Source organism: Actinokineospora spheciospongiae (assembly GCF_003182415.1).
Classification (GTDB): domain Bacteria; phylum Actinomycetota; class Actinomycetes; order Mycobacteriales; family Pseudonocardiaceae; genus Actinokineospora; species Actinokineospora spheciospongiae.
The window spans coordinates 1-54,361 of sequence record NZ_QHCP01000006.1; the positions used below are offsets into that span (position 1 = coordinate 1).

A 54,361-nucleotide genomic window follows, 5' to 3' on the forward strand; every position below is an offset into this window, starting at 1 on the left:
ACCACCTGCCACTGCTCATCGGTCAACTCATGCCTGCGCACCACGGCACAAGATCAAAGCAGATCAACCCGACCGGCTTTGAGGACAGGCCCTAGCGGATCTGGCCCCGGCCCGCCTTGCCCTTGATCGCGCCGTAGGCCAGCACGCCGACCGTGGCCACGGCGGCGACGACCAGCAGCGTGCCGATCGCCTTGAAGATGAAGCCGATGAGGCTGAAGGCGATCCAGATGACGATGATCGCACCGATGATCTTGAGAACCATTGCGTGTCCCTCCCCGAACCGACGCTCGTCCATTGCAACGGTCAGCGGGTGCCGAACGTTCCCAACCAGGGCTCCAACCTGCGCAGGCCCTCCACGACGTCCTCGGTGGCGCCCGCGAAGGAGAAGCGGATCGACCGGCCCCCGTCGACCGGGTCGAAGTCGATCCCGGGCACCACCGCGACCCCGGTGTCGGCCAGCAGCCGCTTGCAGAAGCCCATCGAGTCGGTGGTCAGGTGCGAGATATCGGCGTAGGCGTAGAACGCGCCGTCGGCTGGGGCGACCCCGGTGATGCCCAGCCGCGCCAGGCCGTCGAGCAGCAGGCCGCGGTTGGTGGCGTAGCGGGCCACGTGCGCGTCCAGCTCGGCGTAGGTCTCCTCGGCGAACGCGGCGACGGCGGCGTGCTGCGACAGCGCTGGCGGGCAGATGGTGAAGTTCGCCGTCAGGCAGGCCACCGCGTGCCGCAGCCGGGGCGGCACCAGCAGCCAGCCCAACCGCCAGCCGGTCATGCCGAAGTACTTGGAGAACGAGTTGACCACGATGGACTCGCGGGCGGACGCCCACGCCGTCGCGGTCTCGGCGCCGTAGGAGATGCCGTGGTAGATCTCGTCGCTGACGAGCTGGACGCCGTGCTCGGCGCACCAGCCCGCGATGCCCGCCAGGTCGGCGGCGGCGAGCACGGTCCCGGTCGGATTCGCCGGGCTGGCGACGATCAACCCGTCCAGCGGCCCCGCCTCGGCCAGCACCTCCACCGTCGGTTGCAGGCACGGCAGCTCCACGACCTCGCAGCCCAGGGCGGAGAGGATGTTGCGGTAGGCCGGGTAGCCGGGGCGGGTCAGCGCGACCCGGTCGCCCGCGTCGAACGCGGACAGGAACGCCAGCAGGAACCCGCCGCTGGACCCGGTCGTCACCACCACGTCGTCCGGCTCGACGACCAGGCCGTACCAGCGGTCGTAGTGCCCCGCGATCGCCGCCCGCAGTTCCGGGATGCCCAGTTGCTCGGTGTACCCGAGGCCAGAGGCGCCCACCGCGGCCCGCGCCGCCTCCAGCACGGCCCGCGACGCCCCGGTCGACGGCTGACCCGCGGCGAAGGACACCACGTCGCCGTGGGTGCGCTGCCGCGCGTTCGCCGCCGAGAGCACGTCCATGACGTAGAACGGCGGGACGTTGGCACGCGCGGCGACCTTCAGGGGGTGCATGTCCGCACCCTATGCGTCAGTACCCGACGTACCCGCCGCCGCCGTGGGTGGCCTTGATGCCGGGGACGTTCGCCAGCGAGCCGTAGCGCTGGATCGCGTAGTTGACGCCCGCGCAGATGTTGTCCACCGGGTTCCAGATGTCGTTGTGGCCGGGCAGCTTGTAGGACTCGAAGGTGGGGTCGATGGTCTGCATCAGCCCCTTGGACGGGGTGCCCTTGGCGGCGTTGGAGTCCCAGTTGTTGATCGCATTGGGGTTGCCGCCGGACTCGTGCTGGATGATCTCCCAGATGGTCTGCGCGTCGGCGTCGGAGACGTCGATCCCCCGGGCGCGCAGCTCGGCGATCGCCTGCCTGATCCACTCCTGGACGTCGCCCGGCGGCTTGGTCGCCGGGGGCGGACCGCTGGGGCCGGAGCCGCCACCGCCACCACCACCGCTCCCGCCGCCGCTGTCCGAACCGCCGCTGCTGCCGCTCTGGGGGTTCGCGGCGGGCTGGGCGTTGGACGGAGCCGCTGAGGACGGGGTCGTGCCGTCCTCGACCTCGACCGGGGTGGGGGTCCACTCGATGGTGCGGCCCGGGCCCGGTGTGAAGGCCTGACCGCCCGGTTCCGGGATGGTGGAGAACCTGGGGTCGACCGCGTCGAGCCTGCCCCCGAGGGCGGTCGCGGCGGCGTTGAGGGCCTGGTCGGCCTGGTCCAACTGCTCGCCGACCCGGCCGCTGTAGGCGCCCGCCAGGCCGTCGACGTACTGGCGCCGCTCCTCCGGGGTGGCGTCCGGGTGCGCGTCGATCCAGCTCGTGGCGTTGTCGTACAGCTCGCCGAACATGCCCTCCAGCGCCTCCCTGGCGCCCTGGACGCCGGTCGCGGCGGCACCGAGGTCGCCCGCGGCGGCGGTGAGGGCGTCGTTGAGCGACCTGCCCGCGGTGCCGAAGGTGCCCATGTAACCGACGAACGCGTCGGCCGAGGCGCCCTGCCAGGCGCCGTCGAGCTGCTTCACCGACCCGTCGAGCTTGCCCACCGAGTCGGCGGCGGCCGCACCGGCGGCGCTGAACCGCCTGCCCAGGTCGGCGATCACCTCGGGCTGGGCCGAGTAGAGCCCGTCCGCGCCCGCGGCCAGCCGGGCGGCGACCCCGCCCAGGCCCGCGGCCGAATCCCTCGCGGTCACCGGTTCCCCCTAGGCCGTCGTCAGCGACTGGGTGGCGGCCCGCTCGGTGCCCGCCACCGAGGTGCCGATGGAGTCCAGGGCGCGGTCCACGCCGCCGAGCAGCGCGCCCGCCCGGTCCAGCTCGGTGCCCGCGGCGGTGGCCAGCGCCCGCACCGCGTCGGCCAGCGCCGCCGAGGCGGGCAGCCGCCCGAACGCGCCCGCGTCGACGTCGAGCGGCAGGCCGTCGCCCGCAGCCGCGATGGGCCCGGCCTGACCGGCCACGGCGGCCCGGCACTGTTCGATCGCCTGCAGGTTGTAGTCCACGCCGGTCACGGTCCGACCCCCTCCGAGCAGTTCGGTGCTGGGACCTCAGACGGGGACCGCGGCGGGTCGGTTCCCCACCGGTTCAGACCTCTTCGAGCAACTCCCACACGCACCCGGCGAGGCGGGCGTTGTCCGCCGGGGTGATGGTGCTCCACATGCGACCGTCGTTGCTCGGCCTGGTCAGGTAGACGTACCGGCCCGCCTCGGTGTCGTGGAAGGACACCACCCGGTCGGCCCGCCTGCGCCGCTGGTCGCGGCCCACCCGCTCCACCCCGAGCTGCCCGCGCACCCGCATCCCGGCGACCATGCTCACCAGCTCCTGGGCGTCGGACAGCAGGACGCCGCCCTGGTACAGCGTGGTGACCATGCCCTGCGGGTTGCCCCCGGCCGCCCGGTCCGCGTCGAGCAGCAGCTCGGTCGGCAGGCTCACCGACCGCCCCGGCCCGGCCGGGACCTCACCGGCGATCGACACCGCCGCCTCGGCGACCGCCGTCGCCCGCGTCGGGATCAACCACACCTCCTCCCGGTCCACCGCGGCGAGCAGCGCCTGCTCGCCCGAGGTCACCGCGAGGGCCTTGATCTGCCGGTCCGTCCACACCCAACTGTCCACCGACAGCCTGGGGTGGGCGAGCAGGCTCAGCCGGTCGGCCAGCTCCGGCACCACCCGCCCGCGCTCGACCAACCCCCGCCGCTCCAGCGAGGCGAACGCGCCCTCGACCAACCCGGCCCGCTCGGTGTGGGTCGTCCCCGGGCTCGGCACGTCGACCGCCACGTGCCTGCGCGGCAACCGCTCGGCCTCCCACGCGACGTCGAACTCCAGCGCCGAGAGCACTGTGGTGGTCGTGGCACCGGTGGACAAGCTCAGTCGTCCTGGCCCAGCACCGGCGACACCACGAGCCGCTCGTCACCGAAGACGTCCTCGGAGTCGATCCCGTACTTGCGCACGTGCTCGTCGTCGTCCTCCCCGGGCGCCCCGGCCCCGGCCGCCGCGGGCGACATCAGCGAGGAACCGCGCCCACCGCGCGTCCCCCCCAGCCGCTCGGCGTTGCGCGCCGCCCTGGCCTCCTCCTCCGGAGCCCCGGCGATCGCCGACCTGTTGTTGCGCGCCTCGGACCCGTCCACACCCGCGGCACCGGCGACGCCCTTGGCGCCGCCCCCGCGGACCAGCCGGTCCTTCTCCAGCGCGGACCCGACCCCGGCACCGGCCCCACCGGCACCGGCGATGCCCGCGGCCGTGGCCACCCCGTCGACGAACCCCGGGCCGAACCCGGGGCGGAGCCCGCCCAGGCCACCACCACCGGGCGCCAACCCGCCCGGGGAACCACCGGTCGGCCCGATGCCCGCGATCCGCCCGTTGCCGACGGGGTTGCCGTTCCCGGGCGGGGAGTTGACACCACCGGGGTTGTTGAAGTTGCCGGGGTTGTTGAGGTTGTTGCCCCCGGCCCCACCGGAACCGCTGCCACCGGGGCCGCCGCCACCGTTGACGCCGGAGAACACCCCCGCCTGGTTCCCGGCCGCGAGGCCCACGCTGCCCGGCGAACCGGGGGCCCCCGCGGCACCGGAGGGGGTGAAGGAACCGGGGTTGCCGGTGAAGCTCTGCGCGGACGTGCCCCCGAGGTGCTGCGCGGGCTGCGCCACCAGGTCCAACCCGGGCGGCACGGGCAGCGCCTGCGCACCCCCGATGGCCGACTGGCTGCCCCGGCTGTAGTCGTTCATCGCCGCCGCCGCCGCGTCGTGCGCGGCCCGGGTCTCCTCGACCCTGCGCGCGTTGTCGGTGGTGTAGCCGAACGTGCCCGCGAGGTCGTCGAGGAACCCCGTCTGGGTGGGCCCGCGCAACTCCCCGCCCTGGGGCGCGGCGTGCCTGGTGGAGTCGAAGACCGCACCCTGCTCACCCACGTTCGCACCGGTCGCCCCCGCCCGGGTCCCGGCGTCCTCGGCGTACACGCTCGCCGCCTTGGTCGCCTCCTGCCCCCGCTGCGAGGCGTCGCCCTCCCACTCCACGCCGATCTTGGCCAACTCCTGGCGCAGCGTGCGATCGGTCTGGTCCAGGCCGTCGGCGATCCGCTTGAGCGCCCCGACGGCCCGGTCGAGGCTGTCCGAGCCGGGGCCGCCGCGCAACGCGTCGAGCTGGGCGGCGAGGGCCTGGTAGCTGTAGCCCTGGAACCGCAGGTCGCCGAGTCCGTAGTCGTTCGCCATGTCAGCCCCTCACCTCGAAGCCCGCAGGGTCGCGAGGGCGAGCCCCGCGGCCTCTTGACTCATCTGGCACAACTGCTCCTGGGTGAACACGCGCAGGCTGATCGGGTCCGTGCTGACCATCAGCTGTTGACCTGGAGCAACATCAATCGATGTGGTGCAATTGTCAGGGTTTGGTCCCTCGCCCGGGATGAAGAACTGCGCGGCACCGTAATCACCGACGATGACCAACTTGGCCTCGACATTGCGCTTCCCGGTCAGCCACGGCCCGATGCCCTCGGTCGTCACGGCGGTGAGCCGGTAGTGGTAGATCGACGACTGCTCGGTGACGTCCAGGACACACTCTTTGGAGCCGGAGAACACTTCACTCTTGTTGACGGTTGATCGGGTGCGATTCACCTTCAACTGCTTGAGCTGGTCGTTGGCCATGAGCGTGCACGGATCGATCGAGTCGATCTTGAGTTCGGCAGGCCGCGCCGGGATGTCCACCGTCGGGGGCGGTTGGGTGGTCGCCGAAACCGAGGGGGGTCCGCTCGGCGTGGTCTCCCGGGCAGTGGGGGTGCCGTTCTCACTGGTGGTGCACGCGACCGCGCCGAGCGCCAGGGCGGCGATCGACGCGGACAGGCGCAGTCGACTAGACAACGTGGGAGCCCCCGAGCGCGGAGGTGATCTGCTCCTCGTTGTAGCCGTAGTCCTTCGCTGTGGCCTTGAGCTGGCTGACCAGGTTGGTCAGGCCCTCGATGTACTCGCGCACCCGGACGGAGTAGGAGTCGTCATTCCGGAGCAGGATGTCGTTCCATGCCTCGGCCATCCGTCGGGACACCTCGTCATCACCGGGCGGCACGACCTGGAGGTCGTTGCGGGCGCTGTCGAACGTGTCCGTCAGCTCGTCCACCTGGCTTTGGATGATCTTGGCGGCGGCGAGGACGTTGTCGTGGTTGACGACGAAGTGGCCGCCGCTGGACGGGGCCGTGCCGTGGGTGAGGTTGTCGAGCAGGTTGGCGGCGCCGCCGAGCAGACCGCTGACCACACCGCCCAGTGCCCCGAGTGGGTTGGCATCCATGTCACGCACCCCCGGTACTCATCGTGACCGTGTCATCTCCGGTTGCAGGCTACCAACGTGCTGGTAGGGCCTACCTGAACTTTGACGGAGAAAACCCGGCCGCGGTTCCCGCTACCCGGGGAGGGTGATCTCGCCGTCGGCGGCGCGGAGGGCGATGTCGGTGCGGTGGTGGGAGCCGGGGAGGTGGACGGCGTCGACGCGGTGGTAGGCATCGGCTCGGGCGGTGCGGAGGTCGGGGCCGGTGCCGACGACGGCGAGGACGCGGCCGCCGGCGGAGACCAGGGCGCCGTCGTCGCGGCGGCGGGTGCCCGCGTGCAGGACGCCCTCGCCCTCGGCGCCGGTGATGACGTCGCCGGTGCGGGGGCGGCCGGGGTAGCCGTCGGCGGCGATGACGACCGTGACGGCGGAGCCGGGTTCCCACTCCAGCGGCGGGTGGGCGGCGAGGGTGCCGGTGGCGGCGGCGTGCAGGAGGGTGGACAGGGGGCTGCGCAGCATGGCCAGCACGGCCTGCGTCTCCGGGTCGCCGAAGCGGCAGTTGAACTCGATCACCTCGGGCCCCTTCGAGGTCATCGCCAGGCCCGCGTACAGCAGCCCGGAGAACGGGGTGCCGCGCCGCGCCATCTCGTTGACGACCGGGCGCACGATGCGCTCGACCACGTCGTCGGCCAGCCCGTCGGGCGCCCAGGGCAGCGGGGTGTAGGCGCCCATGCCGCCGGTGTTGGGCCCGGCGTCGCCGTCGCCGACGCGCTTGAAGTCCTGGGCGGGCAGCAGCGGCACCACGGCCCCGGCCGGGTCGACCACGCAGAACAGGGAGACCTCGGGGCCGTCGAGGAACGACTCGAGGAGCACCGGGTGCCCGCCGTCGAGCAGCGTCATCGCGTGGGCGCGGGCGGCCCGCAGGTCCTTGGTGACCACGACGCCCTTGCCCGCGGCGAGCCCGTCGTCCTTGACCACCCAGGTGGGCCCGAACCGCGCCAGGGCGGCGTCGAGGCGGGCGGGGTTGTCGACGACCTCGCTGTGCGCGGTCGGCACCCCCGCGGCGGTCATGACGTCCTTCGCGAACGCCTTCGACCCCTCGATCCGCGCCGCCTCGGAACCCGGCCCGAAGCAGGCGACGCCCGCCGCGCGCACCGCGTCGGCCGCCCCGGCCACCAGCGGCCCCTCCGGCCCGATGACGACGAGGTCGGCCTTCCACCGCACGGCCAGCTCGACCACGGCGGCGGGGTCCACGGCGTCGACCCCGTGGGTCTCCGCCAGCGCGGCCGTCCCGGCGTTGCCGGGCGCGCACGCCAGCGCGACCACCTCGGGGTCCTTCGACAAGGCGAGGACCAGGGCATGCTCGCGGGCGCCAGACCCGATCACCAGGACACGCACGAGGAGCGAGCGTAGAGGCTGTGCGCCGAACGGCGGTAATCGAGTGCCCGGTTCGCGCTCCACCCGCCTCCGGTCGCCGTCAGCCCGGATCGGCGGCGGCCGTGTTCCCGGGGAGGACGCACCTCGGCCGCGTCCCGGGACGGGGACGCGGCCGACGGTGATCCTGGACGGAGGGGCAGGCGCGACGGATCAGCCCGCGGGGCGGTTCAGGACCCCGGCCAGCAGCGAGTGCACCGCCGCGTGGTCGGCCGGGTCGGTGAGCTTGCACTGGCCGCCGCGGAGGCGGTACCACTCGTCGGCGCCCGCGTAGCGGACCTTGGCGGTGACCACGCCGTCGGTGGTGCTCACCGTGCGCAGTTCGAGGTCGCCGGTGACGACGCCCGCTTCCTCGGTCATCAGGCCGGGGCCCGCGCTCAGCGGGGAGGTGTACTCGTTCAGCATGTGCCCAGCATGTCCGACGGCGCCGCCTTCCCCGCGGGTTCGGAACTCCGCGGCGGACCGAACGGGTGCGGGGGCCCGCGACGCGGGCCCCCGCACCTCGGTCAGCAGCGGTCGAGCATGGTCAGCAGCGCCGACTTCTCCCCCGAGGTGACCTTCAGGCCGTACTTGTACTTCACCGTCGTCCACGCCTTGGCGTAGGTGCACCAGTACGAGGTCAGCGACGGCTTCCAGCTCTCCGGGCCCTGGTCGCCCTTGGACTGGTTGACGTTGTCGGTGACCGCGAGCAACTGCGGCGCGCTCAGGTCGTTGGCCAACTGCTGGCGCTTGGCGGTGGTCCACGACGCCGCGCCCGAGCGCCACGCGTTGGCCAGCGGGACCATGTGGTCGATGTCGACGTCCGACGCCAGCGTCCAGGTCGCGCCGTCGTAGGGGCTGTACCAGCGGCCGGAGGTCGCCGCGCAGGACGAGTCGGTGACCACGCTCGTGCCGTCGCGCTTGAGCACCGTCTCGCGGGTGTCGCACGCCCCGGAGATGGTGATCCAGTGCGGGAACTTGTCCCGCGAGTACCCGGTCATCGAGCCCGCCGCCGCGACGGTGAGGGCGCTGAGCTGCGAGCGCGCGGTGGCCTCGCTCGGGATGCCCGGCGGCGTCGCGGCGGCGGTGCCCGCGAAGCCGACGAGGAGGCCGGTGGACAACAGCAGGGCGCCGAACAGCGCCCGGAGCTTCGACATTCTTCCTCCGGTGGCAGGGGTGGAGGGTCGACAGGGACGGGACTGACCCTGTCGGGGTCAGGTGGAGTGCGTCATACCTCTGAGTGACACTCCAACGACCGAATGTAGAAGCTCCGGATCACTGTCGGGTCCAACTGGCAATTGGTCACACCGGGCAGGCGGGCCGGTTCGCGGGCTCCGGGTCCGGCCAGAACCCGAACCGGGGCCGCGACGGGCTGAGCAGCCCGGCCGTGCAGCCCCGGCTCCGGATGGTCGCGTCGGAGTACGAGGTGCCGGTGCTGAGCCCGCTGATGTCGCGTAGCTGCATGACCGGCTCGTCGAAGTAGACCGTCGGGCGGTCCTTCGGCTGCACGCAGGACGACGGCACGAACGACCACACGCCGTAGGTGCTGCCGCCCGCCCGGGGAGCGCTGACCAGGGCGACCGAACCGTCCTGCGTCACGTACCGGTACGACACCTTGCTCAGGTCCAGGTCGACCCGCTGGGCGGGGTCCACCACGTCGTCGGCGCCGTCGCGCCGGGTGTAGTTCAGCGACGGGGTGCACTGCTCGCCCGCGGTGAGCGTCACCCGGGTGCCGAAGGTGATCCGCCGCCACCCGGTCGTGCCGCCCTCGGTCACCTTCCGCAGCGAGTGGAACGGCGCGTTGATCGCCCCCACCCAGTCCCGCCAGCGGTCCGCGTCGGTGCCGCACCGCTCCGGCACCCCGGCCAGCCCGCCGGACTGCGACGCCCTGGTCAGGTTCGAGCGCAGCACCCAGCCGACCGGGGTCGCCATGGCGTGCGCGGTCGTCACCCGGATGCGCACCCAGTCGCCGCAGTGGGCGGTCACCTCCGCCCTGTCGCCCTTGACCGCGTTGGCCAGCACCAGCCGCCCCGGGTACTCCCGCACCGTCGACCGGTCGGTGGAGATGGTGTCGGCGGTGGCGGCCGCACCCTCGGGTGCCACCGCCACCCCGATCGCGGCGGCGGCCACCAGGCCGAGCGCCCACGTCATCCGCTTCACTGCGCCTCCTTCGCTGCAACTTGGGGAGGCCAGTACCCCGCAAATTCCCCACCGGCGACAGCAGTGGTGCGCGAATGGTCAACGACAGTGCACTCGCGGAGCGTCAGACGATGCCGCCGTTGGCGCGCACGACCTGCCCGTTGATCCAGTGGCCCTCGGGCGAGCTGAGGAAGGCGACGACCGCGGCGATGTCCTCGGGAGTGCCCAGCCGCTCCAGCGGTGCCTGCCGCGCGAGCCCGGCGACGGTCTCCTCGTCCTTGCCGTCGAGGAACAGCTCGGTCGCCGTCGGGCCCGGTGCCACGGCGTTCACCGTCACGTCCCGGCCGCGCAGCTCCCGGGCCAGGATCAGCGTCAGCGCCTCCACGGCCGCCTTGCTCGCGGCGTAGGCCCCGTAGGTGGGGAACCGCAACCCGAGCACGGAGGTGGAGAAGGTCACCAGCGACCCGCCCGGCCGGGTGCGGCGGGCAGCCTGCTTGGCGACCACGAAGGTGCCCCGGACGTTGGTGCGGTGCAGGTCGTCGAACGCGTCGAGGTCGAGGTCGGCGATCGGGGAGAGCACCATCCGCCCGGCCGCGTGGACGACCACGTCCACACCCCCGAACGCGCGCTCGGCGGTGTCGAAGACCTCGGCGACCGCGTCGGCGTCGGCGACGTCGGCCTGGACGGCGAGCGCCCGGCCGCCCGCCCCGGTGATGTCGTCGACGGTGGCCTCGGCGGCGGCCCGGTTCCCGGCGAAGGCGAGGACGACGGGCAGGCCCCTGCCCGCGAGTTCGAGGGCGACCGCGCGCCCGATGCCCCGGGAACCGCCGGTCACGATCGCGACCCTGTCTGTGGTGGTGGTGTTCACGGGGTCCACGATGCGCGCTCCCGGCCCGGTCTGGCAGGGGCTGCCCGTGGTGGGGACGGCAACCCCTGGGTCCGGGCCGCGCCCGCGGGCAGACTGGTCCTCGTGAACAGCCCGAAGTACGCCGAACTGGGTGCGTTCCTGCGGTCGCGGCGCGACCGGATTCGCCCGGCCGACGTGGGCCTGCCCCACGGTCCGCGGCGGCGCGTCCCCGGCCTGCGCCGCGACGAGGTCGCGCAACTGACCGGCGCGTCGGTGGAGTACTACACCGAGCTGGAGCGGGGTGCGGGCGCCCAGCCCTCCGAGCAGATGCTGGCCGCGCTCAGCCGCGCCCTGCGCCTCTCCGGTGACGAGCGCGACCACCTCCACCACCTGGCGAACCGCCCGGTCCCCGTCCAGGGCGGCGCCGCCTCGCACGTCCACCCGGGGATGCTCAGCCTGCTGGACCGGCTCGACGGCACCCCCGCGCAGGTCATCACCGACCTGCACGTCACCCTCGTGCAGAACCCGCTCGCGGTCGCGCTGACCGGCGACCAGTCGGGCCTGCGCGGCATGGGCGCCAGCCTCGTCTACCGGTGGTTCACCGACCCGGCCGCCCGCGACCTGTACCCGCGCGAGGACCACGACGCCCAGGGCCGCGTCCTGGCCGCCGACCTCCGGGCGGCCGCGGCCCGCCGCGACACCGCCGATCCCGAGGCAGCCGCCATGGTCGAGGCGCTGCTGGCCGAGTCCGCGGAGTTCGCCGGGGTGTGGGCCGAGCACGACGTCGCCTTCCGGCGCAACGACCGCAAGCGGCTCGTCCACCCCGTGCTCGGGCTCCTGGAGGTCGACTGCCTCAACCTGTTCAGCGAGGACGGCCGCCAGCGGCTGCTGTGGTTCACCCCCACCGCGGGCACCGACACCGTCGGCAAGCTGGAACTGCTGGGCGTGCTCGGCACCCAGGACCTCACCGCCGACCGGGCGTGAGTGGGCTCAGAGGAGGCCGCGAGCCACGCGCAGGTCCTCGGTGTGCCGGTACCAGGTCCACTTGGCCGCGTCCGTGGGCACGCCGTCGCGCTCGAAGCGGGTGCGCAGGCAGCCGATCTGGAACGCCCGGCCGTGGTGGGTGCTCACCTTCTTGGCGAACAGGCCGCCCCGGGTGACCCTGGCGACCAGGCCGGGGCCGCCGTCCGGGTCGGGGGCGACCTCGATCCGCTTCGCCCGCCCGCGCAGCGCCGTCTCGTCGTCGCAGTAGGCCACGCCCTGCGGCTGGTCGACGACCCCGCCGCCGACCAGGACCCCGCCCGCGTCGTCGCGGATCAGCGGGAACGGGTCGACCTCCCCCGAGACGGCGGCCGCGGCCAGTCGCTCCCGGTCACGTGGCAGACCCCACAGCGGCACCACCCGCGACCCGTCCGGGTCGACCGGCAGGTAGCCGACGGCGACCGCGCCGAGCCGGTCGGTCCGCATCAGCCGCAGCACGACGGCGGCCAGGTCGGCGTCGGTGCCGTGCACCACGAGCCGGTCCCCGGAGAACGACTTCAGCACCGGGTCGAGCGCCCCCCGGCCGGGCCGTTCGGGCAGTTCGACCAGGTCAAGCCCGTGACGCACGGTGAGCGCGTCCGGGCGCGCGGTGGTCGTCGCGTTTCCGCAGGCCAGCACGAGTGCGCTCACGGTTGTCTCCTGGTCTAGTCTCAGTTACCGGCATTCGCACCGAGGCAGCGCGGGAACGGGTGTCACAGTCTCTCCAACTGCCAACACCTGGAGTTTCACATGCCGGCTATCGTGCTGATCGGCGCCCAGTGGGGCGACGAGGGCAAAGGCAAGGCGACCGACCTGCTCGGCGAGCGGGTCCAGTGGGTCGTGCGGTACCAGGGCGGGAACAACGCCGGGCACACCGTGGTGCTGCCGGACGGTCAGGACTTCGCGCTGCACCTGATCCCCTCCGGCATCCTCACCCCCGGGGTGACCAACGTGATCGGCAACGGCGTCGTCGTCGACCCCTCGGTGCTGCTCACCGAGCTGGCGGGCCTGGAAGCCCGCGACGTCGACACCTCCCGCCTGCTGATCTCGGCGGACGCGCACCTGATCATGCCCTACCACGTGGCGATCGATAAGGTCACCGAGCGCTACCTCGGCAAGGCCAAGATCGGCACCACCGGGCGCGGCATCGGCCCGGCCTACCAGGACAAGGTGGCCCGCGTCGGCGTCCGGGTGCAGGACGTGCTGGACGAGAAGATCCTCCGGCAGAAGGTCGAAGCCGCCCTCGACATCAAGAACCAGATGCTGGTCAAGGTCTACAACCGCAAGGCCCTGGAGCCCGAGCGCGTGGTGGACGAGGTGCTGGCCGCCGCGGAGGGCTTCGCGCACCGCATCGCCGACACCCGCCTGCTGCTCAACCAGGCGCTGGAGCGCGGCGAGGTCGTGCTGCTGGAGGGGTCGCAGGGCACCCTGCTCGACGTCGACCACGGCACCTACCCGTTCGTGACCTCGTCCAACCCGACCTCCGGCGGCGCCAGCGCGGGCTCGGGCATCGGCCCCACCCGGATCACCACGGTCATCGGCATCCTCAAGGCCTACACCACCCGCGTCGGCTCCGGCCCGTTCCCCACCGAGCTGGACGACGACATGGGCGAGCGCCTGCGCAAGGTCGGCGGTGAAATCGGCGTCACCACCAAGCGCCTGCGCCGCACCGGCTGGTTCGACGCGGTCATCGCCCGCTACGCCAGCCGGGTCAACGGCATCACCGACTACTTCCTCACCAAGCTGGACGTGCTCTCCGGCCTGGAGAAGGTGCCGGTCTGCGTCGCCTACGAGGTCGACGGCACCCGGGTCGACGACATGCCGATGACCCAGACCGACGTGCACCACGCGGTACCGGTGTACGAGGAACTGCCCGGCTGGTTCGAGGACATCAGCGCCTGCCGCACCTGGGAGGAACTGCCCGCGAACGCCCGCGCGTACGTGGAGCGGATCGAGGAGCTGTCCGGCGCCCGCGTCTCCGCGATCGGCGTCGGCCCCGGCCGCGACCAAACCATCGTCCGCCACGAGATGGTCTAGCCAGCCCCACACCGCAGATCACCCCCCACCCGGGCACAACGGGCGCAGCCGCCGGCCACCCCCACACCGGCGGCCCGGCGACTGAATGCCCGGGTGGGTGGTTCTGCTCGGGTGGGGGTGGCGATCATGTGACAGCCTGTCTGGGCGGTGGGGCATCTTTTCAGCCCCACCTGACACGCTGGAGCACATGATCGCCGTAGGGGCCCCGCCCAAGCGGAACCACCCACCCGGGCAAGCCCACGAAACTCCCGGGCTTTTCCACGGCACGGCCAACACACAGGCACGCCGAGCAGAACCACCCCGAACCAACCCACCCGCGCTCACTCCCGCGACAACGCCGCCTCCTCCAGGTCCAGCTCCCGCTGCACCCGCCGCAGCGTCTCGTCGTCGATCTCCCGCCGGTCCCTGGCCGCCACGAACTCCGCCCGCTCCGCCGACAGCATCTCCCGCCGCAGCCGCCGGAACGCCGCGGCCGGGCTCTCCTCCTCCTGCCGCCCCAGCCGCTCCCACGCCGCGTTGCCCCGGTGCTCCGCGAGCGCCCGCAGCCGCGCCGCCAGGTGCTCCGGCACCGCGCTGGAGTCGACGATCTCCTCCAGCCGCGACACCGCCGCCCGCGCCGCGTTGTTCTGCACCTGCGCCTCGGCGAGCGCCCGCTCCTGCTCCCCGGAGTCGCGCACGCCCAGCCGCCGGATCAGCGCGGGCAGGGTCATGCCCTGCAGGAGCAGCGTGCCCACGGTCACCACGAGCGTCAGCAGCAGCACCACGTCGTGCCCGGGCATCTCCAGCGGGATGGCCGCCGCCGCGGCCAGCGACACCACCCCGCGCATCCCGGCCCACCCGAGCACCGTCACCTGCCGCCACCCCGGTGCCACCGGTTCGCGCTCCCGGACCCGCTTGAACAGCCACCTCGGCACGTACGCCGCGGGGAACATCCACGCGAACCGCACCAGGATCGCCGCCAGCAGCACCACCGCCGACGCCCCCAGCAGGTCCCACCCCGGGTCGGCGTCCGCCACGGCCGTCCGCACCTGCAACCCGATCAGCGCGAACACCAGCGACTCCAGCAGCACGTCCAGCGACTTCCACACCGCCGTCTCCTGCAACCGGGTCGAGAAGCCCGCCGCGGGCGCGTTGTGCCCCAGGTAGAGACCCGCGACCACCACGGCCAGCACCCCGGACGAGTGCACCTCCTCGGCCAGCAGGTACACCCCGAACGGCACCAGCAGCCCCAGCGCGCTCTCCAGCGCCCCGTCACCCACCCGCAGCCGGACCGCGTGCACGACGACGGCCACCACCAGCCCCACCGCCACCCCGCCGACGGCAGCGACCAGGAACGTCACCAGCCCGTCGCCCCAGGAGATCGCCGACCCGCCCACCGCGGCCGCCACCGCCACCTTGAACGCGGTCAGCGCCGTCGCGTCGTTGCCCAGGCTCTCCCCGGTCAGCAGCGTCATCGCCCGCCGGGGCAACCCCAGCCGACGCCCGATCGCCACCGCCGCCACCGCGTCCGGCGGCGCCACCACCGCCCCCAGCACCAGCGCGGGCGCCAGGCCCAACCCCGGCACCACCCAGTGCGCCACCAGCCCGACCACGGCGGTCGTGGTCAGGACCAGCCCCACCGCCAGCAACCCGATCGGCCGGATGTTGGCCTTGATGTCGAGGTAGGAGCTGTCCAGGGCGGCCGAGTACAGCAGCGGGGCCAGCACGACCAGCAGCACCAGGTCCGGGTCCAGCCCGAACTCCGGCACCCCCGGGATGAACGACACCCCGATGCCCACCGCGGTCAGCACCAGCGGGGCGGGCCAGTCCACGCGCCGCGCCAGCACCGTCACGGCCCACGACCCCACCAACAACAGCAGCAGTTCCACCCGTACCTCCACACCCGCCGGTCCTCTGCGCGAGGATGACCCATAGTCGCCCGAGAGGACCGCCGATGAGTTGCGCACACACCGAAGACCTCCCCACCGGGGTGACCGCCGACGCGACCGACGAGTGCCCCGACTGCGCCGCCCTCGGCGAACGCCACTGGGTCCACCTGCGCCAGTGCCTCACCTGCGGCCACGTCGCCTGCTGCGACTCCAGCCCACACAAGCACGCCACCGCCCACCACGGGGCGAGCGGCCACCCCGTCATGCGCTCCCACGAACCGGGCGAGTCCTGGCGCTGGTGCTACCCGGACAACCGCCTCGTCTGACCGGGAGGACCAAAGAGGCCGCCACCGGGTTCCGGTGACGGCCTCCTGCGGCTGGGTGGTCTACGCGCGCGGGAAGTTCTCCGCCCGGGAGGCGACCGCGATGTCGGGGTTGTCGCTGAACACCCCGTCGACCCCGGCCTTCCAGAAAGCGCTCAGCTCCGCGAACAGGTCGCCGTAGTTGGCCGCGACGGCGTCCGACCGCAGGTTCTTCGGCAGGAACGTGTTCTCCGCCCGGAACGTGTACGGGTGCACCTTGAGCCCCACCGCGTGGGCGTCGGCCACCAACCGCGTCGGCTGCGCCAGGTTGCCCGCCGCGTCCCGCGCCACGACCTGGTTCTTGTCCGGCCCGACCCCGTCGGCGTAGGTCGAGACCTCCTTGAGGCCCTGGGCGCTGACGACGTCGGCGTAGGTCCGCTCGTCCCCGGCCGCCACGAAGTCGTAGGGCGCGCCGGAGGCCGAGGTCAACTGGACCAGCGGGACCCGCAGCTCCCGGTGCAGCGCCTTGAGGTTCGCCACCTCGAAGGACTGCACGAACACCTTCGCGTTGCGCCGGTTGAGCCCGTTGCGGTTGAGGACCCGCACCAGCTCGGGCTCCAGGGCGAGGCCTTGGCGCTGGAAGTAGGTGGGGTGCTTGGTCTCCGGGTAGATCCCCACCTCGCGCCCCAGCTCCCGCGAGAGCCGGTTCTTGAGGTCGATCACTTCCTGGAGCGTGGGCACCTGGTGGCGCCCGTTGTGGATCGTGTTCTCCTGCCGGACGTCCGGAATCCGCTCGGTCGCCCGCAGCGTCTTCAACTCGGCCAGCGTGAAGTCCTCGGTGAACCACCCGGTCACCGCGACCCCGTCCAGGTCCTTCGTCGTCCGCCGCCCCGCGAACTCCGGGTGCGCGGCGACGTCGGTCGTCCCCCCGATCTCCGGTTCGTGCCGGGCCACCAGCACGCCGTCCTTGGTGGAGACCAGGTCGGGCTCGATGAAGTCGGCCCCCATCCGCGCCGCCAGCTCGTAGCCGGCCAGCGTGTGCTCCGGCCGGTAGCCGGAAGCACCCCGGTGCCCGATCACCAGCGGGGTCGCCCGCTCCCCGGGCCGCCCAGCCGCCTGCTCGGGAGCAGCGGCAGCACTGCTCAGCGCAGCGGTCCCCACCAAAGCCAATGCCGACACAGCAACCCCCAGCATCCGGGCAACCGTCATGACCAACCTCCACGTCCCGTCTCGGCCCAACCCTGGCCCGACCCCAAGACCACCCGGCCACCGCCCGGCGTCCACCACCCCACGGTCACGTGAACTGCCGGTACCCCGGCTTCCACCCGCCCCGGCGACGGGATTCGTCGCCGGGGCGGGTGGAAGCCGGGGGCGGGTGGGTCAGGCCAGGCCGAGGGCGGCGGGGGCCTGGGGGTCGGAGTCGGCGAGGAAGGTGGCGCAGCGGGTGTGCTCCTCGGTCTCGCCGATGGCCTGGGCGGCCTTGGCGAGGGCGGCGAGGGCGCGGAGGAAGCCCTGGTTGGGGCGGTGCGACCACGGAATGGGGCCGTGGCCCTTCCAGCCTGCGCGGCGGAGCTGGTCGAGGCCGCGGTGGTAGCCGGTGCGGGCGTAGGCGTAGGCCGCGACCGGCTGACCGTCGGCGAGGGCCCCCTCGGCCAAGGCGGCCCAGGCCTCGCTGAAGTCGGGGGTGCCGGTGACGACCTCGACCGGGTCCTGGCCCGCTTCGAGGGCGGCCTGCTGTTCGGGCCGGTCGGGCAGGTACGTGGGGTCGGGTCCGCCAAGCAGGTTCATGGGGCCATCATGCCGCGCGAGGGCCGGGTGGGGCCGGGGCGGGCGGGTTCAGGGCGCGGAAGGTGGGGTGGCCTGCTGGGCGAGGAGGTTTTGGGCCAGGTCGATGAAGTGGGCGAGGGTGGGGGCGTCGAAGGCCAGGGCGAAGTGCTGGTCGTCGGATTCGAAGACGAAGTCGTAGGCGTCGCCGTGGCCGGGCATGGCTCGGAGGTCGACGGCGGCGGTGCAGATGACGCCGGTGCTGATGCTGATGTGCGAGTTGGTGCGCATGACTGGAGATTACGTTTGAGACGCAGGACACAGGCGGCTCTCCCGAGTGAATCATGAGTCTCAAAGGGTGACGTTTGGCAGTACGCTCTGTGAGACGCGGGGTGGACGGGCAGGCTTGGGGTGTGAAAAGCACTGATCCGGGGCCGGTGGTCCAGCGGTTGATCTTCGGGGCGCGGGCGAGGGAGCTTCGGGAGCGCGCCGGGGTGGAGTTGGAGGCGGCGAACGTCGCGTTGGGGTGGTATCGCGGGAAGCTGTCGAAGGTGGAGACGGGGCAGTTGGCGACCAAGCCCCGTGAGTGCGATGAGATGTTGCGGATCTACGGGGTGAGTGGGCACGAGGCGGAGCAGTTGCGGTCACTTGCCGCCGACGGGCGGCGGTCGGCGGCGCCGGAGCGGGTCACCGACTCGGCGCGGCAGTACGTGGCGCTGGAGCGCGACTCCACCGAGATCCGCATGGTCTACAACGAGGTGCCGGGGATCTTCCAGACGGTGGAGTACGCGCGTGCCCAACTGATGCGTTCACCGGTGATCCCGGGGGCGCAGGTGGCGGGCATGGCACAGGCCCGGCACGAGCGGGGTGAGCGGCTGCGATCATCGGGCATCAGGGTTCTGGCGGTGTTGGGCATCGAAGCCCTCTACCGGGAGACCGGCGGCCAAGAGGTCTTGGCGCGGCAGTTGGAGCGCTTGGTCGAAATGGCCGGGCTGCCGAACGTGACGATCCGCATCCTGCCCTGGGCGGCGGGAGGCACGCCGGGGCTGAGTTGCCCCTTCACCCTGCTGTGGATCGAACCTGCGAATGCGCGGATCGCCTACACCGAAACGCTGACCGGGGCTGACTACCTGAAGACCACGGACACGTACAGCCTGGCCTTCGAGCAAGCGAGCGATCTGGCGCTTGGTGAAGAAGCCAGTCAGGATGAGCTGAAACGGCGGATCATCGAGCTTGAGTGAGGAAGTCCCCACCATGTTGATCTCCCCAAGCGCCCTTGTGGGGCTGACTTGGCGCAAGTCCAGCCGGAGCGGCGGGGGTGGCGCGCAGTGTGTTGAGTTGGCGAACCTGCCGGTGGGAGCGGCTGTTCGGGACAGCAAGAGCCCGGACAGCGGTCACCTCGTGCTCGCGCCCACCGCGTTCGACCAGCTCCGGGGCTGGGCCAAGCAGCGTTGACGAACAGCGGCGGCGGGGCACCTGTGCAGGTGCCCCGCCGCCGTCGTTGTTTCAACCTGTGATGCGCGACCCTCGAATGCTCAGCCCGCGATCATGCGGCCCGCGGACTTGAGGTGCTCGCAGGCCTGGGTGATGCGGGTGGCCATGGCCTGCTCCGCCGCCTTGAGGTAGCTGCGGGGGTCGTAGGCCTTCTTGTTGCCCACCTCGCCGTCGACCTTGAGGACGCCGTCGTAGTTGGTGAACATGTGGGTGGCGATGGGGCGGGTGAAGGCGTACTGGGTGTCGGTGTCGATGTTCATCTTGATGACGCCGTAGGACACCGCCTCCTGGATCTCCTCCAGCAGCGAGCCGGAACCGCCGTGGAAGACCAGGTCGAAGGGCTTGGAGCCCGGGTCGAGCCCCAGCTTCTGGGTGACGACCTCCTGGCCCTGCTTGAGGATCTCCGGGCGGAGCTTGACGTTGCCCGGCTTGTAGACGCCGTGCACGTTGCCGAAGGTGGCCGCCAGCAGGTAGCGGCCCTTCTCACCCACGCCGAGGGCGTCGACCGTCTTGAGGTAGTCGTCGGCGGTGGTGTAGAGCTTGTCGTTGATCTCGTTGGCGACGCCGTCCTCCTCGCCGCCGACGACGCCGACCTCGATCTCCAGGACGATGCGGGCCTTGGCGGCCTTCTCCAGCAGCTCGGCGGCGATCTCCAGGTTCTCCTCCAGCGGCACGGCCGAGCCGTCCCACATGTGCGACTGGAACAGCGGGTTCTTGCCCGCGTCCACGCGCTCCTGGCTGATGGCGATGAGCGGGCGGACGTAGCCGTCGAGCTTGTCCTTGGGGCAGTGGTCGGTGTGCAGTGCGACGTTGACCGGGTACTTCGCCGCCACGACGTGGGCGAACTCGGCGAGGCCGACCGCGCCGGTGACCATGTCCTTGACCTTGGTGCCGGAGGCGAACTCCGCTCCGCCGGTGGAGACCTGGATGATGCCGTCGCTCTCGGCTTCGGCGAAGCCGCGCAGCGCCGCGTTGAGCGTCTCCGATGACGTCACGTTGATGGCTGGGTAAGCGAACTCGCTCGCCTTCGCCCGGTCCAGCATCTCCGCGTAGACCTCGGGTGTGGCGATGGGCATCGGTGGTCCTCCTCGGGGTGGGACTTTCGCTGGATAGTACGAGCAGCGCGCACCGGTCCGCTCCGTCAGACTGACCACATGACCACCGCGACCTGGAATGGCGAGACGATCGCCGAGAGCGACGACACAAAGGTCGTCGAGGGGAACCACTACTTCCCGCCGGACTCCGTGCGCCGGGACCTCCTGAGCGCGTCCCCCACCACGAGCGTGTGCCCGTGGAAGGGGACGGCCAGCTACTACTCCGTGACCGTCGACGGCGAGGAGAACACCGACGCGGCCTGGTACTACCCGGCGCCGAAGGACGCGGCGGCGGAGATCAAGGACCACGTGGCCTTCTGGCGCGGGGTCGAGATCACCCCGTGAGCGCCGCCGCCAGGCTGCGGTAGGCGGCGAAGTCGAGCCCGCCGTCGGCGGTGACCACCTGGATGGCCACGTGGTCGGCACCGGCGGCGTGGTGCTCGGCGACCCGCTCGCGGATGGCCTCCTCGTCGCCCCAGGCGACGAGGGCGTCGACGAGCCGGTCGCTGCCCTTGACGTCGTCCTCGGTGAACCCGAGGCGGCGCCAGTTGTTGACGTAGTTCGGCAGCCCCAGGTACATGGCCAGGGCGCCGCGGGCCAGCTCGCGGGCCTTGGCCGGGTCGGTCTCCAGGACCACGTGCTGCTCGGGGGCCAGCAGCGGGCCCGCGCCGAGCAGTTCCCTGGCCCGGGCGGTGTGCTCGGGGGTGACCAGGTAGGGCAGGGCGCCGCGGGTGCGGGCCCCGGCCAGCTTGACCGTGCGCGGGCCCAGTGCGGCCAGGGCGACGGAGTCCATCGGCACGGCGAGCTGGTCGAGGTAGTCCACCAGCTTGCTGTAGGGCTTCTCGTAGGTCTTGTCGGTGACGCTCTCCACCAGGGCCGCGTGGCTGGCGCCCAGGCCGAGGACGAACCGGCCGGGGAACCGGGTGGAGATGCGGTCGAACGCGGTGGCGATCCCCGCGGGCCCGTCGGTCCAGATGCTGACGATGCTGGTGCCGACGGCGAGCGCGGCGGTGCCGCCGAGCAGCGCGTCGACGACGGCGAGGTCACCGCCGGGGGAGCCGCCCAGCCACAGCGCGGTGAAGCCCAGCTCTTCGAGTTCGGCCGCGTGCTCCGCGCCGTCGGTCCACAGGTGGGCCCCGCTCCAGACGCCCACCCGGCCAAGTTCGGCGGTCATGTGCCCTCCGATCGGTGTGGAAGGTGGTGAATCCTAGCGCGGGTAGCTTCGAGCCATGACGAACATCGGTTCCACGGACCTGGACGTGTTCCCGCTCAACCTCGGCGGCAATGTCTTCGGCTGGACCGCTGACCAGGCGAATTCCGAGGCCGTACTCGACGCTTACACCGAATCGGGTGGCAATTTCATCGACACCGCCGACGTCTACTCGCAGTGGGCGCCCGGGCACGTCGGTGGCGAGTCGGAGACGGTCATCGGCAACTGGATGGCCGCCCGGGGCAACCGCGACCGGGTGGTGATCGCCACGAAGGTCGGCGCCATGGAGGGCTTCAAGGGCTTGTCCGCGGCGAACGTCGAGCGGGCGGCGGAGCAGTCGCTCAAGCGGCTCGGCACCGACCACATCGACCTGTACTACGCGCACCGCGACGACACGTCGGTGCCGCTGGAGGAGACGCTGGCCGCGTTCGACTCGTTGGTGCGCAAGGGGAAGGTGCGCTACCTCGGCGCGTCGAACCTGAGCGCGGAGCGGCTGGCGGAGTCGCTGGCGGTGTCCGACCGGGAGGGCCTGGCGCGGTACGCGGCCCTGCAACCCAACTACAGCCTGGTGGCCAGGGCGGAGTACGAGCCCGAGTACGCGGAGCTGGTGGCCCGGGAGGGGTTGGCCGTGCTGCCGTACTGGTCGCTGGCGAGCGGGTTCCTCACCGGCAAGTACCGCGACGGCGCCACTGTGGACAGCGTGCGGGCGGGCGGGGCGTCCCGGCACCTGGACGACCGGGGGCGGCGGGTGCTGGCGGCGCTGGACGCGGTGGCGGGGGCGCACTCGGTGCCCGTGGCGGCGGTGGCGCTGGCGTGGTTGGCGGCGCAGCCGGGGGTGGTGGCGCCGATCGCCAGCGCGCGCACGGTCGAGCAGCTCGCGGACCTGCTGCCGATGGCGTCGCTGGAGCTGGGCGAGGACGAGCTGGCGGCGTTGACGGCCGCTTCGGACTGAGGTCGATCCGCCTCAGGGCGAGGTGGTCGAGGCCGCCGTCTTGGGTCCGCGGCCCGCGACGGCGGCCAGGGCCAGGGCGGCGGGTGCGGTGACGTGCGGCGGGTGTCCGAGCGCGGCCATGGTCACGACGAAGGCCAGCAGGGTGAGCAGGGTGGCGAACTGGCGCGCGGGCACCGCGCCGCAGGAGGTGCGGGGGAAGACGGGGAGCAGGGCGGGGCGGAAGGTCATCGGGGTCCTCTTTCACCGGATGCACGGTCGAATGCACGTGCATTTCGGTCAACGTACGGTGTCCGCCGCACTGCGCCAACCACCCGGGCGGAAGTTCACCTGACTCAGCTAGACGTGCCGACACAAGCGAAAACTGCGGAGAGTAGCCAAGTGTAAGCACAGAATTACCTGTTACTCGCGGTAGCTTACTCTGGGTAAGTCGCGGTAGCGTGGCCGGCAACCCACTCGTTCGAGGAGGAACCATGGGCGCGACGAATCTGCTGGCACGGCCGCGCAGCGTCAAGGGCAAGGTCATCCTGATCACCGGTGCCGCGCGCGGTTTCGGCGCCGGGCTGGCGAAGCGGTTCGCCGCGCGGGGCGCCAAGGTGGCCCTGGTGGGCCTCGAACCGGTGGAGATGAAGAAGGTCGCCGCCGAGTGCGGGCCGGACGCGGCGGTGTTCGAGGCCGACGTGACCGATTGGGAGGCCATGGAGACCGCGGTGGCCGGGGTGGTCGAGCGGTTCGGCGCCATCGACATCGTCATCGCCAACGCCGGGATCGCCGCCGCCGGGTTCATCCGGTCGATCGACCCGAAGGCGTTCGAGCGGACCATCGAGGTCGACCTGCTCGGCGTGTGGCGCACGGTGCGGGTGTCGCTGCCGCACGTCATCGCCGCCAAGGGCTACGTCCTCGTCGTCTCCTCGCTGGCCGCGATCACGCACGCGCCCGCCATGGCCGCCTACGCCGCGTCGAAGGCCGGGGTGGAGGCGTTCGCCAACAGCCTGCGCTCGGAGATGAAGCACCTCGGCGTCCGCGTCGGCGTCGCGCACCCGTCGTGGATCTCCACCGACCTGGTCAACGGCGCCGACGAGCACCCGGTGTTCGGGCCGCTGCGCAAGTCCATGCCCGGCCCGATCGGCAAGGCGTACCCGGTGCCGCTGGCGCTCGACGCGCTGGAGAAGGGCGTGCTGCGGCGCGACCGGACGATCCACGTGCCCGGGTGGGTCGGACTGCTCAAGCTGGTCCGCTCGTCCATCCCGCTGATCATCGAGCACGGTGCGCGGCTGACCGGCAACGTCGTGGCGAAGGCGGACGCGGCGGCGCTGGCCGACATCGCCGAGCGCGGCGCGGACGTGTCGTCGCGGCCGGTGGGCGCCGGTGGCGCGGCGGCGATGGCCGGCAAGAAGTCGTAGCCGAGCAAGATGGGGTGACCGCCACCCCAGCGCCCAGGAGGAACCGATGTCGCGACGCGAGCAGATCGTCATGACCACCGAGGAGGTCGGCGCGTTCCTGCTCGCCGAGCGCGTCGCCGACGTGGCCAGCATGGGCCCCAACGGGCGCCCGCACCTGGCACCGCTGTGGTACGTGCCGGAGGGCACCACCCTGCGGACGTGGACCTACGGCAGCTCGCAGAAGGTGGCGAACCTCCGGCGGCTGCCGCAGGCCACGGTGCTGGTCGAGGCCGGGGACTCCTACGAGGAGCTGCGCGGCGTCAGCATGGAGTGCGACGTCGAGGTGGTGGAGGACGGTGAGCGGGTCGCGGCCATCGGGTCGGAGCTGACCTCCCGCTACACCGGCAGCGAGGAGGTCGCGGTGGCCGCGTCGCAGTTCGTGCGGGTGCAGGCGGTCAAGCGGGTGGGCCTGGTGTTCACGCCGACGAAGGTCGTGTCCTGGGACCACCGCAAGCTCGGCGGCGGCTACTGACCCGCCCGCTCGGCCAGCTCGCCCAGCACCGGCTTCCACTCGCGGACCGACTGGGCGGCCACCACGCCGTCGCGCCGGTACGGGTCCTCGGCGAGCAGCGCGTCCAGCTCCGCGCGGTCGGCGACCGAGGCGATGAACATGCCGCCGAGGTCGTCGCCCCACGGGCCCGCGCCCACCACGGTGCCCGCGCCCACCAGTCCCGAGAGGTATTCGCGGTGCGCGGGCCTGCTGGCGAGGAGCCGCTCGCGGTCGGTGGTGTAGGTCGTGTCGATGATGAACCAGGTCATGGCGACGATGATCGCACCACCGAACACACCGGATGGCCCTGTGTTCACCCAGCGGGACCGGTAGGGTTCCCCCGTGGCAGGGGATGGTGGACACCGGGGTGATTTCCCCCCGAGGCGCGGTGAGCTCGGCTCCGGTGCGCCGGAGGGTCGTGCGGAGCGCAGCGTGGAGCAGACGCTGACCCGCCTGCGCGCCATCGACACCAGGAGCGCGCCACCGCCGCAGCCGGAGGCGCCGCTGACCCTGGAGGACCTCTACCGCACGCACCGGATGCGGTTGATCCGGTTGGCGCTGCTGCTCGTCGACGAGCCCGCGACCGCCGAGGACGTGGTGCAGGAGGCGTTCACCGGCCTGCACCGCAACTGGGGCAACCTGCGCGACGCGGCGGCCGCGGTCGGCTACCTGCGCACGGCGGTGGTCAACGGTTCGCGCAGCGTGCTGCGCAGGCGCAAGACCGCCCGCGAGTACACCCCGCCGCACGCGGTCAACGCCCGGTCCGCGGAGAGCCTGGCGATGCTCACCGCCGAGCACCAGGGCGTGGTGAAGGCGCTGTCGCAGTTGCCGCCGCGGCAGCGCGAGGTGCTGGTGCTGCGCTACTACGGCAACCTCACCGAGGCGGAGATCGCCGAGGCGGCGGGCATTTCCAAGGGCACCGTGAAGTCGACGGCCAGCCGGGCGCTGGAAGCGCTGCAGAAGATCATGAACCAGCCCTGAGCCGTACCGCCCCCGGGGTAGATTTGGTCCAGACCATTGCGGTCCAGACCAATACACTGCCACTGTGCACCTCGGTGCCTGGACGTCTCGGAGGGGCGACGATGGCGGGACAACTCATCACGGGTGGCAGGCTGGTCACCCCGGACGGCGTGCTCGACGACGGCTGGCTGCTGGTCGAGGACGGGCACATCGCCGCGCTGGGCACCGGCGGCCCGCCGCGCGCCGACGACGCGGTGGACGCGGGCGGCGCCTGGGTCGTCCCCGGCTTCGTCGACATCCACTGCCACGGCGGCGGCGGGGCGGCCTTCACCAGCCCCGACCCCGCCGACCTGCGGCTCGCCGCCGACACCCACGCCAGGCACGGCACCACCACCCTGCTGGCCAGCCTGGTCTCGCGGCCGGTGCCGGAACTCGCCGACCAGATCGCCGCCCTGCGCGAACTCGTCGAGGACGACGTCGTCGCGGGCGTCCACCTGGAGGGCCCGTTCCTGTCCTCGGCCCGCTGCGGCGCCCACGACCCGGCCGTCCTGCGGCCCCCGGAGCCGGAGGCGGTGGACGCGCTGCTCGCCGCCGGGCGCGGGGCGGTCCGCATGGTGACCCTGGCACCGGAACTCGCGGGCTCGGTCGAAGCGGTCCGCCGACTGGTCGACGGCGGCGCGATCGCCGCCCTGGGCCACACCGACGCGGTCGAGGCCCAGGTGCTGCCCGCCGTCGACGCCGGGGCGACGGTCGCCACCCACCTGTTCAACGGGATGCGCCCCCTGCACCACCGGGAGGCGGGCCCCATCGGCGCCCTGCTCGACGACGACCGGGTCAGCGTCGAACTCATCTGCGACCTGGTCCACCTCAGCCCGACCGTGGTCCGCCTGGCGGCCCGGCACGCCGGACCCGAGCGGACCGTCCTGGTGACCGACGCGATCGCCGCCGCCGGGGCGGGCGACGGCGACTACGAGATCGGCGGCCTGGCGGTCCGGGTGCGCGACGGGGTGCCGACGCTGGCCGAGGGCGGCGCCCTGGCGGGCAGCAGCCTGACGATGGACGCGGCCTTCCGGAACCTGGTGCGCGGCTGCGGGCTGGACGTCCCCGAGGCCGTGGCCGCGACCGCCACCCGCCCCGCCGCCCTGCTGGGCCTGGCCGACACCACCGGGAAGCTGGCCAAGGGCCTGGCGGCCGACCTGGTCCTGCTGGACCGCGACCTCGCGCTGAGCGGGGTCTGCCGCCGCGGCACCTGGCTCTGACCCGACCGCGGGCAGCTCCGCCCGACGACGACGGGCCGCCCGGTTCGCCGCTCCGACCCGCCCGGGGGCGGGCGGGTCAGTAGGGTCGGGGCCATGACCGAGGCAGATCCGGAACGGCTGCTCACCGAGGCGCTGCGGGCGCAGGCCGCGCAGGCGCCGGTGTCGGAACCGACCGGTCCGGTCGGCGGTTTCGGGCTGCTCTCCGGCAGCGACCTGCCGCTGGCGGCGACGCCCGCCGAGGTGACCGCGCGGATGCCCGGGACCGAACAGCCGCGGGCGTGGTGGGTGCTCGGGTTGGCGGTCATGCTGGGGCTGGCCGCGGGCGCGGTGGTCGGCGTCCTGACCCTGCTCTGAGTTCCGCGCCGCCGACGCCGCTGCGGGACAAAACGGACTTAACGGGAGCGATGCTCCCAGATAGCACACAGGGACGCCCTGTACCTTGTGGGCGTGCGCGCCACCGATCTCCCCGTGAACCTCGCCCTGCTGCCGAGCTGGCTGGACCCCGAGGTCATCCTCAGCAGCCTCGGCTGGTTCCTGGTGCCAGGGCTGTGCCTGATCATCTTCGCCGAGTGCGGGCTGCTGCTGGGCTTCTTCCTGCCCGGCGACTCGCTGCTGTTCACCGCCGGGCTGTTCATCGCCAAGGACGCCGCCGGGGACGGCCTGGTGGACATGCCGCCGCTGTGGCTCACCTGCCTGCTGCTCACCGCGTGCGCGTTCCTGGGCAACGTGGTCGGCTACTGGATCGGCGCCAAGGCCGGGCCCGCGCTGTTCAGCAAGCCGGACTCCAAGCTGTTCAAGCAGGAGCACGTGGTCAAGACGCACGTGTTCTTCGAGAAGTACGGGCCGCGGGCCATCGTGCTGGCGCGGTTCGTGCCGATCGTGCGGACCTTCATCACCGCCATCGCCGGGGTGGGGCGGATGGACCCGAAGAAGTTCTTCTCGTTCTCCGCCATCGGGGCGGTGCTCTGGGCGACCGGGGTGACCGTGCTGGGGTACTTCCTCGGGCAGATCGACTTCATCCACAAGAACCTCGAGGCGATGCTGGTCCTCATCGTGCTCATCTCGGTGGTGCCGATCATCATCGAGTTCGTGAAGGCGCGGCGGGAGCGCAAGCACGCCGCTTGACCTTGCGGCGTTGGCTTGTGGTCCTGTTCAGGGCTTCAAAGCCCGGTCGTTTTCGGGGCGTGCCCGGGTGGATCTGCCCAACCGTGCCGTGGGTTCAAAGCCCGGTCGTTTGTTGGGCGTGCCCGGGTGGGTGGATCTGCTTGGGCGGGGCCCCTACAGCGATCATGTGCCTGGTGTGACCGAGTGGGGCGAAAAGAGTGCCCCACTGCCCGGGCAGGCTTGCACATGATCGCTTCCCCCACCCAAGCACATCCACCCACCCGGGCCTTCTGGCGCCGGGCCGGCGGTTAGCGGGGTAGTCACCGGCTGCGCCCGGTGGGGTTCGGCGTGGCTGGCCGCCAGGCCGGCGGTTCGTGGGGTGGTTGGCGGCTGCGCCGGTGGGGTTCGGGTGGCCGGCCGCCAGGCCGGCGGTTGGTGGGTGGTTGGCGGCTGCGCCGGTGCGGTTCGGGTGGCCGGCCGCCAGGCCGGCGGTTCGTGGGGTGGTCGGCGGCTGCGCCCGGTGGGGTGCGGTTGGGGTGCGGGGTGGGGTGGTCAGGCGGCGGCCCAGATCTGGCGGGCGGCGGTGACCGCTGCGGCCTGATAGGGCGGGAGGAGGCCGCCGTCGGCGATGACCTCCACCGGCCACTTCTCCTGCTTGCGCATCCACAGGTGGGCGGTGAGGGTGCTGTAGGCGCGCAGTTCGTCGACCTCCGGGGCCACCTGGACCAGGTAGACCCAGGTGGGGCGGTTCGGGGCGTCGGGGAGTGGGTCGCGCCAGGCTCGGCGGACTCGGCGGGCGCCGATGAGGGGGGCCTCGGTGGCGAGGACCTCGTCGACCGGGGTGGGGTCGGGGGCTTCCGGGGGGCCGGTGGGGCTGAAGCGGTAGGCGGGGGCGGGGGCCGTGTCGGCCAGGGCCAGGTCGGCCAGGGCGGGGTCGGTGGGGTCGGGGGTCAGGGAGCGGATGAGGGTGGCCTCCTGGGCGGTGACCGCCACCCCCTCGGCCACCAGGTTGAGCAGCAGGGCGGCGACCGCCAGTTCCGGCTCCCCGGCGGCGTACTGGGCCTGCACCACGGCCACGACGTCGTCGGAGAGCCTGCCTGCGAGCCTGCGGGCCACCTCGGTGGCGGCGGCGTACTGTGCGACGTCCATCTGGTGGTGCCAGCTCCCCCCGTGGGTTGCCCTCGGTGCGGCGTACGGTAGCGGTCAGGCCGGGTCGGGGTCGAACATCGAGCCGGGGTTGAACAGGTTGCCCGGGTCCAGTGCGGCCTTGATCGCCCGGTGGGTGCGCAGGCCGACCGGACCTATTTCTCTCGCCAGCCACTCCCGCTTGACCTTGCCGACGCCGTGTTCGCCGGTGACCGTGCCGCCCAGGGCCAGGCCCGCGTCGAGGATGTCGGCGAAGGCGCGGCGGGCGCGGGTGAACTCGTCCTCGGACGCCGGGTCGTAGACGATCGTGGGGTGCATGTTGCCGTCGCCCGCGTGGCCGACGACGGCGACGCGGAGGCCGACCTCGGCGCTGATGCGCTCGCAGGCGTCTATCAATTCTGTGATGCGGGTGCGTGGGACGCACACGTCGTCGGTGAGCCAGGCGCCGTAGACCTCCAGGGCCATGAGGACGGCTCGGCGGGCGGTGAGGAGCAGTTGGCCCTCGGCGATGTCGAAGGTGGTGTGCGCGAGTTCCGCTCCCGCGTCCAGGCAGATTTGCTCGATCTTGGCCAGTTCCGCCCTGGCCGCCTCGCCGCCGGAGTCGGACTGGCACAGCAGCAGGGCCGCGCAGCCCCCGCCCGCGCCGAGTTCGGTCTTGAGGTGGGCCTCGACCGCGGCGATGGACACCGAGTCCATGATCTCCATCAGCGACGGGACGACGCCCTCGCGGACGATCCGGCTGACCGCCGTGCCCGCGGCGGCGGTGGTGCCGAACGCGGCGACCACGGTTCCGGGGGCCTGCGGCAGCGGGCGCAGCGCGACGGTGGCCCGGGTGATCACGCCGAGGGTGCCCTCGCTGCCGACGAACAGCTTGGTCAGGTCGTAGCCCGCGACGCCCTTGACCGTGCGGCGGCCGGTGCGGAGCAGTTCCCCGTCGGCGAGGACGACGTCGAGGCCGAGGACGGAATCGGTGGTCACCCCGTACTTCACGCAGCACAGGCCGCCCGCGTTGGTGGCGAGGTTGCCGCCGATGGTGCACCAGTCGTAGCTGGAGGGGTCCGGTGGGTAGAACAGCCCGTGCTCCTCCACCGCGCCGCGCAGGTCGAGGTTGACCACGCCCGGTTCCACCACGGCCAGCCGGTTGTCGGCGTCGATCTCGACGATGCGGTTCATCCGCGTGGTCACCAGGACCACGCAGCCGTCGACGGCGTTGGCCGCGCCGCTGAGGCCGCTGCCCGCTCCGCGCGGCACGATCGGCACCCCGTGCTCGGCGCAGGCCCGCACCACCTCCTGGACCTGGCCGGTGCTCTCCGGGAAGACCACGGCCAGCGGGTCGCCGAAGGGGGCCAGCGGCATCATGTCGCGGCGGTAACCGGCTGTGATGTCGGGGTCGACGTGCACGCCGCCGTCGCCGAGGGCGGCGCGGAGTCGGGTGAGCAGGGCGTCGGTGGTCACGCGATGACGTTAACCCGTGAGTGCTATTCCTGGCCGTACGCTCATCGGGCGACAAATTGATGCGCCATTCCAGATTTCTTCAAATCGTATGCGGAAATTGTTCGATCACTGTTTACAGTGGTGTGGCGGGCGTCACTGGGGACGCCCGGTCGGGAGGGGTTCGCCATGGTTGGCCTCGCACGTGAAGTGATGCCCGGACCGAGCGTCCAAGCCCGCACCCTCGCCAACGTGCTGCGCACGAGCATCCGCCCGATGGCCGACCGGCTGCGCCTGCACGGCTCCGGGTTGCGGATCGTCCGCGAGGCGTTCGACACCGTGGGCATGGCGCCCATCCCGCGCGGCACGCGCATCCGGGCGGTCCACGAGCCGCACGGATTCGGCGACGTCAGCGGCCTGTGGATCACCGCCCGCGCGGCCGACGAGCGGGCGGGCGCGATCCTGTACCTGCACGGCGGCGGGTTCGTCTTCGGCTCGCTGCGCAGCCACCGCCACCTGGCCGCCGCGCTGTCGCAGTCGACCGGGCTGCCGGTGCTGCTGCTGGACTACCGGCGCGCGCCGGAGCACCGCTTCCCGGCCGCCGCGGACGACGCGATGGCGGGCTACCGCTGGCTGCTCGACCAGGGCTACCGGCCGGAGCAGGTCGTGGTGGCGGGCGACTCCGCCGGTGGGCACCTGACCGCCGGGCTGCTGGCCGAGCTGACCCGGCAGCGGTTCGCGATGCCGGGCGCGGCGGTGCTGTTCTCGCCGTTCCTGGACCTGACCGGCCGCGGGCTCGACGAGCGCGACGCCGTGCACCGCGACCCGTACATCCCGCCCGCCCGCGCCAGGGAGGCGGCGTTGCAGTACGCGGGTGACGTCGATCTCGACCACCCGCGGCTGAACGTGTTCAAGGGCAGCAAGCGGCGCTGGCCGCCGATGCTGATCCAGGCGGGCGACATCGAGTGCCTGCTCGGCGACTCGGAGCGGCTCTCGGCGGCCATGCGGGCGGCGGGCGCGCACTGCGAGTTGCAGGTCTGGCCTGGTCAGGTGCACGTCTTCCCCGCCTTCTACCACCTGGTGCCCGAGGCGCGGCTGGCGCTGGGGTACGTGGGCGACTTCGTCCGCGGTGCCCTCGCGGAGCAACTCGCCGCATAGTCCGCGCGCCCGGGGGAACCCGCCGCGCGGGCGTCCTCGTCTGCTCAATTCCGGCTTGCGATCACTCCCGTCGAAGAACATGCTTGGTTAACGCAACCAGTTGTTGAGTACAACCAAGACAAACGGGACATCGCCATGGCGGACGCACAACGCGCGGCTGAGCCGAACCCAACCGACTCGGACGCGCCCGACCCGGCGGACCTGCGCACGGCCGACCAGCTCGGCCTGCAACTGGTCCGGTTCCTGCGGCTGAGCAACCACGCCAAGCAGCACTTCACCTCCAAGGCCAAGCACGCGATCGAGCGGTCGAACTACGCCCTGCTCGCCACGCTGGTCCACACCGGACCGCTGCGCGCGAACGCGCTCGCCGAGGCGATCCACTCCGACCCGTCCACGGTGAGCAGGCAGGTCGGCGCGCTGGTCGGCCAGGGGCTCGTCGAGCGGCAGACCGACCCGGACGACGGCCGCGCGTGCGTGCTGGTGCCCACCGAGGAGGGCGTCCGGGCCTTCCGGGCCAACCACGACCGGCGCACCCGGCAGATCGCGCGGATGCTCGCCGAGTGGTCCGAGGACGACCGGCGCACCCTCGTGCACCTGCTCACCAGGCTCAACACCGAGATCGAGAAGTTCCAGGGGGAAGACCGATGACCACCGTCGAAGCGAAGGCGGGCGGGGAGAAGCTGACCGGCGGGACCTCCGCCGCCAAGCACGCCGCGCCGGAGGACGCGCCGGCGCTGACCCACCGGCAGATCCTGGTGATCCTGTCCGGGTTGATGCTCGGCATGTTCCTCGCCGCGCTCGACCAGACCATCGTCGGCACCTCGATCAGGACCATCGCCGACGACCTCAACGGCCTGAGCATGCAGGCCTGGGCGACCACGGCGTACCTGATCACCTCGACGATCTCCACGCCGCTCTACGGCAAGCTGTCGGACATCTACGGCCGCAAGCCGTTCTTCACCACCGCGATCTCGATCTTCCTGGTCGGGTCGCTGGCCTGCACGCTGTCGACGTCGATGTACGAGCTGGCCGCGTTCCGCGCGCTGCAGGGCCTCGGCGCGGGCGGCCTGATGTCGCTGGCGCTGACGATCATCGCCGACATCGTGCCGCCCCGGGAGCGGGCCAAGTACCAGGGCTACTTCCTGGCCGTCTTCGGCACCTCCAGCGTGCTCGGCCCGGTCATCGGCGGCTTCTTCGCGGGCACCGACTCGATCCTGGGCGTCACCGGCTGGCGCTGGGTGTTCCTGGTGAACGTGCCGATCGGCGCGCTGGCGCTGGTCGTGGTGACCAAGGTGCTCAACGTGCCGCACCAGCGGCGCGACCACCGGATCGACTACTTCGGCGCGGCGTTCCTGTCGATGACCGTGGTGCCGCTGCTGGTCGTGGCCGAGCAGGGCCGCGAGTGGGGCTGGGACTCGACCCGGTCGATCACCTGCTACGCCATCGGGCTGGTGGGGCTGGTCGCGTTCCTGTTCGTGGAGAACCGGATGGGCGACGAGGCGCTGATCCCGCTGCGGCTGTTCCGCACCTCGACCTTCGCCATGACGATCGTCGCGGGCACCGTCATCGGCGTCGGCATGTTCGGCGGCATCTCGATGATCCCGCAGTACCTCCAGATCGTGCGCGGTCTGACGCCCACCGAGGCCGGGCTGTTCATGATCCCGATGATGCTCGGCATCATGATCGCCTCGGTGGTGTCCGGGCAGATCACCTCGCGCACCGGCCGGTACAAGGTGTTCCCGGTGCTGGGCAGCGCGCTGCTGGTGGTGGGCCTGCTGCTGTTCCACGGCGTCGAGGTGGACACCCCGATCTGGCAGCCGATGGTCTACATGACGGTGTTCGGCCTGGGGCTGGGCAACTGCATGCAGACGCTGACGATCGCCGCGCAGAACGCGGTGCCGGTGCGCGACATGGGCGTGGCGACCGCCTCGGCCACGTTCTTCCGGCAGCTCGGCGGCACGCTCGGCGTCGCGGTGTTCCTGTCGCTGCTGTTCAGCACGGTGGCCGACAACATCGCCTCGGCGTTCACCCGGGCCGCGCAGGACCCGGCGTTCCAGGCCGCGGCGGCCGACCCGGCGGTCCGGGACAACCCGGTCAACCAGCCGGTGTTCGCCGCGCTCAACGGCGGTGGGGGCGGCGGGGTGCTCCAGGACTCGTCGTTCCTGCAGGCGATCGACCCGCGGTTGGCGCTGCCGTTCCAGCAGGGCTTCACCGAGTCCATCCAGCTCGTGTTCCTGGCGGGCGCGGGCGTGATGGTGCTGGCGTTCGTGGTGTCGCTGTTCATCAAGGAGATCCCGCTGCGGCTGACCAACTCGGTCTCCGCCGCGGCCCTGGAGGGCGGCGAGGCGATGCTGCCCACCGAGGAGGACCGCGACGACGACCGCGCGGACGGGACCACCTCGGACGGCAAGGCGAACGGCGCAGTCGCCGCCCCCGAGGGCAACGGCAGCAACGGCAACGGGCACCACGGGAACGGGGTGGGCGGCCTCCCGGCCGAGGACCCCGACCGCGACGGCTTCCTGCCGTTCCAGCCCTCGGCGCTGCGGGCGAGCGCGGTCGGCGACGCCCCGGTGCTCAGCGGGCAGGTGCGCCGCCCGGACGGCTCCGCGCTCGCGGGCGCCGCCCTGACCCTGATCGACGCGCACGGCCAGCAGGTCGGCCGGGTCGGCGCCGGGCACGACGGCGGCTACCTGCTCGACGCGCCGCTGCCCGGCGCGTACACGCTCATCGCCTCCGCCCCCGACCACCAGCCGCAGGCGACCACGGTGAAGGTGCGGGCCGGTCGGGCCACGGTCGACGTGACCCTGGTCGGCGCGGCGGTGCTGCACGGGTACGTGATGGCCGCCGACGGGCACACCCCGGTCACCACGGCCAGGGTCACGCTCACCGACGCGCGCGGCGAGGTCGTGGAGACCCAGCCGAGCGCCTCCGACGGCAGCTACCGGTTCGCCGGGGTGCGCGCGGGCTCGTTCACCCTGGTGGTCAGCGCGGACACGTTCCGCCCGGCCGCGCTGCCGCTCACCCTCCCGGCCACCGGCGAGGTCCGGCACGACGTGGAACTGGTGGGCGGCGCGGAGCTGTCCGGGGTGGCCCGCACGACCACCGGGTCCCCGGTGCCGGACGCGCGGATCACCGTGCTCGACGCCGCGGGCGGTGTGGTCACCGTGACCAGCACCGACAACGAGGGCCGGTACGTGGTGGACGACCTGGCCGAGGGCGACTACACCGTGATCGCCAGCGGCTACTCGCCGACCGCCGACCAGGTCTCGCTGCGCGGCGGCGAGGTCGGCACGCACGACGTGACCCTCGGCTACGACGAGTGGAAGTGACCACCTGAGCCGACGGCGCCCGTCCCCACCGGGGCGGGCGCCGTCGTCGTCTCCGGGCTGTCAGAACGCCGCGAGGACCAGGACCCCGGGCTCGCGGCAGGCGGGCCCGGGCCGGCGCTTCACCCCAGGTCGACGACGTGGTCGGCCACCAGTCCGGCCAGCAGCGGGTCGTGCGAGGCGATGACCACGGCCGACCCGCGCCCCTTGGCGCCCTCGACCAGCCCGGCCAGCCAGCGGCGGCGCCCGGCGTCGAGGGCGCGCTCGGGTTCGTCGAGCAGCAGGACCCGGTGCTCGCGGTGGATCGCGCCGAGCAGCAGCAGCCTGCGCCGCTGCCCGCTGGACAGCGTGTACGCGGGGTCGTCCGGCAGGTCGGGGTCGACGTCCACGCCCACCAGGTCGAGGTGTTGGCGCGGGGTCAGCGCGTCGAACAGGGTGGAGTCGTCGAACAGGACCGACACGCCCCGGCGGAAGTCCGCGTGCCGCTCGTCCGGTGCCCCGCCGTTGACGGTCACGACGCCCTCGGTCAGCTCCTGCGCCCCGTACAGGCAGCGCAGCAGCGTCGACTTGCCGGACCCGTTGTCCCCGGTCAGCACCACGCAGGTGCCGCCGGGCACGTCCAGGTCGAGCCCGCGGAACAGCCACCGCTCACCGAACCGGACCCCCAGTCCCCGCCCTTCGATCACAGGCGGTGAACGCGGGTGAGCACGAGGAAGTTCCTGGTGACCCGGGGGCCACGGCTCGATGAAACTGTGCGGCATCGACTGGCCCGGCGGGCGGGCGGACGTAGCCTGGGGCCGTGGACTTCATCTTCGACTGGCTCGAATCCGCAGGCCCGGCGCTCGTGTGGGCCATCGTGCTGGGGATGGTGTTCACCGAGTGCGCGTTCATCGTCGGGTTGTTCCTGCCCGGCGACTCGCTGCTGTTCGCCGCCGGGGTGGTCCTGGCCCAGCACCACCACGAGCACCAGGCGTGGTGGCTGTCGCTGGCGGCCACGCTGACCGCCGTCGCGGGCAACCAGACCGGGTACTTCATCGGCGCCAAGACCGGGCACGCGATCATCGCCCGGCGCGGCGGCAAGGTGCTCAACCCGGAGCGGCTGGAACGCGCCCGCGACTTCCTGGACCAGCGCGGCTTCTTCGCCATCGTGGTCGCCAGGTGGCTGCCGTGGGTCCGCACCCTGGCCCCGCTGGTGGCCGGTGCGGCGCGGATGGACCCGAGGCGGTTCGCGCTGGCCACGTTCGTGGGCGGGCTCGCCTGGGTGCCGATCCTGGTGCTCGGCGGGTACTACGCGGCCGGGCTGCTCGACCAGCTCCCGTGGCTGAAGACGGTGGCGGTGGTGGCCAGCGTGGCGTTCTTCGTCGGGGGCACCGCGTGGGGCATCCGGCGGTACCGCCGGGAGCTGCGCAAGCCCGCCGAAGAGGTGTCCCTGGCCGAGTGAGCCCGCCTCAGCCCGCGGCGAGGACGAGCTGGATGCCGTCCGGGTCGCGCAGCGACAGGGTGGGGGAGTCGTCCGGGGCGGTGAAGGAGACGCCGAGGTCGGTGAGCCGCCGCGCCCAGGTGGCGAGGGCGGCCGGGTCGGCCAGCGGCAGCGTCAGGTGGTCCAGGCCCGGCCTGCACTCGTCGAACGCCGCGCGCTCGGCGCCGGGGTGCTGGACCAGGGTGAGGGTCATGCCGAAGCCGTGCAGGAACACCTTCCGCAGGCCCTGGTCGCCCTCGTCGTCCTCGCGGCCCTCGGTGGTGAAGCCGAGGACGCGTTCGTACCAGGGAACGCTGCGGTCCACGTCGGTCACCGTGAGGGCGACATGGTGCGCGCCGGTGAGAGCGGGCATCGCCGACCGTCCTTCCTTGACCCGTTCGGGGGCGGGTCATTGGTCATGATGCCCGAGCGGGGCGACGCTCGGCACGAGCGTTACTGGATCTTTCGCAGGACGAGATCCGCCGCGGCGGCGGTGCCCCCGACCAGCCGGGCGTTCGTTTCGTCCGATCCGTCCGTTCGCTCCCGCGCCTGGTCCTCGGTCCGCCCGAAGGCGCGATGGCGCTGGTAGAGGCGCTGGCGGCGGACGCCGGGGTCCGGGTCGAGGTACCAGACCTCGTCGAGCAGCGGCCGGACCGCGGGCCAGAGCAGCAGGTAGTTCCCCTCGGTGACCACGAGGGGAACCTCACAGGGGACCGGCACGGCGCAGGCGATCGGCTCCTCGACCTCGCGGCGGAACTCGGGCGCGTAGACGACCGCGTCGGTGCTGGTCCGCAACCTGCGGAGCAGGTCGGCGTAGCCGTCCGCGTCGAAGGTGTCCGGGGCGCCCTTGCGCTCGGCGCGGCCGAGCCGGTCGAGTTCGGCCTGGGCGAGGTGGAAGCCGTCCATGCCGACCAGCGCGGCCCGCCCGCCCAGGGCGGTCACCAGGCGGGCGGCCAGGGTCGACTTGCCCGCGCCGGGCGCCCCGCAGATCCCCAGGACCCGCCGGGGGCCGGTGGCGAGGGCGGCGGCCCGGTCCAGCAACTCGGAGAAGGTCCACTCCCGCCGCACGGGAACTCCATTCGGGTGAGTAGGGTTGACGCAAGCGTTTGCCGTCTGCTGAGGGAGGTGACCCAGCCGTGGCCACCATGGAAGACGTCGCCAAGCTGGCCGGTGTGTCCATCAGCACGGTCTCACACGTGGTCAACGAGACCAGGCCGGTGGCCAAGTCGACGCTCGAACGGGTGCGGGCGGCCATCGAGGAGACCGGGTACACCGGCAACGCGATCGCCCGGTCGCTGGTCACCGGCGGCACCAGGTCGATCGGCGTGGCCATGTCGCTGCTGGCCAACCCGCACCTGGCGCAGCTCGTGCACGCCATCGAGGCGGAGGCCACCGCCGCCGGCTACCAGGTGCTGCTCGGCGACACCCTGGACTCCGAGGACGGCGAGCGGGCTGCGGTGCGCAAGCTCCAGGCCCGCCGGGTCGACGGGATGCTGCTGACCCCCGCCCCCGGCGACACCGCGACGCTGGAGATGCTGGCGCGCACGGGGGTGCCCGCGGTGCTGGTGGACCGGGTGTCGCACAAGATCAAGCTGGACCAGGTGGGGGCGGAGAACATCCAGTCCACCTCGGCGCTGGTGTCGCACCTGGCCGAGGCCGGGCACCGCCGGATCGGGTTCATCAGCGGCGTGGAGTGGATGGGCGCCAGCGAGGAGCGCACCCTGGGCTACCGGCTGGGGCTGGGCCGGGCGGGCCTGCGCTGGGACTCGAACCTGGTCGCGGGCGGCGGCGCGTCCCCGCAGGACGGGGTGCTGGCGCTGCGCAGGCTGCTCACCGTCCCGGAGCGGCCGACGGCGGTCATCACCGGCAACGGGGCGATGACCGCGGGCGCCTACCGCGAGGCGCGGGCGCACCGCCTGGAGGTCGGCCGCGACCTGGCGATCGTCGGGCACGACGAGGTGGACTGGGCGGAGCTGGTGCCCCCGGGGATCACCACCATGGCGCACCCGGTGGACGAGATCGGCCGCACCGCGGTCCGCCTGCTGCTGGCCCGCCTCGACGACGGCGAACGGCCGCCGGAAACGGTCCTGCTGCCGCCGGTGCTCAACCACCGCGGTTCCTGCGGCTGCCCGGCCCCGGCGCCCACCGCGGTCCCCGGGGCGGGTTTCGCCGAGTTGTGACCGGGCGCGGCGGGCACTGGGAACAGCGAAACGCAGGGCCGAAGCCCTGCGTTTTCACTGTGGCCCGTTCGGGACCACCCGCGCCGACCGGAATCCCGCTCCGGTCAGCCCCGGGTGCCGATCAGGTGGGGAGCTGGCCCGGGCGCTCGACCTCGCCGCGCCAGGCACCGGTCTCCTTGCCGCCGCGCTCCTCGATGAAACCCTTGAAGCGCTTCATGTCGGCCTTGACCCGGCTGTCGATGAGGCCGAGCTTGTCGGCCACGTTCTCGGCGAAGCCCTCCGGGTCGATGTCCATCTGCGCGGTGACCCGCGTGGTGCGCTCGTCGAGCCGGTGGAAGGTGATGACACCCGCGTGGTCGGGCCCGGAGTCGGACTTCCACGCCACCCGCTCGTCCGGGATCTGCTCGGTGATGGTGGCGTCGAACTCCCGCGTCACCCCACCGATCTTGGTCACCCAGTGGGTGTGGCGGTCGTCGAGCTGGTCGATGCGCTCGACGCCCTCCATGAAGTGGGGGAAGGACTCGAACTGGGTCCACTGGTTGTACGCCGTGGTCACCGGAACGGTTACATCGACGGATTCGGTGATCGTGCTCAACGCGAACATCTCCTCGGTCTGCCGGTTCAAACGGTCTACTGGGACTTACCCGGTCATCCGGGACTCAACCATTCACGCCGCGCCATTCACGCCGCGCGCTCGGCCGCGCCCTCGTTCGGCGCGAGCCCGAGCATGGACAGGAGTTCGGCGCACTCGCGCGCGTCGGTGGCCACCGACGCGACCGTCCGCGCCGCGCGCCTGCGCACCTCCGCCGACAGGTCCGTCTCGATCTCGCCCTGCAGCACCAAGCCGTCTGCCATGGCGGTTCTCCTCTCCGCTGGTCGTCCTCGACTCCGTTGTCCCGCGATGTACCCAGCCACCGCACCGGTCACACACCACCGATCGGGGCATTCAGAACCCACCGGACACCGCGACGACGGCCCCGGTCACGAAGGACGCCCCGGGCCCGAGCAGCCACGACACCGCGTCGGCCACCTCCTCGGGCTGACCGGCACGACCCAGCGGCACCCTGGCGGCGAACCGCTCCGGCCGGTCGGGCATGCCCGCCGCCGCGTGCAGTTCGGAGTGGACGATCCCGGGCGCGACGCAGTTGACCCGCACCCCCTCGCGCCCGACCTCCGCGGCCAGCCCCTTGGTCAACACCTCCACGGCGGCCTTGCTCGCGGCGTAGTGCACCCACTCCCCGGGCGACCCGCGCCCGGCCGCGGTGGAGGAGACGGTGACGACCGAACCGCCCGCCCCACCGTACCGAGTGGACATCCGGCGCACGGCTTCCCTGGCGCACAGGAAAACCCCGACCACGTTGACGTCGAGCACGCGCCGCACGGTCGCCACGTCCTGCTCGTCGAGCCGCCCCGGTGTGTTGCCGGTGATGCCCGCGTTGGCGACGACGGCGGTCAGCCGACCCAGCTCCTGGGCCACGTCGAACAGGTGGGCCACGTCGTCCTCGTCGGCCACGTCCCCGCGCACCGCAACGGCTTCCCGACCGGTGGCGCGCACCTCGGCGACCACCCGCTCGGCCGCGGCGGCGTCGCGCGCGTAGTCGACCACCACGTCGAACCCGTCCCGCGCCAGCCGCGCGCAGGTGGCCGCGCCGATGCCCCGACCGCCACCGGTCACCACGACCACACCCGTCCCGGTACCCATCCGCCGGAGTCTAGGCGGGCCTTTCCAGGCGGGCGGCGGCTTCCAGCACCATCCAGCCGGAGAGCTGGACCGACAGCGCCCGCTCCGGCCGGTGCGCGTCGGGCTGGTCGGCGGGCCGCGCCCAATCGGCCGGGAACACCGGGCCGCCGGGCGCGACGGTCCGGTTGCGCCACGCGGCGTCGGCGGAGGCGAGCACGAGACCGCGGGCCACGTCCGCGGCGTCCGTGGGGAGGTGGGGCACGGCGAGGGCGAGGTAGCGGGTGAGGATGCCCGCGAACAGGCCGCCGTCGCCCCCCGCGGTGGCGGCGATGACCCCGGCGGGGGCGAGGTGCCCGGCGGTGGCGTACACGACGTCGACGGCCCGTTCGAGCCAGCCGCCGCCCGGGTCGTGGGCGCCGAGTTCGACGCAGGCGCCCAGGTAGACGCCCTGGCAGTAGCTGTAGAAGACGCGGGTGACGTCGGTGATCGAGCCGTCGGGGGCCACGTGCAGGCCGTCGAAGAGCAGGCCGGTGCGGGGGTCGCGCAGGGCGCGGGTCATCCAGTTGGTCATGGAGCGGGCGCGCTGCCGGTCGGCGCGGTCGCCGCCGGTCGGGGCGCGGTGGGCGCGGGCGAGCAGGATCGCCGCCGGACCGTTGGCCGGGACGTTCTTGAACGTGTCGCCGCGGCGCCACCAGATGCCGCCGCCGCCGTGGTCGGTCCAGCCCGCGCGCAACTGCTCGGTGATCCGGGCGACGGCGGCCCCGGTGTCGAGGCCGAGGTGGTCGGAGGCGCGCAGCAGCGCGAGGCCGAGCCACGCCACGTCGTCGTAGTAGGAGTTGGTCCAGCTCCCCAGGTTGCGCACCCGGATGCCGCGGACCAACTGCCGCACGACCCGGGCCCGGTCCGGCGCCGGGTCCCGGAGCTGCGCGTCGACCAGGCAGTCCAGCAGGTGCGCCTGCCACCAGTAGTTCCACTCGGTGAACAGGCGCTGCCCCGGTCCTGGCGGCCAGGCGGCGCGGCCGAGCGCGGTGCCGGGCAGGCCCCAGACCCGCCGCAGGTGCCGGTCTCGGACGGCGCGCTCGGCGACACCGGCGCGCGCGGCCCACAGGGTGGGCGCCACCGCGCCCCGGGCGTACCGGCTCATCCCCCGATGGTCGCCGCTGCGGCGGCGGGTCCGCCCGGCCGACCGGCCGGATTCACCCTGTCGGGGTCGACCGGCGGTCGAGCGGTCACCAGGCGGCGTCGAGGTCGGCGTGCTCGCGGACCCAGGAGTGCATGACGATGCCCGCCGCGACACCGGCGTTGATGGACCGGGTGGAGCCGAACTGGGCGATGGAGACCAGCACGTCGGCGCCCTTGCGGGCGTCCTCGCTGAGGCCGGGTCCCTCCTGGCCGAAGACCAGCACGCAGCGCCGGGGCAGCGGGGTGCGCTCGATCGGTGTGGACCCCGGGGTGTTGTCCACCCCGACCACGGCCAGGCCCTCGGCGTCGGCGAAGGTCAGCAGCGATTCCACCGTGGGGTGGTGTTCGACGTGCTGGTAGCGGTCGGTCACCATGGCGCCGCGCCGGTTCCACCGCCTGCGGCCGACGATGTGCACGGCCTTCGCGGTGAACGCGTTGGCGGTGCGCACGACGGTGCCGATGTTGTGGTCGTGCTGGAAGTTCTCGATGGCCACGTGGAAGTCGTGCCTGCGCCGGTCGAGGTCGGCGACCACGGCGTCGCGCCGCCAGTACCGGTAGGCGTCGACGACGTTGCGCCGGTCGCCCTCGGCCAGCAGCACCGGGTCGTAGCGCGGGTCGTCGGGGAGCTCACCCGGCCACGGCCCCACGCCGACCGGTTCGCCGAACACCCACTCGGTGGGGCCCTGTTCGCTCACTTCGCGGCGGAGACCAGCGGGCTCCGCCTGCTCCGCCAGCGCGTGAACGCGCCCGCGTAGGACACCACCAGCACCGCCACCGCCACGAAAGCCACGTACTGACCATAGCCGTCGGGGATGATCGGCCCGAAGACGTAGTACTCGTTGAAGCCGCCGGGCAGGTCGCCCAGGCCCTGCCGGTGGCGGAGGTGGTTCTCCAGGGTCGTCAGCGGGCAGGGCAGCGGGGTCACGTTGACGATGACGCCCCAGGCCGCGAAGAACACGTGCACGAAGATCGCCTTCGGCCAGTGCCAGGCCAGGAAGCCGCCGAACCCGATGAAGATCAGGGCGGCGAAGTGCACGACCACCGTCACGTCGACGAGCAGCGCGATCATGCGGCACCTCCCCGGCCGCCGGGTGTCCGGCGGATGCCTCCACCGTATCCCGGGGCCGGGGTCTTCCCACCGGAATTCCTACTGGTCAGTCACCTTTGACCAAACCGAGATCCGCGAGGTCCAGCAGGTACCGGTACGGCAGCCCGCGCGCCTCGATCGCCTCCCTGGCCCCGGTGCCCCGGTCGACGACGGTGACCACGCCGACGACCGTCGCCCCGGCCTCGGTCAGCGCGTCCACGGCGGTCAGCACGCTGCCGCCGGTGGTCGAGGTGTCCTCGACGGCGAGGACCCGCTGGCCCGCGACCTCGATGCCCTCGATCCGCCTGCGCATGCCGTGGGACTTGGCGTCCTTGCGCACCACGAACGCGTCGAGCACCTCACCGGCCGCCGCGGCGGCGTGCATCATCGCCACCGCCACCGGGTCGGCGCCGAGGGTCAGGCCGCCCGCGGCGACGTAGTCCCAGTCGGCGGTGAGGCCGCGCAGCAGCTTCCCGATGAGGGGGGCGGCGGCGTGGTGCAGGGTCGCCCTGCGCAGGTCGACGTAGTAGTCGGCCTCCTCGCCGGAGGACAGGGTCACCCGGCCGTGCACCACGGCCAGCTCACTTACGAGTCTCGCCAGCTCAGACCGGACCGAGGCGTCAACAGGAGTTCGCACAGGTGCACACCCTCTCATGCCGCCCGGCCGGATCAGCCGAAGCCTCGGCTGTCCTGCTTGAGGGCGGTGTCGACGGTGAGCGCGGACGCCACGACCAGGCTCAGCAGCGGGTCGGGGAGCTGCCGGTGGATCTGCAGCACGTAGTTGTCCGCCGTGGTGAACATGGTCTTGGCGAAGCCCTCCCAGGTCTTGGTGATCCTGGCGACCTCCTGGCCGGTGTTGTCGGTGATGGAGAAGTTCCAGGCGCGCCAGTTCTCGGCCTGGATGCCGCCGATCTTCTGCCCGTCGACGAGGAACCCGAACCGGATCTTGCCGATCGCGTTCTCCTGGGCGATCTCGCCGACCGGCGCGCCGTCCGGCCTGGTCACGATCATCTTCGACTTGATGAACTTCGCCGGGCGGGTCAGCAGGAGCTGGTTGTTGCCGTGCGCGTCGCGCACCTCGAAGCGGTGGGTCAGGAACTGGTCGTAGCTGGAGAGGAACCGCACGGCCTTGCGGAACGCGCCCTGCCCCACCTGCGCCACCGCGCCGACCTGCGACCCGTGCTGGTCGAACACGGTGTACTCGTTGGACATCTCGATCAGCTTGACCTTCTGGTTCACCACCAGCACCGGCTCGGTGAACAGCGTCCCGCCGCCCTGCCCGACCTGGCCGACGCCCGCCCGGCGCTGCTGGTCGCGGATCTTGTTCGGGTCGTGCGCGCCGTCGAGCGACAGCTCCCACGCGGAGGCGTCGCTGCGCTGCTGCTGCTGCCCCGGGGCGTACTGCTGACCCGGCTGCCCCGCGTACTGCTGGCCGGGGTGCTGCTGGCCCCCGTACTGCTGACCCGGTTGCTGCTGGTGCGGCTGCCCGCCGAACTGCCTGCCGGGGTGCTGCGGCTGGCCGGGGGCCTGCTGCGGGGCGGGCTGGGTGTGGCTGGTCCACTGGGAGCCGTCCCAGTACCGGAGGGTCGGGCTGCCGGGGCGATCCGGGTACCACCCGGGCTGCGGGTTCGTCATGCGCGGCAGCCTAACTCCGCCGCGGCCGGTCGGACCTGGGAATCCGCGCCTTCGCGGTGGGTGAGCGGACCGCTACCGCTACCCCCGGTTGCGGCCCGCGGCGGCGCGCTTCTCGATCAACCGGAGCAGGCCCGCGGGCAGGAGCTTGCCGATGGCGACGATGGCCTTGTACTGCCTGCCCGGGACCGAGCGGCTGCGGCCACCGGCCAGGTCGGCGAGGCAGTCGGCGACCACCCGGTCCGCGTCGAGCCACAGGAAGTCCGGCAGGTCGGTCATGTCGTCGCCCGCGCGGTCGTGGAACTCGGTGTGGGTGAAGCCCGGGACCAGGGCGACGACCCGGACACCGGTGCCCGCCAGGTTCGTGGCCAGGCCCTCCGATAGCGCCGTGACGTAGGCCTTGGTGGCCCCGTAGGAGGGGCCGGTGCCGGGGAAGAAGCCCGCGACGCTGGAGACGTTGATGATGCCGCCGTGGGCGCGGGCCAGCATCCCGGGCAGCGCGGCCCTGGTGAGGCGCATCACGGTGGTGACGTTGAGGTCGAGCTGGTTCTGCAACCAGTCCGGGTCGGCCTCGGCGAAGGCGCCTCGGGTGCCGAACCCGGCGTTGTTGACCAGCAGGTCGACCGGCTTGTCCTGGTCGGCGAGCCGGGCCTCCACGCGCTTGCGGGCGCGGGTGGTGGTCAGGTCGGCGGTCATGGCCTGCACGCGCACGCCGTGGGTCTCGGCCAGCTCCAGCGCGACGGCCTTCAGCCGGTCGGCGGTGCGGGCGACGATGACCAGGTCGTAGCCGTCTGCGGCGAGCCTGCGGGCGAAGGCGGCGCCGATGCCAGCGGTGGCACCGGTGATGAGCGCGGTGGGCATGGGGCCACGCTACTCACTGGTAACCGGGACCGGAAGAAGATCAGGCGTCCTTGGCGTCCGCGACCGGCTCCGGCGCGGCCTTCACCTGCTCACCCCTGACCTGCTCACCCCTGCTCTCCTCGGCCTCGGCCTCGACCCGCTCCGCCCCGGCCTGCTCGGGCCGTGCCCCGCCCGCGGGCTCGGCCTCGGCGTCGAACGGGTCGACCACGTCGGCGATCTCGCCGATGCCGCGCAGCAGCCGCTCCAGCCGCGACGGGCTGGAGTTCGGCGGGGCGGCGGCGAGCACCCACCCGTCCTCGATCCAGGCCACGGCGATGTCGCGGCCGATCTCCTCGGTGGCGTCCACCAGGTCCGGGGTGATCAGCGCGCGGGCCCCGGAGATGTCGGACACGAACGCGTACCGCTGCCCGACCGGGCCCAGCAGCTCCGGCATGTGCTCGCGCTGGAACGGCGTGCTCGGCACCCACAGCTCGACCACCACCGGGTGCACCTTGCGGGTCTGCACGGCGGCGATCACCGTGTTCACCCGCCCACCGGCCTCCAGGTCGAAGACGAACACCTTGCGCCTGCCGTCGGCGGTGAACGTCGACCCGGCCACCACGTCGCGGGCCACGCCGTCGCCGTAGTAGGCGACCGCGCCACCGGACCACTTCTTCGGCAGCAGCGGGTCGGTCTCGGCGAACTGCCAGCCGCGCAGGCCCGCCCACCTCCGGCGTTCCCGGTTTCTGGACGTCAGCAGCGCCCGGTCGCGCAGCAGGAAGCCGCCGCCTGCGATGAACGCGACGACCGCGATGACGAACCACACCCAAGCGGGGATACCCACACGGGCAGAGTAGTCGCCACAGCGCCGGGTTCAAGATCACGGCCCCGCGCCGCGCCCCCCGATCGCACGAACTTCCCCTGCGACGGGGGCAGACGCGCCCGGGACACGCCCGGGAGCCGGGCGGGGTCCACCGCCCGGCTCCCGGGTAACCGCTACCGCGCCCGGGACACCACCAGCCCGGACGAGTCGTCGGTGATGTCCACCGCGACCGTGTCGCCGTCGCGGACCTCACCGGCGAGAAGCTGCTTGGCGAGCTGGTCGCCGATCGCCGAGGACACCAGCCGCCGCAGCGGGCGGGCGCCGTAGACGGGGTCGAACCCGTTCAGCGCGAGCCAGTCGCGGGCCGCCGGGGTCACCGACAGGGTCAGCCTGCGCTGGGCCAGCCTGCGGCCGAGCTTGGCCACCTGGATGTCGACGATCGAGGTCAGCTCCTCGGTCGCCAGCGAGTGGAACACCACCACGTCGTCGAGGCGGTTGAGGAACTCCGGCTTGAAGTGCCGCTGCACCACGGCCATCACCGCGTCGTGGCGGCCGCGGTCGTCCAGCGCCGGGTCGGTGATCGCCTGCGAGCCGAGGTTGGAGGTGAGCACCAGGATGGTGTTGCGGAAGTCCACCGTGCGGCCCTGCCCGTCGGTGAGCCTGCCGTCGTCGAGCACCTGGAGCAGCACGTCGAAGACGTCCGGGTGGGCCTTCTCCACCTCGTCGAGCAGCACCACGCTGTACGGGCGGCGGCGCACCGACTCGGTGAGCTGCCCGCCCTGGTCGTAGCCGACGTACCCGGGGGGCGCCCCGACGAGCCTGGCCACCGAGTGCTTCTCGGAGTACTCGCTCATGTCGATGCGGATCATCGCCCGCTCGTCGTCGAACAGGAACTCCGCCAGCGCCTTGGCCAGCTCGGTCTTGCCCACGCCGGTCGGGCCCAGGAACAGGAACGACCCGGTGGGGCGGTCCGGGTCGGCCACCCCGGCGCGGGTGCGGCGGACGGCGTCGGACACCACCCGCACCGCCTCGGCCTGCCCGACCACCCGGCCCGCCAGCGCCTCCTCCATCCGCAGCAGCTTCTGCGTCTCGCCCTCCAGCATCCGGCCCGCCGGGATGCCGGTCCACGCCGCCACCACCTCGGCGACGTCGTCGGAGCCGACCTCCTCCTTGAGCATCACGCCCTCGGTGACCGCGGTGTTGGCGGTCGCGGCGGCCAGGTCCTTCTCCAGCGCCGGGATGCGGCCGTAGCGCAGCTCCGCGGCCCGGCCCAGGTCGCCGTCGCGCTCGGCCCGCTCGGACTCACCGCGCAGCGACTCCAGTTGCTCCTTGAGCTCGCGGACCTTGTCGATCGACCCCTTCTCGTTCTGCCAGCGGGCGGTCAGCCCGGCCAGCGACTCGCGCTTCTCGGCCAGCTCGGCGCGCAGCGCGGCCAGCCGGTCCCTGGAGGCGGCGTCGGCCTCCTTGGCCAGCGCCATCTCCTCGATCTCCAGGCGGCGCACGGCGCGCTCCACCTCGTCGATCTCCACCGGCCGCGAGTCGATCTCCATCCGCAGCCGGGAGGCGGCCTCGTCGACCAAGTCGATGGCCTTGTCCGGCAGGAACCGGGCGGTGATGTAGCGGTCGGACAGGGTGGCGGCGGCGACCAGGGCGCTGTCGGTGATGCGCACGCCGTGGTGCACCTCGTAGCGCTCCTTGAGCCCGCGCAGGATGCCGATGGTGTCCTCCACCGTGGGCTCGCCGACCAGCACCTGCTGGAAGCGGCGCTCCAGGGCGGGGTCCTTCTCGATGTGCCCGCGGTACTCGTCGAGCGTGGTCGCGCCCACCATCCGCAGCTCGCCGCGGGCCAGCATCGGCTTGATCATGTTGCCCGCGTCCATGGCGCCCTCGCCGGTGGCGCCCGCGCCGACGATGGTGTGCAGCTCGTCGATGAAGGTCACGACCTGGCCCGCGGAGTCGGTGATCTCCTTGAGCACGGCCTTGAGCCGCTCCTCGAACTCGCCGCGGAACTTCGCCCCGGCCACCATCGACCCCAGGTCGAGGGAGACGACGCGCTTGCCGCGCAGCGACTCGGGCACGTCCCCGGCGATGATCCGCTGGGCCAGGCCCTCGACGATGGCGGTCTTGCCGACGCCGGGCTCGCCGATGAGCACCGGGTTGTTCTTGGTGCGCCGCGACAGCACCTGCACCACCCGGCGGATCTCGGCGTCGCGGCCGATCACCGGGTCCAGCTCGCCCTTGCGGGCCCGCTCGGTGAGGTCGACGCCGTACTTCTCCAGCGCCTGGTAGGTGCCCTCGGGGTCCGGGCTGGTGACCCTGGCGGAGCCGCGGACCTTGGTGAACGCCTCGGTCAGCGCCTCCGCGGTGGCGCCGTGGCGGCGCAGCAGGTCGGCGACGTCACCGCCCTCGGCGGCCAGGCCGACCAGCACGTGCTCGGTGGAGACGTACTCGTCGCCGCGGTCGGTCGCCAGCTTCTGCGCGTGCGTGATCGCGCGCAGCGCCTCCTGGGAGAGCTGCGGCTGCGACACGGTCGCGCCGGTGGCCGCGGGCAGCGCCCGCGCGATCGGCTCCAGCTCCTTGCCGACCACGTCCGGGTCCACGCCGACGGCGGTCAGCAACGGTGCGGTCAGCCCGTCGGCCTGCGCGAGCAGGGCGCCGAGCAGGTGCACCGGCCGGATGTCGGGGTTGCCCGCGGTCGCGGCGGCCTGGGCGGCCGTCGAGATCGCCTGCTGGGTCTTGGTCGTCGGGTTGAACGCGTCCATCTCCACCTCGGTCCCACGTCGCGTTGTCGACCGGTACAACGTCAGAAAAGTTGAGCGTGTTCCGCTCAACCCTGAAAAAGTTGGGGAAGCGCCCTCCCGACACTCACACAGCGTGGCGTGACTGCGCTCCGAAACCACTCGTCCGAGTGGTCACCCACATGTCGTAAGGACTTTGTCCACAGCGGTAATCCACTTGTCCACAATCCCCAGGTGGTTGTCCACAGGGCTGTGCGCAACTGTCCACAACCCGGCCGTGTGGGTGGTGACCAGGTCCTAGAGGTCGAGGTTGAGCTTGCCGAGCAGCCGGGAGAACTCGCGGATGTCCCCGGTCGACCACTGGCCCAGTTGGGCCCGCAACTGCGCCCGCCGGTGCGAGCGGATCTCGTGCAGCCGGGACGCGCCGGTCACCGTGAGCTGCACCAGCCGGGCCCGCCCGTCGGAGGGGTCGGCCACCCGCTCCACCAGGTCCAGCTCCTCCAGCCGGGCGATCTGCCTGCTCACCGTCGACTTGTCCAGCCCGGTGCGCTCCACCACGTCGGCCGCGCGGACCGGGCCGATGTCGCTCAGGTGCAGCAGCAGCGCGTACGAGGCGCCGTCGAGGCCGGGGTGCACCCGGGCGGCCAGGGACAGCGACACGCTGCGGGCGCGGCCGAACAGCTTCGACAGCTCCCGCTCAAGATCCTGGGCGGCGTCCTCGCGCCCGCCCGTCGGCCCCTCGGTCACCGTGTCCCTTTCGTCGCGCTCGGGAGAAACCTAACCGCAGCGGCGGTCCGCCCCGCCCGCCGGGCGGACCGGGTCGCCCCCGAGAGGCCCAACCGACCGTTCTCCGGCCTCCCCGGGGTGACACCTCCAGTAGCCTGGTGCCGCCCCAGGGACCGCCCGAGAGGTGGAGTGCGCCCCCGACCATGCCAGCCGACGGCGATCTGAGCCCCATCCCGACCTCCCGCCCGCGGGCGGAGTCCCCGACCGCGGTCAGCGCCATGGTGCGCCTGGTCCGGGAGAGCTTCGCGCTGGCCGAGGCGCACCTGGACGAGGTCACCCGGTCCTTCCACGCCAACCTGTTCAACATCTCGCCCAGCGCCAGGGAGATGTTCCCGATCAACATGGAGGTGCAGCGGTCCCGGCTGCCGCGCGCCCTGGTGCACGTCATGCAGCTGGTCGACCGCCCTGACGACCTGGTCCCGTACCTGCGTGAACTCGGCCGCGACCACCGCAAGTTCGGCGCCCGCAGCGACCACTACGAGGCCGTCGGCACCGCCCTCATCCACGCCGTCCGCGAGTACTCCGGCCCCGCCTGGACCGACGACGTGCAGCGGGCCTGGGCCGAGGCCTACACGATCGTGGCCCGCGCCATGCTCGAAGCGGCGGCCGAGGACGACCACGAACCCGGCTACCGCACCGCGGAGGTCGTCGAGCACGAGCGGATCGGCTGGGACCTGGCGGTGATCCGGGTCCTGCCGTCCTCACCGGTGCCCTACCGCCCGGGCCAGTACGTCAGCGTGGAGGTCCCGCAGCGCCCCCGCCTCTGGCGCAACCTCTCCCCGGCCAACGCCCCGGACGACGAGGGCGTCCTGGAGTTCCACGTCCGCGCCGTCGACGGCGGCTGGGTCAGCCGCTCCCTGGTCGCCCACGCCCAACTCGGCGACGAGTGGAAGATCGGCGCCCCCATGGGCCACCTGGCGGTGGACCGCACCTCCGACCGGGACGTGCTGATGATCGCGGGCGGCACCGGCATCGCCCCCCTGCGCGCGATCATCGAGGAACTGGCCCAGTGGGGCCAGAACCCGCACGTCCACCTGTTCACCGGCGGCCGCGTCCGCGAAGACCTCTACGACCTCGCCCACCTGCAGAACATCGCGGTCACCAACCCCTGGCTGACGGTCATCCCGGTCCTGGAGAACGAACCGGACGTCCAAGCCGCCGAACACGGCACCCTCGCCGACGTCGTCACCCACTACGGCACCTGGGACGACTGCGACATCCTGGTCTCCGGCAGCCCCGCGATGATCCGGGCCACGGTCTCCCGCCTCCTGATCAACGGCGCCCCCCAGGACCACATCACCTACGACCCCTTCGACTGGGACTGACCCCCGCTCACGCGCGCTGCCCCACAACCGGTGCGACGCGTTCGCCCAACTCGCGAACCCCCGGCCGTCGGGCGTGCGGGACGCACGCCTGACGCAGCCGCCGAAGTGCCGCGTCGACCCGTTCGGAGCGCACCAAGGCCATCTCGGCCATGCTCAGCGCGTCATCGGGTCGCCCCCGGGGCACGGCCAGGTTGGCGAGGCCGCACAGGCCCTTCCGCGCGCATCGCCCAGCCCCCGCCTTCGGCGGCACACCCCACCGAGAAGCTGCCCAGAGGTATGGCGTCCGCTTGGGCTGAGGTTGGAGGGGAACAAGTCCGAAGTCGGGCGCACGGGGGAGGGTGCGCAGGCAGTTGATCTCTGGTTTTCCAGCGACGCACCGTGCTGCGATCGACGTGCAGGGCTCGCGTCAAACCCTCCTGGGTGCAGCCTGCCGGCTCGACATGCGGACATGGCTTTGCGAGAAGGTGGATTCGGTGGCCCGGCAGGTGCCGAGGCTGTCGGCGAGTTGTCGGCGTGGGTGGCGAGCAACTGTCGGACCTCGGCGTGGCCGAATGGGTTGCGCCGCAGTGGAACCCAGGCCGGGTGGGGACAGCGCAACGGGCAGGTCCGGTGTGGACCTGCCCGTTCCGGGGTGCGTCGAGCGTCAGCGGCGCGGCTGGGGGCGCCAGACGACCAGGGCGGTTTCCTGGCGGACCGGGACGAGGTCGTGGCGGTAGGACTTGTGGATGGCGGCCGCGGCCTGTTCGGCGACCGCGTGCACGTGGGCCAGTTCCTCGGTCAGCTCGGCGACCCTGGTGCGCAGGGCGTCGACCTCGTTCTCCAGTTCGATGATGCGCTTGATGCCCGCGAGGTTGACCCCCGCCTCCTGGGAGAGGCGTTGGACCTCGCGGAGGAGGGCGATGTCGCGGACCGAGTACCGGCGGCCGCCGCCGGAGGTGCGGCCGGGGGAGACCAGGCCCATGCGGTCGTAGCTGCGCAGGGTTTGCGCGTGCAGGCCGGAGAGCTGGGCGGCGACCGAGATGACGAAGACGGGGGTGTCCTCGTCGGCTCCCGGGAGGAACGGGTTCACGACTGCCTCGCCTTCTCCACCATGGCGGTCAGCTCGGGTCGGGGGTCGTGCTGCTTGGTGGCCTCCGCGTACGACTGCAGGGCCGTGGTGGCCGCGTCGTCCAGTTTGGCGGGGACGGAGACCTGGAGGGTGACCAGGAGGTCGCCGGTGTTGCCGTCGCGCTTGGCGACGCCCTTGCCGCGGACCCGTAACACCCGGCCGGAGGGGGTGCCGGGGGCGACGCGGGCGGTGACGACGCCTTCCAGGGTGGGCACCGTGAGGGTGGTGCCCAGGGCCAGTTCGGCGAAGGTCACCGGGACCTTGAGGGTGAGGTTGTTGCCGTCGCGGCCGAAGACCGGGTGCGGGGTGACGTGGACGCGGACGTACAGGTCGCCCGCCGCCGCCCCGTTGGAGCCGGGTTCGCCCTGGCCGGACAGGCGGATGCGCTGGTCGTCCTCGACGCCCGCGGGGATGCGGACGGTGAGGGTGCGGGTCTTGGTGCTGACGCCGTCGCCCGCGCACTCCGGGCAGGGGTCGTCGACGATGCGGCCGGTGCCGCGGCAGTCGCGGCAGGGCTCGCTGAAGGCGAAGGCGCCCTGGCTGCGGCTGAGCAGGCCCACGCCGCCGCAGGTGGCGCAGGTGCGCGGGGTGGTGCCCGGGCGGGCACCGGAACCGGCGCAGGTCTCGCAGGTCGTCGGGCTGGACAGGCGCAGCGGCACCGTCGCGCCCTTGACCGCCTCCAGGAAGTCGATGCGGACCTCGGTCTCCACGTCCGCGCCGCGGCGGGCGCGGGGCGTGGTGGCGGCACCGCGGCCGCGGCCGAACAGGTTGCCCAGCATGTCGCCGAACCCGCCGCCCGCGCCGGCACCGGCACCGCCGCCCGCGGCCTGGCCGAAGATGTCGCTGAACGACCCCGGGCCACCGCCCGCGCCGCCGCCGAAGCCGCCGCGGAAACCGCCCGCGCCGAACATGGAGCGGGCCTCGTCGTACTGCTTGCGCTTCTCCGCGTCGCCGAGCACGCCGTAGGCCTCGGACACGGCCTTGAACCGCGCCTCGGCCTTGTCGTTGCCCGGGTTGGCGTCGGGGTGCAGTTCGCGGGCGAGCTTGCGGTACGCCTTCTTGATCTCGGCGTCCCCGGCGTCGGAGGAGACGCCCAGCTCGCGATAGAAGTCCTTGTCGATCCAGTCCCTGGCACTCACCGGACGTCCCCTCCTTCCGTTCAGTCCGCCGAGGCGGGAGTCGGCTCGGCGTCGGTCACCGCGACGAGCGCGGCGCGCACGACCCGGTCGCCGAAGCGGTAACCCCGGCGGAGCACGCCGGTGACCGTCGGCCCGTCGACCTCCGGGGAGGTGCTGTGCTGCACCGCCTCGTGCACGGACGGGTCGAACGGCTCGCCCTCGTGCCCGAAGGCCTCCAGCCCGGTCTTGGTGAGGACCGCGCTGAACTTGTCGGCGACCGCCTTGAACGCGCCGGTCAGGTCGCCGTGCGCCTCGGCCCGCTCGACGTCGTCGAGCACCGAGAGGAACTCGACCACGACCTGGGCCTTGGCGCCCGCGACGACCGACTCCCGGTCGCGCTCGACGCGCTTGCGGTAGTTGGCGTACTCGGCCTGCAGGCGCTGCAGGTCGGCGGTGCGCTCGTCGAGCTGGGCCTTGACCTCGGCGGCCGGGTCGATCTCCGCCGCCGGTTCCTCGATGACGACCTCGCCCGAGATGACCTCGGCGCCGCCCTCGGGTTCGGACGGGGCGTGGGTGGTCGAGGGCTCCTCGACCACCCCGCCCTCGCGCACAACCTGAGGCTCCTCGGCGGAGGTCTCGTCGCTGTGCTTGTCGGTCACTTCTTGTCCTTGTCCTCGTCGACGATCTCGGCGTCCACCACGTCGTCCTCGGGCTTGGCGTCGGCCGGGGCGCCCTCGGCACCCGCGGCGGCGTCGGCCCCGGTGTTGGCGTAGAGCGCGGAGCCCATGGCCTGCGACTCGGTGCTCAGCTTCTCCATCGCCGACTTGATCGCGGCGATGTCGGTGCCCTTGAGCGCCTCGGTGGCCTCGGCGATCGCGGCGTTGACCTTGTCCTTGGCCTCGGCCGGGAGCTTGTCCTCGTTGTCCTTGACGAACTTCTCCGTCTGGTAGACGAGGGTCTCAGCCTGGTTGCGGACGTCGGCCTCCTCGCGGCGCTTCTGGTCCTCCTCGGCGTGCGCCTCGGCGTCCTTGACCATCCGGTCGATGTCCTCCTTGGGCAGCGCCGAGCCGCCGGTGATGGTCATCGACTGCTCCTTGCCGGTGCCCAGGTCCTTCGCGTTGACGTGCACGATGCCGTTCGCGTCGATGTCGAAGGTGACCTCGATCTGCGGCACGCCCCGGGGGGCGGGCGGCAGACCGGTCAGGTCGAAGGTGCCCAGCTTCTTGTTGTCCGCGGCGAAGTCGCGCTCACCCTGGAACACCTGGATGCCCACGGTGGTCTGGTTGTCGTCGGCGGTGGAGAAGATCTCCGAGCGCTTGGTCGGGATGGTGGTGTTGCGCTCGATGAGCTTGGTGAACACCCCGCCCTTGGTCTCGATGCCCAGCGACAGCGGGGTCACGTCGAGCAGCAGGACGTCCTTGACCTCGCCCTTGAGCACACCGGCCTGCAGCGCGGCGCCGATGGCCACGACCTCGTCCGGGTTGACGCCCTTGTTGGCCTCGCGGCCGCCGGTCAGCTCCTTGACCAGCTCGGCGACGGCGGGCATGCGGGTGGAACCACCCACGAGCACCACGTGGTCGATCTCGCCGATGGACACGCCCGCGTCCTTCACCACGTTGTTGAACGGGGTGCGGGTGCGGTCGAGCAGGTCGGAGGTGATGCGCTGGAACTCGGCCCTGGTGAGGTTCTCGTCGAGGAACAGCGGGTTCTTGTCCGCGTCGACGGTGATGTAGGGCAGGTTGATGTTGGCGCTGTTCGAGCTGGACAGCTCGATCTTCGCCTTCTCAGCGGCCT

Annotated in this window: 62 protein-coding genes (1 of these 62 cut by a window edge); 19 read left to right on the top strand and 43 right to left on the bottom strand. The window is 72.4% G+C overall.

What is annotated here, in order from left to right:
• Positions 1-91 precede the first annotated feature (91 nt).
• The 13 genes from DFQ13_RS33895 to DFQ13_RS17410 form a co-directional block, all read right to left on the bottom strand.
• On the bottom strand, positions 92-262 hold the full coding sequence (locus DFQ13_RS33895; RefSeq protein ID WP_035288528.1) for a hypothetical protein: 171 nt from the start codon (positions 260-262) through the stop codon (positions 92-94).
• A 41-nt stretch (positions 263-303) separates the two neighbouring features.
• Positions 304-1,458: a pyridoxal phosphate-dependent aminotransferase gene (locus tag DFQ13_RS17355; RefSeq protein ID WP_181400030.1), complete on the bottom strand. Its 1,155-nt coding sequence runs from the start codon at positions 1,456-1,458 to the stop codon at positions 304-306.
• Positions 1,459-1,474: 16 nt separating this feature from the next.
• Positions 1,475-2,620: a WXG100 family type VII secretion target gene (locus DFQ13_RS17360; RefSeq protein WP_110080578.1), complete on the bottom strand. Its 1,146-nt coding sequence runs from the start codon at positions 2,618-2,620 to the stop codon at positions 1,475-1,477.
• Between the two features lie 9 nt (positions 2,621-2,629).
• Positions 2,630-2,932, bottom strand: a complete 303-nt coding sequence (locus DFQ13_RS17365; protein ID WP_110080579.1) for a hypothetical protein — start codon at positions 2,930-2,932, stop codon at positions 2,630-2,632.
• A 73-nt stretch (positions 2,933-3,005) separates the two neighbouring features.
• Positions 3,006-3,782 carry an ESX secretion-associated protein EspG gene (locus DFQ13_RS17370; protein WP_110080580.1) on the bottom strand — a complete coding sequence of 259 codons (777 nt, stop codon included), beginning with the start codon at positions 3,780-3,782 and terminating at the stop codon, positions 3,006-3,008.
• A gap of 2 nt (positions 3,783-3,784) precedes the next feature.
• Positions 3,785-5,119: a PPE domain-containing protein gene (locus DFQ13_RS17375; RefSeq protein WP_035288517.1), complete on the bottom strand. Its 1,335-nt coding sequence runs from the start codon at positions 5,117-5,119 to the stop codon at positions 3,785-3,787.
• Positions 5,120-5,128: 9 nt separating this feature from the next.
• Positions 5,129-5,758, bottom strand: a complete 630-nt coding sequence (locus DFQ13_RS17380; protein ID WP_110080581.1) for a DUF3558 domain-containing protein — start codon at positions 5,756-5,758, stop codon at positions 5,129-5,131.
• Positions 5,751-6,179 carry a PE domain-containing protein gene (locus DFQ13_RS17385; protein WP_110080582.1) on the bottom strand — a complete coding sequence of 143 codons (429 nt, stop codon included), beginning with the start codon at positions 6,177-6,179 and terminating at the stop codon, positions 5,751-5,753. Before DFQ13_RS17385 ends, DFQ13_RS17380 begins: the two co-directional genes overlap by 8 nt.
• A gap of 111 nt (positions 6,180-6,290) precedes the next feature.
• Positions 6,291-7,553, bottom strand: coding sequence for a phosphoribosylamine--glycine ligase (gene purD, locus DFQ13_RS17390; RefSeq protein ID WP_110080583.1), 1,263 nt, complete (start codon positions 7,551-7,553; stop codon positions 6,291-6,293).
• A gap of 189 nt (positions 7,554-7,742) precedes the next feature.
• Entirely contained in the window at positions 7,743-7,994 is a 252-nt protein-coding gene (locus tag DFQ13_RS17395; RefSeq protein WP_052021897.1) for a hypothetical protein, read from the bottom strand.
• 101 nt (positions 7,995-8,095) lie between these two features.
• Positions 8,096-8,725: an HNH endonuclease family protein gene (locus DFQ13_RS17400; RefSeq protein WP_084176343.1), complete on the bottom strand. Its 630-nt coding sequence runs from the start codon at positions 8,723-8,725 to the stop codon at positions 8,096-8,098.
• A 145-nt stretch (positions 8,726-8,870) separates the two neighbouring features.
• Entirely contained in the window at positions 8,871-9,728 is an 858-nt protein-coding gene (locus tag DFQ13_RS17405; protein WP_110080584.1) for a hypothetical protein, read from the bottom strand.
• 103 nt (positions 9,729-9,831) lie between these two features.
• On the bottom strand, positions 9,832-10,575 hold the full coding sequence (locus DFQ13_RS17410; RefSeq protein ID WP_219994502.1) for an SDR family oxidoreductase: 744 nt from the start codon (positions 10,573-10,575) through the stop codon (positions 9,832-9,834).
• 102 nt (positions 10,576-10,677) lie between these two features.
• Between DFQ13_RS17410 and DFQ13_RS17415 the strand changes: the two genes are divergently transcribed.
• The gene (locus tag DFQ13_RS17415; protein WP_110080585.1) at positions 10,678-11,538 is read left to right on the top strand and encodes a helix-turn-helix transcriptional regulator; all 861 of its coding nucleotides are present in this window, start codon (positions 10,678-10,680) and stop codon (positions 11,536-11,538) included.
• Positions 11,539-11,544: 6 nt separating this feature from the next.
• Here the strand turns inward: DFQ13_RS17415 and DFQ13_RS17420 are convergent, their stop codons facing one another.
• Complete coding sequence (locus DFQ13_RS17420; protein WP_110080586.1) at positions 11,545-12,225, bottom strand: hypothetical protein; 681 nt, start codon at positions 12,223-12,225, stop codon at positions 11,545-11,547.
• 99 nt (positions 12,226-12,324) lie between these two features.
• On the opposite strand from DFQ13_RS17420, the gene DFQ13_RS17425 reads away from it, so the two are divergent.
• Positions 12,325-13,611: an adenylosuccinate synthase gene (locus tag DFQ13_RS17425; RefSeq protein WP_035288511.1), complete on the top strand. Its 1,287-nt coding sequence runs from the start codon at positions 12,325-12,327 to the stop codon at positions 13,609-13,611.
• 320 nt (positions 13,612-13,931) lie between these two features.
• On the opposite strand, the gene DFQ13_RS17430 is transcribed toward DFQ13_RS17425, so the two are convergent.
• Positions 13,932-15,479 carry a Na+/H+ antiporter gene (locus DFQ13_RS17430; protein ID WP_084176341.1) on the bottom strand — a complete coding sequence of 516 codons (1,548 nt, stop codon included), beginning with the start codon at positions 15,477-15,479 and terminating at the stop codon, positions 13,932-13,934.
• A gap of 65 nt (positions 15,480-15,544) precedes the next feature.
• Here DFQ13_RS17430 and DFQ13_RS17435 point away from each other — a divergent pair, with 65 nt between their 5' ends.
• Positions 15,545-15,805 carry a UBP-type zinc finger domain-containing protein gene (locus tag DFQ13_RS17435; protein ID WP_110080587.1) on the top strand — a complete coding sequence of 87 codons (261 nt, stop codon included), beginning with the start codon at positions 15,545-15,547 and terminating at the stop codon, positions 15,803-15,805.
• A gap of 60 nt (positions 15,806-15,865) precedes the next feature.
• Here the strand turns inward: DFQ13_RS17435 and DFQ13_RS17440 are convergent, their stop codons facing one another.
• The 3 genes from DFQ13_RS17440 to DFQ13_RS17450 form a co-directional block, all read right to left on the bottom strand.
• Positions 15,866-16,990, bottom strand: a complete 1,125-nt coding sequence (locus tag DFQ13_RS17440) for a glycerophosphodiester phosphodiesterase (protein ID WP_035288506.1) — start codon at positions 16,988-16,990, stop codon at positions 15,866-15,868.
• 171 nt (positions 16,991-17,161) lie between these two features.
• Positions 17,162-17,569: a DUF3151 domain-containing protein gene (locus tag DFQ13_RS17445; protein ID WP_110080588.1), complete on the bottom strand. Its 408-nt coding sequence runs from the start codon at positions 17,567-17,569 to the stop codon at positions 17,162-17,164.
• A 48-nt stretch (positions 17,570-17,617) separates the two neighbouring features.
• A complete protein-coding gene (locus DFQ13_RS17450; RefSeq protein ID WP_110080589.1) occupies positions 17,618-17,836 on the bottom strand; it encodes a hypothetical protein in 219 nt (72 codons plus the stop codon).
• A 122-nt stretch (positions 17,837-17,958) separates the two neighbouring features.
• Between DFQ13_RS17450 and DFQ13_RS17455 the strand changes: the two genes are divergently transcribed.
• Positions 17,959-18,786 carry a helix-turn-helix domain-containing protein gene (locus DFQ13_RS17455; RefSeq protein ID WP_181400031.1) on the top strand — a complete coding sequence of 276 codons (828 nt, stop codon included), beginning with the start codon at positions 17,959-17,961 and terminating at the stop codon, positions 18,784-18,786.
• 13 nt (positions 18,787-18,799) lie between these two features.
• On the top strand, positions 18,800-19,000 hold the full coding sequence (locus DFQ13_RS17460) for a DUF397 domain-containing protein (protein ID WP_110080591.1): 201 nt from the start codon (positions 18,800-18,802) through the stop codon (positions 18,998-19,000).
• Positions 19,001-19,080: 80 nt separating this feature from the next.
• Here DFQ13_RS17460 and fbaA read toward each other — a convergent pair whose 3' ends face one another.
• On the bottom strand, positions 19,081-20,115 hold the full coding sequence (fbaA, locus tag DFQ13_RS17465) for a class II fructose-bisphosphate aldolase (protein WP_110080592.1): 1,035 nt from the start codon (positions 20,113-20,115) through the stop codon (positions 19,081-19,083).
• 78 nt (positions 20,116-20,193) lie between these two features.
• On the opposite strand from fbaA, the gene DFQ13_RS17470 reads away from it, so the two are divergent.
• Complete coding sequence (locus tag DFQ13_RS17470) at positions 20,194-20,478, top strand: DUF427 domain-containing protein (RefSeq protein WP_110080593.1); 285 nt, start codon at positions 20,194-20,196, stop codon at positions 20,476-20,478.
• Here the strand turns inward: DFQ13_RS17470 and DFQ13_RS17475 are convergent.
• Complete coding sequence (locus DFQ13_RS17475; RefSeq protein WP_110080594.1) at positions 20,468-21,307, bottom strand: LLM class F420-dependent oxidoreductase; 840 nt, start codon at positions 21,305-21,307, stop codon at positions 20,468-20,470. The genes DFQ13_RS17470 and DFQ13_RS17475 overlap by 11 nt on opposite strands.
• Positions 21,308-21,362: 55 nt before the next feature.
• Here DFQ13_RS17475 and DFQ13_RS17480 point away from each other — a divergent pair, with 55 nt between their 5' ends.
• Positions 21,363-22,295 (top strand): aldo/keto reductase, encoded by a 933-nt coding sequence (locus DFQ13_RS17480; protein ID WP_035288490.1) that lies wholly within the window; start codon positions 21,363-21,365, stop codon positions 22,293-22,295.
• A gap of 12 nt (positions 22,296-22,307) precedes the next feature.
• On the opposite strand, the gene DFQ13_RS17485 is transcribed toward DFQ13_RS17480, so the two are convergent.
• Complete coding sequence (locus tag DFQ13_RS17485) at positions 22,308-22,523, bottom strand: hypothetical protein (protein ID WP_110080595.1); 216 nt, start codon at positions 22,521-22,523, stop codon at positions 22,308-22,310.
• A 242-nt stretch (positions 22,524-22,765) separates the two neighbouring features.
• Between DFQ13_RS17485 and DFQ13_RS17490 the strand changes: the two genes are divergently transcribed.
• The gene (locus tag DFQ13_RS17490; RefSeq protein WP_110080596.1) at positions 22,766-23,695 is read left to right on the top strand and encodes a short-chain dehydrogenase/reductase; all 930 of its coding nucleotides are present in this window, start codon (positions 22,766-22,768) and stop codon (positions 23,693-23,695) included.
• Positions 23,696-23,741: 46 nt separating this feature from the next.
• Entirely contained in the window at positions 23,742-24,206 is a 465-nt protein-coding gene (locus DFQ13_RS17495; RefSeq protein ID WP_110080597.1) for a pyridoxamine 5'-phosphate oxidase family protein, read from the top strand.
• Here the strand turns inward: DFQ13_RS17495 and DFQ13_RS17500 are convergent.
• A complete protein-coding gene (locus DFQ13_RS17500; protein WP_110080815.1) occupies positions 24,200-24,493 on the bottom strand; it encodes a YciI family protein in 294 nt (97 codons plus the stop codon). The genes DFQ13_RS17495 and DFQ13_RS17500 overlap by 7 nt on opposite strands.
• Before the next feature lie 163 nt (positions 24,494-24,656).
• Between DFQ13_RS17500 and DFQ13_RS17505 the strand changes: the two genes are divergently transcribed.
• The 4 genes from DFQ13_RS17505 to DFQ13_RS17520 all read left to right on the top strand — a co-directional run bounded on the left by DFQ13_RS17505 (position 24,657) and on the right by DFQ13_RS17520 (position 27,568).
• Positions 24,657-25,205 (top strand): SigE family RNA polymerase sigma factor, encoded by a 549-nt coding sequence (locus DFQ13_RS17505; protein WP_035288482.1) that lies wholly within the window; start codon positions 24,657-24,659, stop codon positions 25,203-25,205.
• Between the two features lie 101 nt (positions 25,206-25,306).
• Entirely contained in the window at positions 25,307-26,443 is a 1,137-nt protein-coding gene (nagA, locus tag DFQ13_RS17510) for an N-acetylglucosamine-6-phosphate deacetylase (RefSeq protein WP_035288480.1), read from the top strand.
• Positions 26,444-26,536: 93 nt separating this feature from the next.
• The gene (locus tag DFQ13_RS17515; protein ID WP_035288478.1) at positions 26,537-26,797 is read left to right on the top strand and encodes a hypothetical protein; all 261 of its coding nucleotides are present in this window, start codon (positions 26,537-26,539) and stop codon (positions 26,795-26,797) included.
• A 93-nt stretch (positions 26,798-26,890) separates the two neighbouring features.
• Complete coding sequence (locus DFQ13_RS17520) at positions 26,891-27,568, top strand: DedA family protein (protein WP_035288542.1); 678 nt, start codon at positions 26,891-26,893, stop codon at positions 27,566-27,568.
• Positions 27,569-28,099: 531 nt separating this feature from the next.
• Here DFQ13_RS17520 and DFQ13_RS17525 read toward each other — a convergent pair.
• On the bottom strand, positions 28,100-28,696 hold the full coding sequence (locus tag DFQ13_RS17525) for a hypothetical protein (protein ID WP_035283180.1): 597 nt from the start codon (positions 28,694-28,696) through the stop codon (positions 28,100-28,102).
• A 54-nt stretch (positions 28,697-28,750) separates the two neighbouring features.
• Positions 28,751-30,148: an FAD-binding oxidoreductase gene (locus DFQ13_RS17530; RefSeq protein ID WP_110080598.1), complete on the bottom strand. Its 1,398-nt coding sequence runs from the start codon at positions 30,146-30,148 to the stop codon at positions 28,751-28,753.
• 189 nt (positions 30,149-30,337) lie between these two features.
• On the opposite strand from DFQ13_RS17530, the gene DFQ13_RS17535 reads away from it, so the two are divergent.
• The 3 genes from DFQ13_RS17535 to DFQ13_RS17545 all read left to right on the top strand — a co-directional run bounded on the left by DFQ13_RS17535 (position 30,338) and on the right by DFQ13_RS17545 (position 34,611).
• Complete coding sequence (locus tag DFQ13_RS17535; RefSeq protein ID WP_052021222.1) at positions 30,338-31,282, top strand: alpha/beta hydrolase; 945 nt, start codon at positions 30,338-30,340, stop codon at positions 31,280-31,282.
• 135 nt (positions 31,283-31,417) lie between these two features.
• Positions 31,418-31,930, top strand: a complete 513-nt coding sequence (locus DFQ13_RS17540; protein WP_035283178.1) for a MarR family winged helix-turn-helix transcriptional regulator — start codon at positions 31,418-31,420, stop codon at positions 31,928-31,930.
• Complete coding sequence (locus DFQ13_RS17545; protein ID WP_110080599.1) at positions 31,927-34,611, top strand: MFS transporter; 2,685 nt, start codon at positions 31,927-31,929, stop codon at positions 34,609-34,611. The genes DFQ13_RS17540 and DFQ13_RS17545 overlap by 4 nt, the downstream gene beginning before the upstream one ends.
• A gap of 119 nt (positions 34,612-34,730) precedes the next feature.
• On the opposite strand, the gene DFQ13_RS17550 is transcribed toward DFQ13_RS17545, so the two are convergent.
• Entirely contained in the window at positions 34,731-35,294 is a 564-nt protein-coding gene (locus tag DFQ13_RS17550; RefSeq protein WP_110080600.1) for an ABC transporter ATP-binding protein, read from the bottom strand.
• A gap of 179 nt (positions 35,295-35,473) precedes the next feature.
• Here DFQ13_RS17550 and DFQ13_RS17555 point away from each other — a divergent pair, with 179 nt between their 5' ends.
• Positions 35,474-36,049 (top strand): DedA family protein, encoded by a 576-nt coding sequence (locus DFQ13_RS17555; protein ID WP_084175640.1) that lies wholly within the window; start codon positions 35,474-35,476, stop codon positions 36,047-36,049.
• A 7-nt stretch (positions 36,050-36,056) separates the two neighbouring features.
• Here the strand turns inward: DFQ13_RS17555 and DFQ13_RS17560 are convergent, their stop codons facing one another.
• A complete protein-coding gene (locus DFQ13_RS17560; RefSeq protein ID WP_035283172.1) occupies positions 36,057-36,440 on the bottom strand; it encodes a VOC family protein in 384 nt (127 codons plus the stop codon).
• An 80-nt stretch (positions 36,441-36,520) separates the two neighbouring features.
• A complete protein-coding gene (locus DFQ13_RS17565) occupies positions 36,521-37,135 on the bottom strand; it encodes a nucleoside/nucleotide kinase family protein (RefSeq protein ID WP_110080601.1) in 615 nt (204 codons plus the stop codon).
• A gap of 77 nt (positions 37,136-37,212) precedes the next feature.
• On the opposite strand from DFQ13_RS17565, the gene DFQ13_RS17570 reads away from it, so the two are divergent.
• Positions 37,213-38,247, top strand: coding sequence for a LacI family DNA-binding transcriptional regulator (locus tag DFQ13_RS17570; RefSeq protein ID WP_110080816.1), 1,035 nt, complete (start codon positions 37,213-37,215; stop codon positions 38,245-38,247).
• Between the two features lie 121 nt (positions 38,248-38,368).
• On the opposite strand, the gene DFQ13_RS17575 is transcribed toward DFQ13_RS17570, so the two are convergent.
• From DFQ13_RS17575 to DFQ13_RS17625, 12 genes are all read right to left on the bottom strand, one after another.
• The gene (locus DFQ13_RS17575) at positions 38,369-38,842 is read right to left on the bottom strand and encodes an SRPBCC family protein (RefSeq protein WP_110080817.1); all 474 of its coding nucleotides are present in this window, start codon (positions 38,840-38,842) and stop codon (positions 38,369-38,371) included.
• 86 nt (positions 38,843-38,928) lie between these two features.
• Positions 38,929-39,102: a hypothetical protein gene (locus DFQ13_RS33900; RefSeq protein WP_181400032.1), complete on the bottom strand. Its 174-nt coding sequence runs from the start codon at positions 39,100-39,102 to the stop codon at positions 38,929-38,931.
• Positions 39,103-39,193: 91 nt separating this feature from the next.
• The gene (locus DFQ13_RS17580; RefSeq protein ID WP_110080602.1) at positions 39,194-39,949 is read right to left on the bottom strand and encodes an SDR family oxidoreductase; all 756 of its coding nucleotides are present in this window, start codon (positions 39,947-39,949) and stop codon (positions 39,194-39,196) included.
• A gap of 10 nt (positions 39,950-39,959) precedes the next feature.
• A complete protein-coding gene (locus DFQ13_RS17585) occupies positions 39,960-41,072 on the bottom strand; it encodes a glycoside hydrolase family 76 protein (protein WP_110080603.1) in 1,113 nt (370 codons plus the stop codon).
• Between the two features lie 85 nt (positions 41,073-41,157).
• Positions 41,158-41,805 carry a TrmH family RNA methyltransferase gene (locus DFQ13_RS17590; RefSeq protein WP_110080604.1) on the bottom strand — a complete coding sequence of 216 codons (648 nt, stop codon included), beginning with the start codon at positions 41,803-41,805 and terminating at the stop codon, positions 41,158-41,160.
• Entirely contained in the window at positions 41,802-42,179 is a 378-nt protein-coding gene (locus DFQ13_RS17595; RefSeq protein WP_110080605.1) for a DUF2784 domain-containing protein, read from the bottom strand. Before DFQ13_RS17595 ends, DFQ13_RS17590 begins: the two co-directional genes overlap by 4 nt.
• Before the next feature lie 85 nt (positions 42,180-42,264).
• The gene (gene pyrE / locus DFQ13_RS17600; protein ID WP_110080606.1) at positions 42,265-42,852 is read right to left on the bottom strand and encodes an orotate phosphoribosyltransferase; all 588 of its coding nucleotides are present in this window, start codon (positions 42,850-42,852) and stop codon (positions 42,265-42,267) included.
• A gap of 14 nt (positions 42,853-42,866) precedes the next feature.
• Positions 42,867-43,832, bottom strand: coding sequence for a phospholipid scramblase-related protein (locus DFQ13_RS17605; protein ID WP_110080607.1), 966 nt, complete (start codon positions 43,830-43,832; stop codon positions 42,867-42,869).
• Between the two features lie 78 nt (positions 43,833-43,910).
• Positions 43,911-44,690 (bottom strand): SDR family NAD(P)-dependent oxidoreductase, encoded by a 780-nt coding sequence (locus tag DFQ13_RS17610; protein WP_035283164.1) that lies wholly within the window; start codon positions 44,688-44,690, stop codon positions 43,911-43,913.
• 40 nt (positions 44,691-44,730) lie between these two features.
• Positions 44,731-45,513 (bottom strand): type III secretion system chaperone family protein, encoded by a 783-nt coding sequence (locus tag DFQ13_RS17615; protein ID WP_233438464.1) that lies wholly within the window; start codon positions 45,511-45,513, stop codon positions 44,731-44,733.
• Between the two features lie 152 nt (positions 45,514-45,665).
• Complete coding sequence (clpB, locus tag DFQ13_RS17620) at positions 45,666-48,254, bottom strand: ATP-dependent chaperone ClpB (protein ID WP_110080608.1); 2,589 nt, start codon at positions 48,252-48,254, stop codon at positions 45,666-45,668.
• 273 nt (positions 48,255-48,527) lie between these two features.
• Positions 48,528-48,977, bottom strand: coding sequence for a MarR family winged helix-turn-helix transcriptional regulator (locus DFQ13_RS17625; RefSeq protein ID WP_035277958.1), 450 nt, complete (start codon positions 48,975-48,977; stop codon positions 48,528-48,530).
• A gap of 182 nt (positions 48,978-49,159) precedes the next feature.
• Here DFQ13_RS17625 and DFQ13_RS17630 point away from each other — a divergent pair, with 182 nt between their 5' ends.
• Positions 49,160-50,341 (top strand): FAD-binding oxidoreductase, encoded by a 1,182-nt coding sequence (locus tag DFQ13_RS17630; RefSeq protein ID WP_233438465.1) that lies wholly within the window; start codon positions 49,160-49,162, stop codon positions 50,339-50,341.
• 643 nt (positions 50,342-50,984) lie between these two features.
• Here the strand turns inward: DFQ13_RS17630 and DFQ13_RS17635 are convergent.
• The 4 genes in view from DFQ13_RS17635 to dnaK are tightly spaced (at most 20 nt apart) and all read right to left on the bottom strand, a layout consistent with a single transcriptional unit that may run on beyond the window.
• The gene (locus tag DFQ13_RS17635; protein ID WP_035283745.1) at positions 50,985-51,410 is read right to left on the bottom strand and encodes a heat shock protein transcriptional repressor HspR; all 426 of its coding nucleotides are present in this window, start codon (positions 51,408-51,410) and stop codon (positions 50,985-50,987) included.
• Positions 51,407-52,588, bottom strand: a complete 1,182-nt coding sequence (dnaJ, locus tag DFQ13_RS17640) for a molecular chaperone DnaJ (RefSeq protein ID WP_110080609.1) — start codon at positions 52,586-52,588, stop codon at positions 51,407-51,409. Before dnaJ ends, DFQ13_RS17635 begins: the two co-directional genes overlap by 4 nt.
• 20 nt (positions 52,589-52,608) lie before the next feature.
• Positions 52,609-53,226 carry a nucleotide exchange factor GrpE gene (gene grpE, locus DFQ13_RS17645; protein ID WP_110080610.1) on the bottom strand — a complete coding sequence of 206 codons (618 nt, stop codon included), beginning with the start codon at positions 53,224-53,226 and terminating at the stop codon, positions 52,609-52,611.
• Positions 53,223-54,361 carry the 3' portion of a molecular chaperone DnaK gene (gene dnaK, locus DFQ13_RS17650; protein WP_035285451.1) on the bottom strand. Its footprint extends 709 nt past the window's final position, so the window shows 1,139 of its 1,848 coding nt (coding positions 710-1,848); its start codon lies off the right edge, out of view; the stop codon is at positions 53,223-53,225. Before dnaK ends, grpE begins: the two co-directional genes overlap by 4 nt.

Coding starts and splice junctions, on each gene's coding strand:
- DFQ13_RS33895 (WP_035288528.1), bottom strand. CDS start 262: ATGGTTCTCAAGATCATCGGTGCGATCATCGTCATCTGGATCGCCTTC.
- DFQ13_RS17355 (WP_181400030.1), bottom strand. CDS start 1,458: ATGCACCCCCTGAAGGTCGCCGCGCGTGCCAACGTCCCGCCGTTCTAC.
- DFQ13_RS17375 (WP_035288517.1), bottom strand. CDS start 5,119: ATGGCGAACGACTACGGACTCGGCGACCTGCGGTTCCAGGGCTACAGC.
- DFQ13_RS17385 (WP_110080582.1), bottom strand. CDS start 6,179: ATGGATGCCAACCCACTCGGGGCACTGGGCGGTGTGGTCAGCGGTCTG.
- DFQ13_RS17395 (WP_052021897.1), bottom strand. CDS start 7,994: ATGCTGAACGAGTACACCTCCCCGCTGAGCGCGGGCCCCGGCCTGATG.
- DFQ13_RS17400 (WP_084176343.1), bottom strand. CDS start 8,725: ATGTCGAAGCTCCGGGCGCTGTTCGGCGCCCTGCTGTTGTCCACCGGC.
- DFQ13_RS17425 (WP_035288511.1), top strand. CDS start 12,325: ATGCCGGCTATCGTGCTGATCGGCGCCCAGTGGGGCGACGAGGGCAAA.
- DFQ13_RS17435 (WP_110080587.1), top strand. CDS start 15,545: ATGAGTTGCGCACACACCGAAGACCTCCCCACCGGGGTGACCGCCGAC.
- DFQ13_RS17440 (WP_035288506.1), bottom strand. CDS start 16,990: ATGACGGTTGCCCGGATGCTGGGGGTTGCTGTGTCGGCATTGGCTTTG.
- DFQ13_RS17445 (WP_110080588.1), bottom strand. CDS start 17,569: ATGAACCTGCTTGGCGGACCCGACCCCACGTACCTGCCCGACCGGCCC.
- DFQ13_RS17450 (WP_110080589.1), bottom strand. CDS start 17,836: ATGCGCACCAACTCGCACATCAGCATCAGCACCGGCGTCATCTGCACC.
- DFQ13_RS17460 (WP_110080591.1), top strand. CDS start 18,800: ATGTTGATCTCCCCAAGCGCCCTTGTGGGGCTGACTTGGCGCAAGTCC.
- fbaA (WP_110080592.1), bottom strand. CDS start 20,115: ATGCCCATCGCCACACCCGAGGTCTACGCGGAGATGCTGGACCGGGCG.
- DFQ13_RS17470 (WP_110080593.1), top strand. CDS start 20,194: ATGACCACCGCGACCTGGAATGGCGAGACGATCGCCGAGAGCGACGAC.
- DFQ13_RS17475 (WP_110080594.1), bottom strand. CDS start 21,307: ATGACCGCCGAACTTGGCCGGGTGGGCGTCTGGAGCGGGGCCCACCTG.
- DFQ13_RS17480 (WP_035288490.1), top strand. CDS start 21,363: ATGACGAACATCGGTTCCACGGACCTGGACGTGTTCCCGCTCAACCTC.
- DFQ13_RS17485 (WP_110080595.1), bottom strand. CDS start 22,523: ATGACCTTCCGCCCCGCCCTGCTCCCCGTCTTCCCCCGCACCTCCTGC.
- DFQ13_RS17490 (WP_110080596.1), top strand. CDS start 22,766: ATGGGCGCGACGAATCTGCTGGCACGGCCGCGCAGCGTCAAGGGCAAG.
- DFQ13_RS17495 (WP_110080597.1), top strand. CDS start 23,742: ATGTCGCGACGCGAGCAGATCGTCATGACCACCGAGGAGGTCGGCGCG.
- DFQ13_RS17500 (WP_110080815.1), bottom strand. CDS start 24,493: ATGACCTGGTTCATCATCGACACGACCTACACCACCGACCGCGAGCGG.
- nagA (WP_035288480.1), top strand. CDS start 25,307: ATGGCGGGACAACTCATCACGGGTGGCAGGCTGGTCACCCCGGACGGC.
- DFQ13_RS17515 (WP_035288478.1), top strand. CDS start 26,537: ATGACCGAGGCAGATCCGGAACGGCTGCTCACCGAGGCGCTGCGGGCG.
- DFQ13_RS17525 (WP_035283180.1), bottom strand. CDS start 28,696: ATGGACGTCGCACAGTACGCCGCCGCCACCGAGGTGGCCCGCAGGCTC.
- DFQ13_RS17535 (WP_052021222.1), top strand. CDS start 30,338: ATGCCCGGACCGAGCGTCCAAGCCCGCACCCTCGCCAACGTGCTGCGC.
- DFQ13_RS17540 (WP_035283178.1), top strand. CDS start 31,418: ATGGCGGACGCACAACGCGCGGCTGAGCCGAACCCAACCGACTCGGAC.
- DFQ13_RS17545 (WP_110080599.1), top strand. CDS start 31,927: ATGACCACCGTCGAAGCGAAGGCGGGCGGGGAGAAGCTGACCGGCGGG.
- DFQ13_RS17555 (WP_084175640.1), top strand. CDS start 35,474: ATGGTGTTCACCGAGTGCGCGTTCATCGTCGGGTTGTTCCTGCCCGGC.
- DFQ13_RS17560 (WP_035283172.1), bottom strand. CDS start 36,440: ATGCCCGCTCTCACCGGCGCGCACCATGTCGCCCTCACGGTGACCGAC.
- DFQ13_RS17570 (WP_110080816.1), top strand. CDS start 37,213: ATGGAAGACGTCGCCAAGCTGGCCGGTGTGTCCATCAGCACGGTCTCA.
- DFQ13_RS33900 (WP_181400032.1), bottom strand. CDS start 39,102: ATGGCAGACGGCTTGGTGCTGCAGGGCGAGATCGAGACGGACCTGTCG.
- DFQ13_RS17580 (WP_110080602.1), bottom strand. CDS start 39,949: ATGGGTACCGGGACGGGTGTGGTCGTGGTGACCGGTGGCGGTCGGGGC.
- DFQ13_RS17585 (WP_110080603.1), bottom strand. CDS start 41,072: ATGAGCCGGTACGCCCGGGGCGCGGTGGCGCCCACCCTGTGGGCCGCG.
- DFQ13_RS17595 (WP_110080605.1), bottom strand. CDS start 42,179: ATGATCGCGCTGCTCGTCGACGTGACGGTGGTCGTGCACTTCGCCGCC.
- pyrE (WP_110080606.1), bottom strand. CDS start 42,852: ATGAGAGGGTGTGCACCTGTGCGAACTCCTGTTGACGCCTCGGTCCGG.
- DFQ13_RS17605 (WP_110080607.1), bottom strand. CDS start 43,832: ATGACGAACCCGCAGCCCGGGTGGTACCCGGATCGCCCCGGCAGCCCG.
- DFQ13_RS17610 (WP_035283164.1), bottom strand. CDS start 44,690: ATGCCCACCGCGCTCATCACCGGTGCCACCGCTGGCATCGGCGCCGCC.
- clpB (WP_110080608.1), bottom strand. CDS start 48,254: ATGGACGCGTTCAACCCGACGACCAAGACCCAGCAGGCGATCTCGACG.
- DFQ13_RS17630 (WP_233438465.1), top strand. CDS start 49,160: ATGCCAGCCGACGGCGATCTGAGCCCCATCCCGACCTCCCGCCCGCGG.